Source organism: Flagellimonas algarum, from assembly GCF_040513375.1.
In the GTDB taxonomy this organism is placed as follows: domain Bacteria; phylum Bacteroidota; class Bacteroidia; order Flavobacteriales; family Flavobacteriaceae; genus Flagellimonas_B; species Flagellimonas_B algarum.
The window spans coordinates 1,322,188-1,379,858 of the sequence record NZ_JBEVTG010000002.1 but is presented as its reverse complement, the minus strand read 5'-3'; the positions used below and the strand labels follow the sequence as shown (position 1 = coordinate 1,379,858).

48 protein-coding genes and 2 tRNA genes (1 of these 50 running past the window's edge) are annotated in these 57,671 nt (G+C 47.5%); 29 read left to right on the top strand and 21 right to left on the bottom strand.

Going from position 1 to position 57,671, the window contains the following annotated elements; genetic code table 11:
- Positions 1-3: 3 nt before the first annotated feature.
- From ABV409_RS13635 to ABV409_RS13615, 5 genes are all read left to right on the top strand, one after another.
- Positions 4-78: transfer RNA gene (locus ABV409_RS13635), tRNA-Val, on the top strand.
- Between the two features lie 293 nt (positions 79-371).
- Positions 372-833 carry a helix-turn-helix domain-containing protein gene (locus ABV409_RS13630; RefSeq protein WP_353878140.1) on the top strand — a complete coding sequence of 154 codons (462 nt, stop codon included), beginning with the start codon at positions 372-374 and terminating at the stop codon, positions 831-833.
- Positions 834-1,209: 376 nt separating this feature from the next.
- Complete coding sequence (locus tag ABV409_RS13625) at positions 1,210-4,455, top strand: SusC/RagA family TonB-linked outer membrane protein (protein ID WP_353878139.1); 3,246 nt, start codon at positions 1,210-1,212, stop codon at positions 4,453-4,455.
- A 22-nt stretch (positions 4,456-4,477) separates the two neighbouring features.
- Positions 4,478-6,211: a SusD/RagB family nutrient-binding outer membrane lipoprotein gene (locus ABV409_RS13620; protein WP_353878138.1), complete on the top strand. Its 1,734-nt coding sequence runs from the start codon at positions 4,478-4,480 to the stop codon at positions 6,209-6,211.
- A gap of 12 nt (positions 6,212-6,223) precedes the next feature.
- The gene (locus ABV409_RS13615; protein WP_353878137.1) at positions 6,224-7,090 is read left to right on the top strand and encodes a hypothetical protein; all 867 of its coding nucleotides are present in this window, start codon (positions 6,224-6,226) and stop codon (positions 7,088-7,090) included.
- Positions 7,091-7,130: 40 nt separating this feature from the next.
- Here ABV409_RS13615 and ABV409_RS13610 read toward each other — a convergent pair whose 3' ends face one another.
- The 3 genes from ABV409_RS13610 to ABV409_RS13600 form a co-directional block, all read right to left on the bottom strand.
- The gene (locus ABV409_RS13610; protein ID WP_353878136.1) at positions 7,131-10,451 is read right to left on the bottom strand and encodes a VCBS repeat-containing protein; all 3,321 of its coding nucleotides are present in this window, start codon (positions 10,449-10,451) and stop codon (positions 7,131-7,133) included.
- A gap of 114 nt (positions 10,452-10,565) precedes the next feature.
- Entirely contained in the window at positions 10,566-12,254 is a 1,689-nt protein-coding gene (locus ABV409_RS13605; RefSeq protein WP_353878135.1) for a RagB/SusD family nutrient uptake outer membrane protein, read from the bottom strand.
- A gap of 4 nt (positions 12,255-12,258) precedes the next feature.
- A complete protein-coding gene (locus ABV409_RS13600; protein ID WP_353878134.1) occupies positions 12,259-15,429 on the bottom strand; it encodes a SusC/RagA family TonB-linked outer membrane protein in 3,171 nt (1,056 codons plus the stop codon).
- A 376-nt stretch (positions 15,430-15,805) separates the two neighbouring features.
- Between ABV409_RS13600 and ABV409_RS13595 the strand changes: the two genes are divergently transcribed.
- The 6 genes from ABV409_RS13595 (at position 15,806) to ABV409_RS13570 (ending at position 20,549) form a co-directional block, all read left to right on the top strand.
- On the top strand, positions 15,806-16,675 hold the full coding sequence (locus ABV409_RS13595; protein ID WP_353878133.1) for a helix-turn-helix domain-containing protein: 870 nt from the start codon (positions 15,806-15,808) through the stop codon (positions 16,673-16,675).
- Between the two features lie 30 nt (positions 16,676-16,705).
- Entirely contained in the window at positions 16,706-18,427 is a 1,722-nt protein-coding gene (locus ABV409_RS13590) for a GMC family oxidoreductase (protein ID WP_353878132.1), read from the top strand.
- A 2-nt stretch (positions 18,428-18,429) separates the two neighbouring features.
- Positions 18,430-19,143 (top strand): gluconate 2-dehydrogenase subunit 3 family protein, encoded by a 714-nt coding sequence (locus ABV409_RS13585; protein WP_353878131.1) that lies wholly within the window; start codon positions 18,430-18,432, stop codon positions 19,141-19,143.
- Between the two features lie 9 nt (positions 19,144-19,152).
- A complete protein-coding gene (locus ABV409_RS13580; protein WP_353878130.1) occupies positions 19,153-19,980 on the top strand; it encodes a sugar phosphate isomerase/epimerase family protein in 828 nt (275 codons plus the stop codon).
- 52 nt (positions 19,981-20,032) lie between these two features.
- On the top strand, positions 20,033-20,443 hold the full coding sequence (locus ABV409_RS13575; protein ID WP_353878129.1) for a 6-pyruvoyl trahydropterin synthase family protein: 411 nt from the start codon (positions 20,033-20,035) through the stop codon (positions 20,441-20,443).
- A gap of 28 nt (positions 20,444-20,471) precedes the next feature.
- Positions 20,472-20,549 (top strand) — tRNA-Val (locus tag ABV409_RS13570).
- A 111-nt stretch (positions 20,550-20,660) separates the two neighbouring features.
- Here ABV409_RS13570 and ABV409_RS13565 read toward each other — a convergent pair.
- The 5 genes from ABV409_RS13565 to gldJ all read right to left on the bottom strand — a co-directional run bounded on the left by ABV409_RS13565 (position 20,661) and on the right by gldJ (position 26,036).
- Positions 20,661-21,962 (bottom strand): type II toxin-antitoxin system HipA family toxin, encoded by a 1,302-nt coding sequence (locus tag ABV409_RS13565; RefSeq protein WP_353878128.1) that lies wholly within the window; start codon positions 21,960-21,962, stop codon positions 20,661-20,663.
- On the bottom strand, positions 21,956-22,309 hold the full coding sequence (locus ABV409_RS13560) for a helix-turn-helix domain-containing protein (RefSeq protein ID WP_353878127.1): 354 nt from the start codon (positions 22,307-22,309) through the stop codon (positions 21,956-21,958). The genes ABV409_RS13565 and ABV409_RS13560 overlap by 7 nt, the downstream gene beginning before the upstream one ends.
- Before the next feature lie 266 nt (positions 22,310-22,575).
- Positions 22,576-22,947: a thiol-disulfide oxidoreductase DCC family protein gene (locus ABV409_RS13555; protein ID WP_353878126.1), complete on the bottom strand. Its 372-nt coding sequence runs from the start codon at positions 22,945-22,947 to the stop codon at positions 22,576-22,578.
- A 92-nt stretch (positions 22,948-23,039) separates the two neighbouring features.
- Positions 23,040-24,314 (bottom strand): UDP-N-acetylmuramoyl-tripeptide--D-alanyl-D-alanine ligase, encoded by a 1,275-nt coding sequence (locus ABV409_RS13550; RefSeq protein WP_353878125.1) that lies wholly within the window; start codon positions 24,312-24,314, stop codon positions 23,040-23,042.
- 60 nt (positions 24,315-24,374) lie between these two features.
- The gene (gene gldJ, locus ABV409_RS13545; protein ID WP_353878124.1) at positions 24,375-26,036 is read right to left on the bottom strand and encodes a gliding motility lipoprotein GldJ; all 1,662 of its coding nucleotides are present in this window, start codon (positions 26,034-26,036) and stop codon (positions 24,375-24,377) included.
- A gap of 354 nt (positions 26,037-26,390) precedes the next feature.
- Here gldJ and porV point away from each other — a divergent pair, with 354 nt between their 5' ends.
- From porV to ABV409_RS13515, 6 genes are all read left to right on the top strand, one after another.
- Positions 26,391-27,533: a type IX secretion system outer membrane channel protein PorV gene (gene porV / locus ABV409_RS13540; protein WP_353878123.1), complete on the top strand. Its 1,143-nt coding sequence runs from the start codon at positions 26,391-26,393 to the stop codon at positions 27,531-27,533.
- Between the two features lie 72 nt (positions 27,534-27,605).
- Positions 27,606-28,100 (top strand): cytidine deaminase, encoded by a 495-nt coding sequence (gene cdd / locus ABV409_RS13535; protein ID WP_353878122.1) that lies wholly within the window; start codon positions 27,606-27,608, stop codon positions 28,098-28,100.
- Positions 28,101-28,181: 81 nt separating this feature from the next.
- Entirely contained in the window at positions 28,182-29,180 is a 999-nt protein-coding gene (gene pdhA / locus ABV409_RS13530) for a pyruvate dehydrogenase (acetyl-transferring) E1 component subunit alpha (protein ID WP_353878121.1), read from the top strand.
- 3 nt (positions 29,181-29,183) lie between these two features.
- Complete coding sequence (locus tag ABV409_RS13525) at positions 29,184-30,812, top strand: dihydrolipoamide acetyltransferase family protein (RefSeq protein WP_353878120.1); 1,629 nt, start codon at positions 29,184-29,186, stop codon at positions 30,810-30,812.
- An 81-nt stretch (positions 30,813-30,893) separates the two neighbouring features.
- The gene (locus ABV409_RS13520; protein WP_353878119.1) at positions 30,894-31,928 is read left to right on the top strand and encodes a M28 family metallopeptidase; all 1,035 of its coding nucleotides are present in this window, start codon (positions 30,894-30,896) and stop codon (positions 31,926-31,928) included.
- Positions 31,929-31,954: 26 nt separating this feature from the next.
- Positions 31,955-32,635: an SDR family NAD(P)-dependent oxidoreductase gene (locus tag ABV409_RS13515; RefSeq protein WP_353878118.1), complete on the top strand. Its 681-nt coding sequence runs from the start codon at positions 31,955-31,957 to the stop codon at positions 32,633-32,635.
- Here ABV409_RS13515 and ABV409_RS13510 read toward each other — a convergent pair.
- A complete protein-coding gene (locus ABV409_RS13510) occupies positions 32,624-33,244 on the bottom strand; it encodes a peptidylprolyl isomerase (protein ID WP_353878117.1) in 621 nt (206 codons plus the stop codon). The genes ABV409_RS13515 and ABV409_RS13510 overlap by 12 nt on opposite strands.
- A gap of 32 nt (positions 33,245-33,276) precedes the next feature.
- Entirely contained in the window at positions 33,277-35,649 is a 2,373-nt protein-coding gene (locus tag ABV409_RS13505; RefSeq protein ID WP_353878116.1) for an alpha-L-rhamnosidase-related protein, read from the bottom strand.
- 101 nt (positions 35,650-35,750) lie between these two features.
- On the opposite strand from ABV409_RS13505, the gene ABV409_RS13500 reads away from it, so the two are divergent.
- The 3 genes from ABV409_RS13500 to ABV409_RS13490 are packed head-to-tail and all read left to right on the top strand — an operon-like array spanning position 35,751 to position 38,890.
- Complete coding sequence (locus tag ABV409_RS13500) at positions 35,751-36,353, top strand: SprT-like domain-containing protein (RefSeq protein ID WP_353878180.1); 603 nt, start codon at positions 35,751-35,753, stop codon at positions 36,351-36,353.
- 9 nt (positions 36,354-36,362) lie between these two features.
- Positions 36,363-37,442 (top strand): mannose-1-phosphate guanylyltransferase, encoded by a 1,080-nt coding sequence (locus ABV409_RS13495; protein WP_353878115.1) that lies wholly within the window; start codon positions 36,363-36,365, stop codon positions 37,440-37,442.
- A 5-nt stretch (positions 37,443-37,447) separates the two neighbouring features.
- On the top strand, positions 37,448-38,890 hold the full coding sequence (locus ABV409_RS13490; protein WP_353878114.1) for a DUF389 domain-containing protein: 1,443 nt from the start codon (positions 37,448-37,450) through the stop codon (positions 38,888-38,890).
- Here the strand turns inward: ABV409_RS13490 and ABV409_RS13485 are convergent, their stop codons facing one another.
- Positions 38,891-39,658 carry an ABC transporter ATP-binding protein gene (locus ABV409_RS13485; protein ID WP_353878113.1) on the bottom strand — a complete coding sequence of 256 codons (768 nt, stop codon included), beginning with the start codon at positions 39,656-39,658 and terminating at the stop codon, positions 38,891-38,893.
- Complete coding sequence (locus ABV409_RS13480) at positions 39,658-40,407, bottom strand: MlaE family ABC transporter permease (RefSeq protein ID WP_353878112.1); 750 nt, start codon at positions 40,405-40,407, stop codon at positions 39,658-39,660. The genes ABV409_RS13485 and ABV409_RS13480 overlap by 1 nt, the downstream gene beginning before the upstream one ends.
- A gap of 102 nt (positions 40,408-40,509) precedes the next feature.
- On the opposite strand from ABV409_RS13480, the gene pafA reads away from it, so the two are divergent.
- Positions 40,510-42,186: an alkaline phosphatase PafA gene (gene pafA, locus ABV409_RS13475; RefSeq protein ID WP_353878111.1), complete on the top strand. Its 1,677-nt coding sequence runs from the start codon at positions 40,510-40,512 to the stop codon at positions 42,184-42,186.
- Here the strand turns inward: pafA and ABV409_RS13470 are convergent.
- The 4 genes from ABV409_RS13470 to gcvP form a co-directional block, all read right to left on the bottom strand.
- A complete protein-coding gene (locus ABV409_RS13470; RefSeq protein ID WP_353878110.1) occupies positions 42,178-43,023 on the bottom strand; it encodes a glycosyltransferase family 2 protein in 846 nt (281 codons plus the stop codon). The two genes, pafA and ABV409_RS13470, sit on opposite strands and share 9 nt — an antisense overlap.
- A 19-nt stretch (positions 43,024-43,042) precedes the next feature.
- Entirely contained in the window at positions 43,043-43,576 is a 534-nt protein-coding gene (locus tag ABV409_RS13465) for a class I SAM-dependent methyltransferase (protein WP_353878109.1), read from the bottom strand.
- A 64-nt stretch (positions 43,577-43,640) separates the two neighbouring features.
- Positions 43,641-44,699 carry a 3-oxoacyl-ACP synthase III family protein gene (locus tag ABV409_RS13460; protein WP_353878108.1) on the bottom strand — a complete coding sequence of 353 codons (1,059 nt, stop codon included), beginning with the start codon at positions 44,697-44,699 and terminating at the stop codon, positions 43,641-43,643.
- A 156-nt stretch (positions 44,700-44,855) separates the two neighbouring features.
- Complete coding sequence (gene gcvP, locus ABV409_RS13455; RefSeq protein ID WP_353878107.1) at positions 44,856-47,696, bottom strand: aminomethyl-transferring glycine dehydrogenase; 2,841 nt, start codon at positions 47,694-47,696, stop codon at positions 44,856-44,858.
- A gap of 122 nt (positions 47,697-47,818) precedes the next feature.
- Here gcvP and ABV409_RS13450 point away from each other — a divergent pair, with 122 nt between their 5' ends.
- The gene (locus ABV409_RS13450; RefSeq protein ID WP_353878106.1) at positions 47,819-48,649 is read left to right on the top strand and encodes a UbiA prenyltransferase family protein; all 831 of its coding nucleotides are present in this window, start codon (positions 47,819-47,821) and stop codon (positions 48,647-48,649) included.
- On the opposite strand, the gene ABV409_RS13445 is transcribed toward ABV409_RS13450, so the two are convergent.
- The 5 genes from ABV409_RS13445 to ABV409_RS13425 all read right to left on the bottom strand — a co-directional run bounded on the left by ABV409_RS13445 (position 48,634) and on the right by ABV409_RS13425 (position 53,268).
- Positions 48,634-48,864 carry a hypothetical protein gene (locus tag ABV409_RS13445; protein ID WP_353878105.1) on the bottom strand — a complete coding sequence of 77 codons (231 nt, stop codon included), beginning with the start codon at positions 48,862-48,864 and terminating at the stop codon, positions 48,634-48,636. The two genes, ABV409_RS13450 and ABV409_RS13445, sit on opposite strands and share 16 nt — an antisense overlap.
- Before the next feature lies 1 nt (position 48,865).
- The gene (locus tag ABV409_RS13440; protein WP_353878104.1) at positions 48,866-49,420 is read right to left on the bottom strand and encodes a sigma-70 family RNA polymerase sigma factor; all 555 of its coding nucleotides are present in this window, start codon (positions 49,418-49,420) and stop codon (positions 48,866-48,868) included.
- 142 nt (positions 49,421-49,562) lie between these two features.
- Positions 49,563-51,593, bottom strand: coding sequence for a M3 family metallopeptidase (locus ABV409_RS13435; protein WP_353878103.1), 2,031 nt, complete (start codon positions 51,591-51,593; stop codon positions 49,563-49,565).
- A gap of 32 nt (positions 51,594-51,625) precedes the next feature.
- The gene (gene purE, locus ABV409_RS13430; RefSeq protein WP_353878102.1) at positions 51,626-52,117 is read right to left on the bottom strand and encodes a 5-(carboxyamino)imidazole ribonucleotide mutase; all 492 of its coding nucleotides are present in this window, start codon (positions 52,115-52,117) and stop codon (positions 51,626-51,628) included.
- Complete coding sequence (locus tag ABV409_RS13425; RefSeq protein ID WP_353878101.1) at positions 52,114-53,268, bottom strand: 5-(carboxyamino)imidazole ribonucleotide synthase; 1,155 nt, start codon at positions 53,266-53,268, stop codon at positions 52,114-52,116. Before ABV409_RS13425 ends, purE begins: the two co-directional genes overlap by 4 nt.
- A 112-nt stretch (positions 53,269-53,380) precedes the next feature.
- Between ABV409_RS13425 and ABV409_RS13420 the strand changes: the two genes are divergently transcribed.
- The 7 genes from ABV409_RS13420 to ABV409_RS13390 all read left to right on the top strand — a co-directional run.
- Positions 53,381-54,487, top strand: a complete 1,107-nt coding sequence (locus tag ABV409_RS13420; RefSeq protein WP_353878100.1) for an adenylate kinase — start codon at positions 53,381-53,383, stop codon at positions 54,485-54,487.
- 61 nt (positions 54,488-54,548) lie between these two features.
- Positions 54,549-55,550: a GTPase ObgE gene (gene obgE, locus ABV409_RS13415; RefSeq protein WP_353878099.1), complete on the top strand. Its 1,002-nt coding sequence runs from the start codon at positions 54,549-54,551 to the stop codon at positions 55,548-55,550.
- A 59-nt stretch (positions 55,551-55,609) separates the two neighbouring features.
- The gene (locus tag ABV409_RS13410; RefSeq protein WP_353878098.1) at positions 55,610-56,137 is read left to right on the top strand and encodes a DUF4136 domain-containing protein; all 528 of its coding nucleotides are present in this window, start codon (positions 55,610-55,612) and stop codon (positions 56,135-56,137) included.
- Positions 56,138-56,360: 223 nt separating this feature from the next.
- Entirely contained in the window at positions 56,361-56,543 is a 183-nt protein-coding gene (locus tag ABV409_RS13405) for a hypothetical protein (protein WP_353878097.1), read from the top strand.
- Positions 56,540-56,725, top strand: a complete 186-nt coding sequence (locus tag ABV409_RS13400) for a hypothetical protein (protein ID WP_353878096.1) — start codon at positions 56,540-56,542, stop codon at positions 56,723-56,725. The genes ABV409_RS13405 and ABV409_RS13400 overlap by 4 nt, the downstream gene beginning before the upstream one ends.
- A gap of 14 nt (positions 56,726-56,739) precedes the next feature.
- Complete coding sequence (locus tag ABV409_RS13395; RefSeq protein ID WP_353878095.1) at positions 56,740-57,081, top strand: hypothetical protein; 342 nt, start codon at positions 56,740-56,742, stop codon at positions 57,079-57,081.
- Between the two features lie 41 nt (positions 57,082-57,122).
- Positions 57,123-57,671 carry the 5' portion of a sensor histidine kinase gene (locus ABV409_RS13390; protein ID WP_353878094.1) on the top strand. It continues 510 nt past the right edge of the window, so 549 of the gene's 1,059 nt are visible here — the first part of the coding sequence; it begins with the start codon at positions 57,123-57,125; its stop codon lies off the right edge, out of view.

The following is a 57,671-nucleotide window of genomic DNA, read 5'->3' as shown; positions in this document are numbered from 1 at the left end:
TTAGGGCTCTTAGCTCAGTTGGTTCAGAGCACCTGCCTTACAAGCAGGGGGTCACTGGTTCGAATCCAGTAGGGCCCACAACAAAAAGCCACCGAATTCCGGTGGCTTTTTTGTTTTCCCACACACTTCGTCATTAAATCTTATCGAAAATACTGTGCATCGTGTTTCGATATCCTTTGTGGTGATGGCATCCTTAAAGTAAAATTGCGTTTCCCAAATAGTAACGTTTCGGTTTCCTTATTTCCCCTGCATTAGCGAACAAATAATCCTTCCAAAAGCACCGCTGCTTCGAGTAAACTCTTATCGGGTGCACCGTTTTTTTTGCTTTTTGTTGGTAATTATGGGTATCAATCAAAAATCATCATCAAAAAATGAAACGTCTTCTAAAACAGATCGTTTTGAAGTACCTCGCTGAAGAAACGGTCATACCCGACAAACACGTGCAAGAGAAATACCGTAAATCAGGCCTGACCGAAGATCAGGCTATGGAAATCAAAAGAAGGATACATATCGCCTTTGAAACCGACAAGATCTATCGGCAAAACGATCTAAGCCTGATGCAGCTCGCCAACCATATCGATCAGGATCGGTATAAGATATCAGAGGTCATCAACCGGTTTCACGACAAGAACTTTTATTCCTTATTGAATTCGTACCGCATTGCCGAAGCCAAGGCCTTGCTGATCAACGAACCTTTTTTAAGTGTCAAGGCCATCATGTACGAGGTGGGGTTCAATAGCAAGAACAGTTTCTACAACGCCTTTAAGAAAGATACGGGGAGCAGCCCGAACGACTTTCGCCTTATGGGCAGGTTCCCTGCCCAGTTGGCCTAGGAATCCGATCCACACCTTACATTCACAAAACCCGATACCTCTAGAGGAGGTGTCGGGTTTTTGTTTGCCTGTAAACCAAGACCATGGTTTCCCGCGCTTTTTTTCGGATGTTAAAAACGGTACTTGCCCATGGGCAGCCGGTTTTTTGATGTCCCTGCCGTTTTAAAAGTACCCTTTTGGCTATGGAGTTCGATTGTTTTGTTCTTGCAATTGTAAAGGTAGGGCGGTGAGAGGCCTTACTTCTTAAAAGACAAAGATTCCATTTAAGTTTTGTTTTCTTCTTGGAAGTTATTTGAATTAGCTATCAAAAAATTCTTTCCCGCCCGCCTTTCTCAGTTGCGCTACTCAAAACAAGTACTAACAAAACTTCAACTCTATGAAAGTAAAGAAACTGTTCGGGGCAATGCTGGCGCTACTGTGTTTTACGGCCTTCGCGTTCGCCCAAGAAAAAACGGTGACCGGAACGGTGACCGACCAAGCGGGTGTTCCGTTACCCGGGGTGAACATTGTGGTCGAAGGGACCACCGTTGGCGCCCAAACGGACTTTGATGGCAATTACGCCATCAACGCGGCCGAAGGGCAGGCCCTGCTGTTCACCTATATCGGTCAAAAAACGGAACGCATCCTGGTCGGCCCTTCCAATACGATAAACTTACAAATGCAAGAAGATACCCAAGCCCTTGAAGAAGTGGTCGTAACGGCCCTCGGTATCAAAAGGGAAAAGCAAGCTCTCGGGTATGCGGTCGCCGAAGTTGGCTCCGACGAACTTGAAGAGCGCGCTGAAGGGGATATCGGCCGGGTATTGACCGGAAAGGCATCTGGGGTGAACATCACCCAACAGAGTGGTCTTTCAGGTTCAGGTACCAATATTATCATTCGGGGCTTTAATTCCTTTAGCCAAAGCAACCAGCCGTTGTTCATCGTCGATGGGGTACCGTTCAATGCGGATACCAATCCTTCGGGCCGTCAAGGGTCACGACAAGATTTCATCAACGGAAACAACGGATCGAGCCGCTTTTTGGATTTAGATCCGAACAGCATCGAAAGTGTCAACGTCTTGAAAGGGCTTGCGGCCTCTACCCTGTACGGGTCGTTGGGGCGTAACGGGGTGATCCTGATCACGACCAAGGCCGGGCGTGGTGGTGCCGGGGTGAAGAAAACCGAGATTACGGTGACTTCCTCCTTCTTTTTCAATGAATTGGCATCGACCCCTGATTACCAGAACCAATACGGAAATGGTTTCGATCAGGCGTTCGGATGGTTTTTCAGTAACTGGGGGCCTAGTTTCGATCGCGGGGGTGTCGCCGGTTGGGGCAATAGCACCTCCTTCGATGATGCGGGTACCTTGCCGCACCCTTATTCAACGGCCTCGTTTGCGGCGGCTTTTCCCGAATTCCAAGGGGCGCGCTACCAGTGGCAAGCCTATGACAATTTCGGTAACTTCTTCAAAACCGGTACGGTTTCGACCACTTCGGTCAATATCACCGGGGCTTCCGACGACGGAAAGATCAGCTACAATGCGAATTATGGCTATCTGAAGGATATCGGCTTTACCCCGGGCAACTCCTTGAACCGAAACAACTTCGGTATCGGGGGCCGGGCACAATTGAGCAATAAGTTCACGGTAACGGGTGCGTTGAATTATGCCCGTACCAAATTCATTTCGCCGCCGGTGGCCTTGAGCCAAGGGAATGGGGCGACAGGGGGCGGTTCTTCCGTATTCGGGGATCTCTTCTTTACGCCGCGATCAGTCGATGTAGCCGGTTTGCCATTCCAGAATCCGATCGATGGCAGTAGCGTCTACTACCGCCAAAACAATTCGATCCAACACCCACTTTGGACGGTGAACAACTCCGGGACCCGTCAAGAAACGAACCGGGTGTTCGGGAATATGGGCTTGCAGTACGATTTATCCGATAACCTAAACCTGATTTATAGGGTCGGTATCGATAACTATAACGAGTCGAACGTCAATTTCCAGAACCGTGGTGGGGTCAATAGCAATAGTAACGACATCCGCTTGCAAAGCGGTATCTACGAAACCTGGAACAACGTCAATACTATCTGGGACCACAACTTCGCCCTGAACGGCGATTACGACTTGACCGAAAAAGTCGGGGCGACCTTCAATGTCGGTTTTAATGGTAGAAGGGAAACCTTCGATCAAAGTGGGGTCTCCAGTGACGGGCAACAGGCTTTTGGGGTCTTGCGTCATTTCAATTTCTTGAATCAAAATGAGATCCAAGGAAGCTTCGAGCGAAACGTGATCGGTTTGTACGGACAGGTTGAATTCGATTATGACAACATTTTGTATTTGACCCTTGCCGGTCGTAACGACTGGGTATCGAACCTGGCGAAAGACAACCGCACCTTGTTCTACCCAAGCGCCAGTTTGTCTTTCGTACCGACGACGGCTTTTACCGATTTGAAAGGGGATGCCCTAGGGTATTTGAAATTCAGGGCTGGATACGGAACCTCGGCCGGTTTCCCGGATCAAAACTCCGATTCGTACCCAGTTGCCAATCGCTTGTCATTGGATACCCAAGACTTTCAAGACAATACAGGTACCAATATCGTGAGCAACTCTACAGGCTTGACTTTGGGTAACCCGAACCTAAAACCCGAACAGGTTTCCGAGATCGAGTTGGGGATCGAATCAAGATGGTGGGACAACCGGATCTCATTGGATGTTTCCGTGTTCCAACGAACTACGACCGATTTGATCGTCAGCCAGCCTTTGGATCCTTCTTCAGGATTCTTCCGGACCAATACCAATGTGGGTGAAATCAAAGGGGAAGGTATTGAGATCGATCTCGGTTTGAACCTGATCCGCAGTGAGGACAATGGGTTCAACTGGAATACGAACATCAACTTCACCGCCAACGAGACCGAGGTGACCGATTTGGGCAACGATACCGATTTGATCGTGTATTCCGGATTTGGAAACTTAGGGAATGCGGCTATCGAAGGGGAACCTTTAGGGGTGATTTACGGAAGTCGCGTACTCCGCGATGCTGAAGGCAATTTGGTCGTCAATGCCGCTGGGGATTACGTTCAAGATTCCCAAGACGGTGTTATCGGAGATCCGAACCCCGATTGGGTGGCCAACATGATCAACACCTTGTCGTACAAGAACTTCTCGCTAGGCTTCCAATTGAATTATACCCAAGGTGGGGATATCTATTCGAGTACCATCGCCACCCTTTTAGGTAGGGGATTGATTACGGAGACCTTGGATCGCGAGAATACCTTCATCCTGCAAGGGGTACAACAAAGTGACGGCAGGGTCAATGACGTACAGATCAACAATTCGGATTACTACTTCAACAACATCCTTTTCGGACCTAGCGAACTGCAGGTATACGATGCAACGGTCATCCGTTTGCAGGAAGTGTCTTTGGGCTACTCCCTACCGCAGAAGTTTTTGGATAAGACGCCTTTTGGATCCTTATCGATCACGCTCTCGGGCCAAAACCTATGGTGGGATGCGGTCAACACCCCTGACGGTGCCAATTTCGACCCGAATGTATCGGGTACGGGTGTCGGTAACGGATTTGGCTTCGATTTCCTTAACGGACCGAGTTCTAGAAGGTATGGTTTAAGTGTAAAAGCATCATTCTAAGATGAAAAAAATTGAAGGAAAAATGAATAGACTATATACATACATCAGACTGGCTTTATGTGCGGCTTTCTTAGTCGTGGCATCATGTGAGACCAACGAATTGGATTTGACCGAAGACCCGAACTTCTTGACGCCCTCACAGGCGAGCCCCGATTTCTTTTTGAATTCGATCCAAGAGGATTTCGCACGGCACTTGGAAGGGGATGCGACCGGTGATCCACAAGATAACTTTCAGACGGGAGGTAACGTCAATGGCGACGGCCTTTCGATTTTAGGTCAGGAATTGACCCGGTTGATGCCATTCGGCAGTCGTGATTACCAAAGTGGCTACCAGGATATCGATACCGATGACGAATGGGACAATGCCTATCGTGGGATTATCTTCGATATCAGGAACATGACCCCCTTGGCCGAAGAAGCGGGCTTGACCCGGCACATCGGTATTTCACAGTTTATCGAGGCCTATGTCATCGTTTCACTGGTCGATTTTTATGGGGATGTGCCTTATACGGAAGCCGCTAGGGCCCCTGAGATTCTGAATCCGGTATTGGATAGCGGGGCGTCGGTCTATGATGCTGCATTGACACTATTGGATCAGGCCATCGTGAATTTCACGAATACGGCCGCTTCGAATCCGTCGACCGACTTTTTCTACGGTAACGATTATAGCAAATGGGTCAAAGCCGCGAACACCTTGAAATTGAAGATCTACCTACAGCGTCGTTTGGTCGATGCGAATGCCTTGGCCAGTTTCAACGCGATCATCAACTCCGGGGATTACATCCAGGATACGGCCGATGATTTGGATTGGACATGGACGGGCACCAGTGCCTCCCAACCCGATACCCGACACCCGAGATACGGTTTGAACTATGCTTCTGCCGGTGCCGGTGATTACACCTCAAATTGGTTGATGAACCAGATGCAGGTGAACGACGATCCAAGAATCCGCTACTACTTCTACCGTCAGGTGCCCGTGGTACCCGGTCAGGATGGCGAGGCCCCGGATGAGGAGTTGTTGACCTGTTCGCTACAGACCCCACCGGCCCATTACGTTTCGGGCGGATTTACTTTCTGTGCCCTATCGAATGGGTATTGGGGTAGGGACCACGGTGATGATGAAGGAGGACCGCCGGACGGACTATTGAAAACCGCGCACGGGGTGTACCCAACGGGAGGACGCTTCGACGACGATAGTTTTCAAGCGATCGCCCAAAATTCCAATCCGAATTCGTTCGGGGCCGGTGGAACCGGAATCACCGCCATTTTGAATGCCTATATGGTCGACTTTTGGATCGCTGAATTCGCCATGGCCCAAGGCGATATGGCCGCTGCGGCCACCGCGCTGCAAAACGGGATGAACAAGCAAATCGCCAAGGTACAGTCTTTTGCTGCCAACGATACCGGGGGTGACCTTTCGTTCGAACCCTCTTCGGCCGAGGTATCCGGTTTCGTCAGCGATGCCATTGATGCCTTCAATGCGGCTACGGGGGATGACAAATGGGATGTGTTCGCCGAGCAGTTTTTCGTCGGTAACTACGGCAATGGGATCGAGACCTATAACTTCTATAGAAGGACCGGTTTTCCAACTACCTTGCAACCGAACCGTGAACCGAGTCCGGGTGCCTTCATCCGTTCGATGTACTATCCGAACCAGGCGGTGACCTCGAACCCGAACATCACCCAAAAGACCGATCAGACCGTGCAGGTATTCTGGGATACGAACCCTGCGGGCTCATTTCCAATAGCTAATTAAAAATCTACGTTTATGAAAAGCATTAAAAATTATGTAATGATGGCTGTGGGAATACTGGTGGTTTCCTGCAGCTCCGATGATAAACTGATCGACACCGTTGACGACAGCGTCGAGCGCGGTTTGGTCTTGCGTACCGTGAATACGATCAGTTCAAGCTATAACATATTCGATACCACTTCAGAGTGGGGGGTGACCCTCGAAGTACAAGATGCCGAAGGTGGTACCTTGCTGTCTGAAGTACGCGTTTTCGTGGCCTTCAATGATCAGAGTACCTTAGGGGGTGACCAAAGTACGGCCGAAACGGCCATTGCCACTTTGGATCCCGCAACCTTTACAACGGGCCCCTTCGGATTGCCGCGAACCGACTTGACGGTCAGTTTCAGTGATGCCCTGGCGGCTACCGGAATCGCCTTTGCCGATATCGAAGGCGGAGATCAATTCAATTTTCGTTTGGAAGCCGAGTTGACCGACGGCCGGGTATTTACGAACAATGCCAACGGTACCGTACTCGGGGGGTCGTTTTTTAGTTCGCCCTTCGCCTATGTGTCGACCGTGGTGTGCCCACCGACCGTACCAACGGCAGGCGATTGGACCATTGATTTCCAGGATTCTTTCGGGGATGGTTGGAACGATGCCGCCCTCGTGGTGACCATCGACGGCGAGGCGACCAGTTATACCTTGGATGACGGTTCGGCCGGCAGTGTAACCTTTAATGTGCCTGATGGCGCACAAGAAATATCCATAGTGTTCACCTCCGGGGCTTTTGATGAAGAAGTCTCCGCCCAGGTAACCTCGGCAAATGGCAATGTCGTTGTGGATATAAGTCCGAATCCTACTGCTGATGCAGAGCTTTTGGACTATTGCCTAAATAACTTGTAGTTTTTTTCAATTTAAGTGATTGGTTAAAGGGGGCTGTCTGTTAGGGCAGCCCTCTTTTTTGTTCCAAAAACTGTAGATAGTCCGAATTCTTGGCGATCGCGATCACTTCTTTTTCCCCAATGCGTAGCTTGACCATGTCCTTGACGTCTCCAGGGGCGTAAAAACCGCTGTTACGAGCGTGTTCCACTTCAAAACCACCTTGACCATCACCGAGCAATAAAAGGCCCGTACTGGCATCGTTTCGAGGTGTTTCGACTTCCGAAGAATGAAGGTTGCCGACCAACAAAACGTCCAAATTGCCATCGCCGTTGAAATCCTCGGTCAACAACTGGTTGATCGAAGAAAGCTGGGCCATGTTCGGAAGGGCATGGCGCCTGAAGGTCCCATTGTCGTTTTCCAGATACACGCTGGCAAAAGATTTCACTTGGTAGTGCAAGGAATTGTCCAGATCTTCTTCAGTATACACATCTTCGAGGGTTGCCGTTGAAAAGGATTCGTAATCCTTGAACTTCTGTTTGATGCCGGGAATCTGTTGGGACGAACACTCCCTTCCACGGACTGGAAACTGTTCCCCTTCATTGAAATAACTCAAGACGATATCGCCTTTGTAATTGTTGTCGAAATCGTTGAAGAAGATATCAAAGGTCGCGTCATCCGAAGCTTTGTACTTGTAATTGAGGCCCAGATTACCGACGATATAATCGGTATCCCCATCATTGTCGAAATCACCATCAACGATACTGAACCACCATCCGGTACTGTCTTGGGTGCCCCAGCTTTCCGAAACTTCGGAGAAATAGCCCTCCTCGTTCTGTAAGACCCGAATGCCCATCCATTCACCGATAACGATGAGGTCCGTCCAACCATCATTATTGAAATCCGTCCAGATGGCATCGGTGACCATGCCTGATTTTTTGAGAAAAGGGGCCAACTTTTCGGTGGCATCCACAAAACGGGCTTCCCCGTTTTGACCGATATTCTCTAGCAGGTAACTGTCGGCCGGTGATGGGTAGTTGCCCGGTATCAAGCGACCACCTACAAAGAGATCGAGGTCACCATCCTTATCGAAATCATGGCTATGAGCGCGAGATCCGCTGGTCAACATTTCGGGCAGGGCCGTCATCGATTTTTCGAAGTTGCCCTTTCCGTCATTGATATAGAGCCGATCTTGCAATGGCTTGGCCGTGGGGGAGAACTCGTTGCCCCCGCTGACAATGTAAATATCTTCATCCCCATCCATATCGGCATCGAAAATATGGATGCCCATGTCTTCAGAAGCACTATCCAAAGTGAAAGGTGTTTTTATGCCTTCTCCAAAGCCGGAGGCGGTTTGGAAATATAGGGTCGTTGTATTTTGGGCAGCGGCCCCTACGACGAGGTCATCAAGACCATCTCCGTTCAAATCCCCAGCAGCGATATTCGGACCGAACATGGAGGTCTGATGGGGCAACAGCACTTCATTCACGAAATCATCGTAATAGTTTTCAATATGACGATGTTCGATCGGAAGTTCATCGGCCAATAAATTATCAAAAAGCCCAAGGGACGCTTCCTTCAATTCATCCGCTGTAACGGCATCCTTGTAATCGGCGATCAATTGGGTATCAATATCCGGATTTTTGAATAGTTGCTCGCTACGGTCAGGCCAAACGATCTTGAGGGAATCGATGGCCTCGGTATCGCCAAGGCCAAAATGAAGTCGTGGGGCAACCGAGGACTGAAAACCACGGGTCAAGGTCAGTTCTTGATACTGCGCGGTGCCTTGGTGGTAGAGGTATACCTTGGTGCCAAGGCCAAAGGGGTTCAAGTCCGAACCTTTGAACGATAGGCTTAAATGATGACTGTTTTCAGCGCTTTTGTTTTCGAAAACGCCTGCTTTATCATCGATGTTGTTGGTTACGATCTCCAAATCACCATCGTTATCGAGATCGACATACACACAGCCGTTTGAGAACCCTTTGTGTTCGATGCCCCAATCTTGGTTCATTTTCGCAAAGGTCAAGTCACGGTTGTTTTTGAAAACGTAATTATCGATTTTCTCCGAGGGGATCTGCAAGGTTTTTTCCAAAGTACTGTCTTGGTGGACACCGTTTTTTTCAATTTCCAGGAAATAGTCCCGATTGTTGATCTCCCTGCGGGTGCCATTCGAAATAAAAATGTCTTTCCAGCCATCGTTATCAAGGTCTGCGAACAAGGGTCCCCAGCTCCAGTCGGTCGAAGAGACCCCGGCAAGGCGCGAAACATTACTAAAATCGGCCACGGAGTCACGCAAGGTGCCATTGTTCAGTTGCAGGCTGTTTTGCATGTATTGGTAATGGAACCCGGCATTGACCGTGCTCCAAAAAAGCTGTGGGTTCATGCTGGCCATATTGGCTTTCGCCCGTCGGTTGACTTGGGAGGTCATGTCGACCTGGAGTATATCGGGTAAGGCATCGTTGTTGAAGTCCGCGATGTCGACCCCCATTCCGTAGAAGGAAGTGTTTTTGGTGCTTTGTTTGACGGCTTCGGTAAACGTACCGTCTTGATTGTTGTAAAAGAGGTAATCCGGCGAACTGAAATCGTTGGAGATATAAAGATCGGGCCATCCATCTTGGTTAAGGTCGCTTACGGTGACACTCAGCGACAGTCCGAAGGTTTTTAGACCGGCTTCGTTGGTCACATCGATGAAGTGACCGTTTTCGTTTTTGAACAACTTGTCGGTTTCCAATTCGGAGGCGTTCATCTGCTTCATGCGGTAATAGAAATTCGGCGCATTGAATCGGGTAGGGGGGTAATTCGCTACGTAGAGGTCAAGATCCCCGTCGAGATCGTAGTCGAAAAAAGAAGCCTGAACGCTATTGGCGGTATCGGCGATGCCATACGCTTCGGCTTGCTCGGTGAAGGTGTTGTCGCCGTTGTTGATGAACAGTTGGTTTTCTTTTGGGCCGAACTTGCCCCCAACCGAACAATAGATATCCAAAAAGCCATCATTGTTCACATCGGCCATGGTGGTGCCGGTGTACCATCGGGAATCCCCGGCAATGCCAGCCGAATCCGAAATGTCTTCGAATTCCAAGTTGCCTTTGTTGAGGTATAGTTTATTGGGGACCATATTTCCGGTAAAGAACAGATCGATCAACCCGTCATTGTTGATATCGCCGGCCGAAACTCCGCCGCCCATGTATATGTAGGCGTACGTAAAGTAGTTAAGGGAATCGTTTTCGGTCAGGGTATTGGTAAAATCGATATTCGTTCGTGGGGCCTCCAATTTTGCGAATATGGGATTGGAAGCGGTTTTCGTCTCTTTGGATTCCGTGCAGCTACCCGCTGCAAGGAGCAATGCAAAGAGCCCGATAAAGAGGGGAATTCTGGGCATTTTCATAAATCGTTATCTCGTCTTTATGCTAAGGTAGGGAAAAGGGGAAACAAAAAACAGGGCATCATTACAACGCCCTGTTTCTGCAGCTAAACTTAAACTAATAAAACTCAACTAAACTTAAAATCCTGGGTTTTGGGTGAGCACGCCACCACTTAAATCTATAGCTGTAATCGGTATAGGTAACAAATCCATCCTAGCTTCGTAGGGATTGGCTTTGGTCCCGAAGTTTCCTATGGTACGGGCTTCATTCTGCACGTACTCGTTCAATATATCGACAGTAACGCCCCATCTTCTCAAGTCGAACAAACGGTGACCTTCCATCGCCAATTCCAATCTTCTTTCGAAGCGGACGGCTTGTCTGGCGAACCCGGCATCCGCGAAGGCCGGATACGGTTCGATCTGGTAGTTCGCGGCATCGGCATCACCGGCCATATTTTGAACATAGCTCATGTTCTTGGCGCGGTCACGGACTTGGTTCACATAATTCAAGGCCGTACCCAAATCGCCGGTTTCGACAGCAGCTTCAGCGGCCATTAATAAGACATCCGCATAGCGCATGAAATGATAATTGATCCCTGAATGCTGTTGCCCCCAAGCACCTGTTCCTTGGTTGGCACTCTCGCCGGATTGATAGACGTTCTTTTTTGGAAGGTACGGTCCAGAGATATCGGCGAAACTGGCACGAATCCAATCTTTACCGATATGCATGCCATAACCGTTGTAGTCGATACCCCTTCTTCCGATGGTGTAATCGATCCTAGGATCTAGCGGCCCGGTATGGGTGGTAAAGGCATCCGCACTTTCTACCCCATAATCATTGGCGATATCGGTTTGGTTAAACGTATCCAATAACGGTAGCCCGGTGCCATCGGTTTGGTAGGCATTCGCCAAATCCTGTGATGGCTGGTAGAACCCACAACAAGAACCGAACGGACCTGGGTTCGGGAAGTTCAACGTACCTCCTCGGTTACCATTGAAAGACTGTCCTGAATCGGTGGTAAACTGGATTGCGAATACCGATTCGGCACTGTTGTCACCAGCAACGCTAAAATTATCCAAGAACTCGGCGTTCAAGGCATAGGGTCCGTTGTTGATGACATCTTGCAACAAGGAAAGGGCTTGCCCCCAATCGGATTGGTACAAGTGTACTTTTCCCAAAAAGGCTTTTGCGGCCCAAGCGGTTGGACGTCCGACATCAGCTTGAGAGTTCGGAAGGTTGTCGACCGCATATTGGAAATCGGCTTCGATTTGTTCCCAAATAGCCCCTGGGTTCGGTTGGTTGAACTCAGTAGCCGCGAAATTCTCTTCTGAGATATACGGAACGTTCACATAGATCTTCTGCAATTCGAAGTTGAAATGGGCTCTCAAGAACCTGGCTTCGGCCAATGGACCGCTAAAATCACCATCTTCCAAAGAAGCGATCAATGAGATTACGGCGTTGGCACGGTTTACCCCTGCGAACAAGCCGTTCCATTTTCCGAAAATATAAGGATTGGCACTGGTCCAATCGTAGGTTTCCAGGAGGAACAGATCCGCCTGATCCCCATCGGTACTCCCTTTATGGGCATCATCCGAAATCACATCGAACCACCAGTTATCACCACTGACCGTCCAGTCGGCAGCTCCCTGGTTGTTTCGGATCCCGTCAAGTGCGGAATACGCACCAACGAGTAACAGATCGACACCCTGGGCATTGGCCAAGGCATCATCACTCAACGCCCCAATGGCCGGTTTGTCGGTGAAATCATCGCCACAGCCGATACAGACGGCAAGCAGCGCTAAACAATACATTAGTTTCTTTTTCATTTTTTTAGAATTTTGTGTTAATACCAACAGTCAAAATTTGGGACACTGGATAAGGTCCAAAGTTTCCAAAATCAATACCCAAAGACAAGTTGTCGTTTGAAATGACTTCTGGGTCAAAACCTTCATAGTCGGTTATTGTAAAGAGATTGGTTCCTTGGATATACACCCTAAAAGACTCCATTCCCATACTGTTGGCAATGTTATCCGAGAAGGTATATCCAATCTGTAGATTCTTCAAACGCAAAAAGGATGCGTCCTCGACAAAATATGAATTAGGTTGTGTTTCAGCATTTTGGATGGTTTGACTAAGCGCTGGCAAAGTTGCATCCGTATTGCTTGGTGTCCATGAATCCAAAACCCTGGTGCTTCTGTTACCGTTGAAGAAGGTCGGGAAATCGGTAAAGATCTTCTCGTAGTTGTACACGTCGTTTCCTTGTGAACCGGAGAAGAAGGCCGAAATATCGAATCCTTTGTAGTCTGCTGTCAGATTGATACCATACGTGAAATCAGGGTGTGGAGAACCGATTTGTGTTCTGTCATTGTCATCATCGATGACCCCGTCACCATTGACATCACGATAGGTGAAACGACCATCGCCGTCGAAACCGGTCACTTCCCTTCCGTAGAAGAAAGAAATCGGTTGGCCCACTTCAGTTCGGGTTACCGCACCACCTCGCAAGTCGGTACGACCGATCTGGAAGTCACTGATCAAGCTTTGGACTTCGTTCTTATATCTTGAGATATTCGCTTGAATTCCGTAGTTAAGCCCATAACTTGTTGAGTGGTTGTACCCGATGGCCAAATCAAAACCGGTGTTTTGGATGTCCCCTAGGTTCACCAATGGTGCGGCCGCATCGATAGCGGTCGTACTGATAAGACTGTTGTCACGCGTGATCAAATCCTTGGTGTCGATGTCGAACCATTCGAACGATACGAAAAGGTCATTGTTGAAGAACCCGGCCTCGATACCGATGTTCGTTGTCTGGCTGGTCTCCCATTTCAAATTTGGGTTACCCACTTGGCTTAAAATCGCACCGGTAGCGATCGTACTTCCGTTCAAGGAATAGTTCGCCAAGGTCTCGCTCAAGTTCGACACGTTGATGGTCGGGTTACTGATCGGCAAGGTTTGGTTACCCAATTGCCCCCAAGAACCTTTTAACTTCAATCGGCTTACGAACGAATCTTGCGGGAAGAAATCTTCATCACTGATCAACCAGCCCGCACTAAACGATGGGAAGGTTTGGCTTTGGTTATCCCCTAGGAAACGGGAAGACTTATCATTCCGTACCGTAACCGTTGCAAAGTACTTGCCCTTATAAGAATAGTTGGCCGTACCGAAGATGGAGAACAATGAATTCTCCCCATCGAACGCAAAATCAACGTTCGGGGTACCGCTACCATTACTCAAGAGGTAAAAGTCAGGAGTCTCGAATAGGAATCCGTTCCTGCTGATTTGCTTTCCTTTGCTTCCTTCTTCCACGGCTTCAAGACCTGCAAGAATGTTCACATTATGGTCTCCGAAGATCTTGGAGTAGTTCAGGGTATTGTTCCAAGTCCAGTTGAAGTTCTGGATGTTCTGCTCGCGAAGCGTATTGGTGCTTAACGGCTCGATGTGTTCTGGATCCAATGCCTGGAAGACCCGTTGGTCAAAGTTTTCGATATTCCCACTGAAGGTGGTTTTGAATGTAAGACCATCGTGGATTTCGGCAGCAAGATAGACATCCCCGAACACCCTGAAGGTTTTGTTGAAATCGTCTTGCGCCCGTAGCAATTGGGCAACAGGGCTACGGGTGTTACTCAGTCCGGGTCCACCGGTTCCTGCGAAATCCCCTTCGTCATCATAGACGGGAATCAGCGGGCTCATACGCAAGGCGTCATTGACACGGGTCGAGTTGTTTCCACCGTTTGAAAATGAAGCATTCAAGTGTTCTCCGATGGTCACCTTATCACTGATCTTGAATTCTGAATTCAATCGAGTGGTTCCTTGTTTGAAGGTGTGCGCCAAGAAGACTCCTTCCCTGTTCAAATAGTTCGCTGAAAGGAAATAACGTCCTGTTTCACCACCATTGGCAATGGAAAGTGAAAGGTTTTGGGTCTGTCCGTCTTGGGTTACCGCATCCAACCAATCCGTTCCTCCTGGGGTGACCGTAGCACCACGCGCTTCCCTTACGATCGGATCGTACGAAGCTACTCGGGTGTAGTCGATCAATGAGGATGGTATAGTCGGTGTTGCACCCGACCCGTATTGTGGGTGGGTAACAGTGGCACCGTCATTGGCCAAGCTTTGGAAGATCATATCGGCATGTTGGTTCACGTTCAACAGTTCAGGAACGTTCACCGCTCTGGTGATACCTGTATACACGTCAAAAGAGACCGTTGGCTTTTCTTGGTTGTAGCCACCGCCTTTGGTGGTGATGATCACAACACCATTAGAGGCCCTTGCCCCATAGATAGCCGCTGCACCATCTTTCAATACGTTGATCTGGTCGATATCGGCCGGGTTGATACTTGTCAATACCGAAGCGTTATCGGTCTGGACCCCATCGATAATATATAAGGGGTTGGTGTTGTTACTCGTACCGAAACCACGAATAACGATTTTTGGAGCTGCACCAGGTGATCCGGTATTGGTTACCGTAACCCCCGTTACCCGTCCTTCCAAGGCTTCAGCTGCGTTGACCAAAGGGGTCTTTGTAGCCTCGGAGACATCAACGGAAGCGACCGATCCGGTCAAATCACCACGGGTCTGCGATGCATACCCCAAGACGACCACTTCAGAAAGCTGATTGGCATCTTCGGACATCGCTACGTTAATAGTGGTTTGTCCATTAACGGCAACTTCTTGGGTGCCGAATCCAATGTAGCTGAATACCAAAGTGGCATTCGCATCCGCTTCAATGGTGTAATTCCCATCAAAATCGGTTTGGGTACCATTGGTCGTACCCTTTACCACAACGTTGGCACCCGGTAGGGGCGCACCATCGGCATCCGTTACCGTACCGGTCACCGTTGATTGCGGTAAAATCAAGTTCTTGTCTTTTGAAAGAGCATTGGCTTCGGCCGTAAAGGAAGCTAGTGCCAACGTCAAGGTCAAGACTAGGCTGAGCGCCGATTTTGACCAAAACGAGCCACTTTTCCGCACAGCAAAAAAGCCACGTTTGATTGTTTGTTTCATAATCATGAGTGTTATTAATTAAGTTAAATAGTTCGGTTGTTCGTCAATTCGGTATAGGGTAAGTGCCGAACAAGTGATAAAATTATACAAACACTTTGCATGTGCATGGTATTATATTATCATTTTTTTATACTATTTTTTAGAAATGGGCATAAAACGGCAAAAACCGGGCGTAACCGTTAATTTTACTACTGTTAAGGGACGGTTGTCCATAAAATCCTTCAAAAAGCCAATTGGAATACGGCAATATTGAAATTATTATTAGTACTTTATGGCAATTTTTTAACACTTTATCTGTGTAATGTCCAAAATTGAGGGAGCTAATCCTTATAAAACCTGACAAAATAATACTAGATAAGTTTAAAATAGTATTGACATGTTAAAAAAGTATCAGCGTGAGATCACCGCCCTGTCCCCCCAAGATAGTTTCTTGGTCATGGATCGATTCAGGGATACCTTCGATTATCCGGTTCATTTTCATCCGGAATTGGAGTTGAATTTTATTCTGGATGGAAGGGGGATGCAGCGAACCGTAGGGTTCAGCATCGAGGAAATCGACGATTATGAGTTGGTCCTGGTCGGTCCGAATGTGTACCATGGGTGGAAGATGCACAATTGCCCGAACAGCGTACACGAGGTCACCATCCAATTCCACAACGATCTTTTTCAAGACAATTTGACCCGAAGGAGTATCATGAAGCCGTTGCGTGAGATGCTCGAGAAGTCGGTACACGGCATCCTTTTCGACAAGATGGAGTCCCAAAAGATCGCCCCGAGGATCATGAAGGTCTCCAAATTGGAGGGGATCGACTATTTCTTGGAGTTGTTCTCCTTATTATATGACTTGTCGATTACCAAAAACCAACGCCTGCTTTCCATTTCGCAAACTTCGCGTGATGATTTCGACAATAGCGACAAGATAAAATTGTTCTACAACTTTATCCAAGAGAATTACGCCAATAAGATTACCCTCGATCAAGTGTCGAGCTTGTTGAACATGAGCAAGGTATCGTTCAATCGCTTTATCAAGAAAAGCACTGAACGCACTTTTGTGGAATATTTGAATGAAATCCGGGTCGAGAATGCCTCCCGTATGTTGGCCGAAGAAGAATATGGTGTTTCTGAAATCGCCTATAAGTGCGGGTTCTACAATATCGCCAATTTCAATAGGATCTTCAAAAAGATCAAGGGGTGTACCCCTAGCCAGTACCGCAAGGAATTTTACCGTTTGACCCGAGTACAATAAGAATCGTATAACTCAAAAACCGAATACCGAATGCAAATAATCGAAAGCCCGAAAGAATACGACGTGATCATCGTCGGTTCAGGGGCCGGTGGTGGAATGGCCACTAAGGTACTTGCCGATGCCGGACTGAAAGTCGCTGTCGTCGAGGCCGGACCGTTCTTTGACCCCAAAGACCCCAAGACCATGACCCAATTGAAATGGCCCTACGAATCTCCGAGAAGGGGGGCAAGTACGGATCGTGCTTTTGGCGAATGGGATATGTCATGGGGTGATTGGGAAGTCGAGGGCGAGCCCTATACCCATGAGCCGGGAACTGATTTCAAATGGTGGCGCTCCCGAATGCTCGGAGGTCGTACCAACCACTGGGGGCGTATTTCGCTGCGTTTCGGCCCAAAGGACTTTAAAGGCAAGACGCGTGATGGCCATGGTGAAGATTGGCCTATCGGTTATGATGATGTCAAACCATATTATGACAAGGTCGATAAGCTGATCGGTGTCTTCGGTACCAATGAGGGGCTGCCGAACGACCCGGATGGGTTCTTCCTTCCTCCGCCAAAACCCCGTCTGCACGAATTGTTCTATATCGATGGGGCAAGAAAAACCGGAATTCCGGTGATCCCTTCCCGAATGTCGATGTTGACGAAACGTATCAATACCGATCGTGGGGTCTGTTTTTATTGTGGACAATGTTCGAGATCATGTTCGGTCTATGCCGATTTTTCATCAGGCAGCTGTTTGATCTTTCCTGCCCAGAAGAACGGTGGCCAGGTAGAACTCTTTGTGAACTGTATGGTCAGGGAAGTAACCACCGATGAAGAAGGAAGGGCTACGGGCGTATCCTATATCAACAAAGAAGATCGCAAGGAATACAAGATCAAAGGTAAAGTGGTGGTCTTGGCCGCCTCGGCCTGTAGTTCGGCAAGGATCTTGTTGAATTCAAAATCAAAGCAGCATCCGAACGGGTTGGGCAATAGCAGTGACCTTGTTGGGAAATACCTGCACGATTCAACGGGTGCAAGCGCGGCAGGTTTCATTCCCGGGCTTATGAACCGCAAGACCTCGTATAATGAAGATGGGGTCGGGGGCATGCATGTCTATTCCCCATGGTGGGGAGATAATTCCCAATTGGATTTTCCAAGAGGGTACCATATCGAAGTTTGGGGGGGTATGGGCCAACCTAACTATGGCTTCGGTTTCAATGTAAACGACTTCAACAAGTTCTTCGGCCTCCGAGTAGGGGGTTACGGCGACAGCCTTCGAGACGATGTGAAGAAATACTATGGATCCGTCATCGGTTTCGGGGGTCGTGGTGAAGCTATTGCCAGAAAAGAGAACTATTGTGAAATCGATCCTACAACGGTTGACAAATACGGTATACCCGTATTGAAATTCAACTATAAGTGGTCTGATTTCGAGGTCAACCAAGCCAAACATATGCAAGATACCTTTGCAGAGATCATCCATAATATGGGTGGTATGCGTCTAGGGGGCAAACCAGGTAAGGAAAGCAATTACGGTTTGCTGACCCCGGGAGAGATCATTCATGAAGTAGGAACGACCAGAATGGGCGATGATCCCAAAGAATCCGTGACGAATAAATTCCAACAGCTTCATGATGTCGAAAATGTCTTCATCACCGATGCCGGACCGTTCGTTTCACAGGCGGACAAAAATTGTACCTGGACCATCCTCGCGCTGGCATGGCGGGCCTCAGATTATATTGTCGAACAATTGAAACAACAAAACATTTAGCCATGGACAGAAGGAAAAGTATACAGACCATCATTTTAGGTGCCTCTGCCTCGGCCATTGCCTTTCACGGGTGCCGCACCGAGAGCGATAGTGCCGTAGATACTCCGGCGACCGCCGATCCCAAATACTTTGGGCGGACCCCCGAAGAGTTGGAACGGCTCGAAAAATTGAATGCCGAAACCTTGTTCAATGCGCATGAAATGGAGACTATTGCCGTTTTGAGTACGGTAATCCTTCCTCCGAAGGAACCGCATGGCGGTCCTTTAGAGGCCGATGTGCCTGAATTCATTGAGTTTATGGGCAAAGACCTGCCCGAAATGCAGATGACCCTTTTGGGTGGATTGATGTGGTTGGACCATAAAAGCAATACCGAATTCGGTTTGGAATTCAAATCGGCAAGTCTAGAGCAACAACGGCAGATCTGCGATGAGATCTGCTGGCATGATCCTGAAGTATCCTTGGACGAACAGGCCTTGGAGATCCAGTTTTTCGCTCTGATGCGGAATTTGGTCGTCTGCGGGTATTATACCTCTAAAGTGGGAATTGCCGATTTAGGATATAAAGGCAATATGCCCAATGTTTGGGATGGGGTACCTGAAGATGTACTGGCCCAGCATGGGGTATCTTATGATCCCGAATGGTTGGCCAAATGTGTCGATCAAAGCAAAAGGGGCGTTATCGCCGAATGGGATGAAAATGGGAATTTATTGACCTAAACCTGGGCTATGTTTTCGCGACTTCTCTCGAGCTTGCTTCTTCTGGTGGTTTTCACACCTTTGGAATTGCGGTCCCAAGAGGTCGGGCTCCAATTGTACAGTCTTCGTAATCAGTTCGAGAACGATGTGCCGGCCACTTTTACCCTTATCAAGAACTGGGGCATTACCAAAATCGAAGGTGGCGCGGTTACCTATGGCGTTTCCGAAGAACGGTTCAAGGGGCTATTGCAGGAGCATGGTCTCGAAGTCGTTAGTATCGGGGCTTCTTATCAAGAGTTGAAGAAAGATCCGCGGATCGCACTAGACCGGGCCAAGGGTTTTGGGACGCGTTTCGTGATGTGTCCATGGATTCCCCATGGAAAACGGTTTACCCTAAAAGACGCGAAGAAGGCAGTGGGGGTGTTCAATGCGGCCGGACAGGTTTTGGCGACCGCTGGTATTACCTTGCTGTATCATCCGCACGGGTATGAATTCGAAGCTCATGCAGGTGGAACGGTTTTCGATTTCATGGCCCGGAGCGCCCAATATTTCGCTTTTGAACTCGATATCTTTTGGGCCCGGCATGCCGGTGTCGATCCTCTTGACTTATTGAAGGCCTATCCAGGTCAATTCAAGACCCTTCATTTAAAGGACATGCGAAAAGGTGCGGTGGGCGATGGAACCGGTAGGCAAGACGTTGAAGACAGCGTCGCCTTGGGGACGGGTTCGCTTGCCGTTGCAGAGATCGTGAAGTTGGCCCGAAAACAAGGGGTGGTGTATCTATTTCTGGAAGACGAATCGTCGGCGGTGCTTACCCAAATCCCAAAAAGCCTGGCTTTTTTGGAAACCATTGATTGAATGTAGGCCAATCTCCCTTTTTGACTTAAATTTGCAGCCCAAGTTGCGATAGATGGTATCAACGATTTGTAGAAAAGCACACTTTAATGCCGCCCATAGGTTGCACAATCCGAAATGGAGCGATGCCAAGAACCTTGAGGTATTTGGCAAGTGCAACAGTCCGTATTACCACGGCCACAATTTTGAGTTGGAAGTGCGTATTCGGGGTACTGTAGATCCCGATACCGGATTTGTGATGGATTTGGCGGTTTTAGGGAAGTTGATCAAGGAGGAGGTCGAAGAGCGTTTCGATCACAAGAACCTGAACGAAGACTGTCCTGAATTCGAAGGCTTGTTGCCTTCGACGGAATATTTCGTCAAAATCATCTATGATATCTTGAAGCCGAAGCTTGAAAATGGGCAATTATTGCATATTACGCTGCATGAAACGCAAAAGAATTCGGCAGAATATGGTGATTGGTGACAAATTTCCGATATTGCAGCACTTTTTTGGAGTATTAGCTCAGTTGGTTTAGAGCGCTGCCTTGACAGGGCAGAGGTCACTGGTTCGAATCCAGTATACTCCACCAGCTTAGAAAACCTTGTTATTACTGTGATAGCAAGGTTTTTTTGTTCAGGTCCGAATCGATTCCGGTGCACCGAAATATCCAGGATGTTATGGCTGTTCCTGATACGGCGTCTTAGAAGGTGTTCAGGTTTTCCGCGATGCGTTTTTTAAGATCTTCGCGTAGGTCGACCTGCTCGGCGTAATGTTGCCATTGCGAAACCGTGGCATTGATGGTGTCGATGATCTTTGCGCCTTTTTTAATGTTGTTGTCGGTAGCCAAGGTCATTAGGTCGTCTTTGGTGATATCGCGGCGTTTGCCATTGACGCTAAGCGTCTGTTGGTTGACCCAATAGTTGTTCGGGTCATAGGCGAAACAGAGATCATAAGCCGGGGCCAATCGCCATTCGGCGTTTTTTTTAAGCAGAAAGGAAAAGTTTTTGGTGTGGTCGTCATAGTTCGTCGCAATGACATTGAACACCATTCTGCGGAAGAGTTGTTCGGCTTCCGGATAGGTCAATCGCAACTGGCGCATGGTTTGAAAGAGCTGCTCGTAGCTAAAGCCGTACATGTCATTGAAATCATAATGTTGCAAACCGCATAGCGATTGGATATGATGCCTTTCATTATCCTCACGGTCGAAGCGTTTGGTCATAAAATGGGCCCTGCCGTTTTCTTCGAGCAGTTGGCAGGCGGTCATCTCGATGCCACAATCTATCGCCATCAAGTGGTAGGCGTATTCGACCCGGCCCCATCCCGAACTTTCGCCGAACTGCTCGCCACTGACCCCGTCGAGTTTGAGCAGCCAATGTTCGAAACCTTTGGGGACCTTTCCTTGTCCGGAACGTATTTCTTTTGTTTTCGGATGGTAGGCAATAACGGCCTTGGGTCTGGCGCCGCCCGCAGAGGTGCCGATTTTGAGGATGTCCGTCATGGCTTTTTCCCCGTCCTTATCGAGATGGGTCAAAAAACGCTCCCGTTCGTTCAGCATTTTTTTGGCCACTTCGACCAGGCTGTCCATCACCAAAGGAAAGGTGCGGGTCGCCGGTTTGTGTTGGGTAGGACGGAATTCCAAGGCGCCCATGGCCCTTGTGCCGATGAAACAGAGTTTTTCTACGGGGTTCATGCTGTTCGCGGGTCGTCCTTGGCGGGCCAGCCAGGTGTCGATCAATCGATTGCCGTATTTATCGGGTAAGGCGTCTGAAAGTAAGCCGGGCAGTCCTTTAAAGGTGTCTTCCGTTTCATCCCGTCCTTTGCGCAATTCCGGAAAACTGAAGATGCGTTGTCCTTGGTCCAGGGGCATCTTGATGGGCGAAAGCTCCCAGCCGGTATCCTGAAATTCGGGAGCATATTGAAAATAGCCCAGTTTTTGGCTGTCGTCCCATCGAACGGCGCCTACCAATGTTCCCCAGATATGTACCTCGGCGACATCTACCATCCCAAATCACTGTTTTCTTCGGTATTCCGCTTTTTCGGGGATGCCTGTTTTCGTTCTTTCCGCTTTAGCTTGGCATATTCAAGAGGACTGATCTGTTCGCGTATCGCGAAGGCGTCCATAACGTGTAACAGGTCGAGAACGCGCAATACTTGGATGAAGCTATCGATACGAACTTTTTCCCCGCGTTCGAGCAAACTTAGTGTGGAACGACTGATCCCAGCGTCGTTGGCGACATGGGTCTGCGATTTGTTTTGGTTCAACCGATGCGATTGGATGAAAGAACCAATGGTTTCCAGTAGGGCTTTATCGGATAGTGACTGCCATTTATTGTATGATATATCATTCATAATTGTGTATTTATGAATTAAATGAATGTTATCTCATACAAATATAGATAATATTTATAGAAAAAGAAAAAGAATGAATGACATATCACTCAAAAAGAATATAAATATATTAAATTGAATGAAATGTCATTCAATTTAATAACAATTAAAAGACTGTTTGTGGAGCATCTTCCCCTACCTGGACTCGGTCTAGGAAATCGATATACAAAAGTCGAAATGCCTTGCTTTCAGCGGAATGTTCAAAGATTCAATCCGTGCTTAGGGATTCAAAAACTTACCGTACAGGAAGTCGATCGGCCGAACCAACGTACGCGGTTCTTGGATGCTAGATTGTAAATGGTATCCCTGATGATTCGTGGGATAAAGGCCAACAAGGCGGCAACCAAACGCCATTTGGGGATTTGGGATACGATTTTCAAGAAACCGTCCGAATGGGTATGTGCTCCCAACTGGTCTATGAAAATCACGGTGGTCAGCGATTCGGTCGGAAAGCCATAAGAACGCAACAGTTCTTGACCTCTAGGGGACTGAAAGGCCACGAATTCGAAAATGTCTTCAGGGGCAAACCTCAATAACCATCCAACGACCCCGTTGCAGAGGTTGCACTCGCCGTCAAAAATGATGATGTTCTTTTCCATAGTTGGTTTCTTTATGCACTATGGGTCGTAAGAAACCGGGCTTCTTTTCAATCGAATCCGCTAAATATCAATATTTTGGAAAAATTTATGAATTATAAGTCGTTCAAGAGTCGCTCAAGGGCCATGCCTCGCGAACCTTTGATCAATACATGGGTAGCTGGGCCGATCAGCTTGGGGAGGTCGGCCTCTAGGGTCTCGAAGTCGGCATATTGCGGGTGGTCGGTCCGAATTCCGGCGAAGTGTTCCCCCACAAAAACAATGCTGTGGAATCCGAGTTTATCGGCCAAATCGGCGATGTTCTGGTGTTCTTCGGCCGAAGATCCACCCAATTCGAACATGTCACCCAAGAAAACCGCTTTGGTATTTCCGGGCATGCGATCAAAACTTTCCAAGGCGGCCTTCATGCTGGTAGGATTGGCATTGTATGCATCCAAGATCACCGTTTTGCCGTCGCGTTCCAAAATCTGGGATCGATTGTTTTCTGGGATGTAGCGCTCCAAGGCTTCCTTGATATGGTGTTCGGCCACATTAAAGTACTTTCCGATCAGTACCGCCATGCAGCAGTTCGGAAAATTATAGGTGCCGATCAGGTGGGTACGTACCTGCTTCCCTTCGAAACTGAGTTCGACAAAAGGTTCGGTACGTTCCAGAACGATATTGAAATACTGGGTGTCTTCTTGGCTAAACCCCACTTTTTTTACATAGCGGGCCAGTTTTTCTTTTTGTATCGGGTCATCGGCATTCATAAAAATATGGGCGTCATGATCTATGAGATACCGGTACAGTTCGCTTTTGCCTTTTATCACTCCTTCAACACCCCCAAAACCTTCAAGATGGGCCTTGCCGAAATTGGTGATCAATCCGAAATCGGGTTCGGCCAGTTTGCTCAACATTGCGATTTCCCCCTGGTGATTGGCGCCCATTTCGATTACGGCCAGTTCGGTTTCCTCGCTAAGGGTCAATAAGGTCAACGGTACCCCGATATGGTTGTTGAGGTTGCCTTGGGTCGCAAGGGTATTGAAGGTGGTGGCGAGTACGGCATGGATCAGTTCCTTGGTCGTCGTCTTGCCGTTGCTTCCGGTAAGTGCGATGACTTTTGCCTTGCAATATCGTCTGTGGTAAGTGGCCAATTGTTGTAGGCATTCCAAAACGTCATCCACCAATATGGTATCAGCTAGGCCAGCGTATGCGGTATCATCGACGATCGCTTTGACCGCTCCTTTTTCCAAGGCTTGTGCGGCGAAGGCGTTGCCATCGAAATTGGGTCCTTTTAGGGCGAAAAAGAGGCTTCCTTCTTCAATTTTTCGGGTGTCGGTGGTAACTTTTCGGTGGGCAAGGAATAGGGTGTGTAGCTGGGGTATGTCCATAAATCGAAGATAAAAAAAAGCCCCGAGGAAAACCCGGGGCTTTGGCAAAAGCAATTTTTTTTATCGCGATTTCTTGTGTCGAACCGTTTTGTTCTTCGACTTCGATTTTGAACCGACACGCGACATGGCGCAGCGGAACCCGATATCGTCGGTCGCCATATATTGTGGCAGGTAGCGACGTTGTGCTGGATCCAACCAGAAGGCCCGGTCTCTCCATGAACCTCCTTTGTATACCCTAACTTCATCATTGATTAGGGAGGTGCGGTAGTTCGAGGTATCGTATTGACGCAAGATCTTTCCGGTAGAGTCACGCTCCACCTTGTGTTTCGGGGCGTCGTACATTTTTCTGCTATCGTCGGCCTCATCGCTAAAGCGTTCGAAGAACCTGGAAGAACCGGCATCGCCATCACGATATCCACGGTTATCACTAGAGGAGAAGTTCGTTCTCAAATAGGTTTCCTCTTCACCTACGGGCACTTCCTTGATTTCTCCTGGAAGGTTCACCGCAACGATCTTGCCATTTGGAAGGGTGTCGTAAACGATTTCATCTTTGATGATATCGACCTTTCCTTCTTCGTTGATCGCTTTTTTCAAATAGATGTTACCACGGTAGTAGTTGAAGTCACTGATTTCGTCATCAACGATCGGACGGTAAACATCGGCGACCCATTCGGAAACGTTTCCTGCCATATCATACAATCCGAAATCGTTCGGTTTATACGATTTGACTTGGGCGGTGATATCGGCACCGTCGTCAGACCATCCTGCGATTCCGCCGTAATCCCCTTTTCCTTGTTTGAAGTTCGCCAATTGGTCACCACGACCAACGCGCTGTCCATTTCGGGTATAATCCCCTTCCCATGGATATTTTTTTCGTCCGCGATAATTGTTGTATTCACGGCTACCGATCAAGGCCTGTGCGGCGTATTCCCATTCCGTTTCCGTGGGTAATCGGTATTCTGGGGTGATCACACCCGTGCTACGCTTGGCGAACACGCTGATCGAATCCCGTTTTTGTTTTCCTTGAAGTGAGTCGATTTGACCGTTGTACACTGATTCCGGATTGTTCAAATACGCCTCTGTACTGAACGTTCCGTCAACTTCACCGCTAAGGGCACCGTACATGGCGTCTTCGGCAAGATAACCTTCTTTGACCAAGTTGATCTCATTGACCCTATCGGTACGCCATTCGGCATATTGCGTCGCTTGGACCCAATTGACACCAACGACCGGATATTCGGCATAGGCTGGGTGTCTTAGGTAGTTGTTGGTCATGGTTTCGTTGAAACCTAGTCTATTTCTCCAAACCAAAGTGTCGGGCAAGGCCCCTTTATAGATGTTCTCATAGGTAGGATTTTCCGGAGGATATACTTTTTTCAAGTAATCAAGGTATTCCATGTACATCTTATTGGTTACCTCGGTCTCGTCCATATAAAACGACTGCACATGTTGTTGTGTAGGTGTATTGTTCCAATCGTGCATGATATCGTCTTGTACCTTTCCTTTGGTAAAGGTTCCACCTTCGATGAACACGGTACCCGGTGGGGTTACTTGTTCCTTAAAGTCGGAATTGTACTGGAACCCACCATCTTTGGAATTGATTTTCCATCCAGTGGCTCTCGAGACATTTTTGGATGAAGAAGATGAGGAGTTTTTACAACTTGTGAATGACACTGCCACTGCCAAACAAGAAAGCACAATTTTTAAAGGGCTTTTTTTCATAATGAGGACTTGAGTTCACTAACCGGTCGCTATGTTCAAACCGGTACTTTGGTTTTATTCGATTTAAATCACTTTCGGCAATAGAACGAAAAGTTTGCCACAATATTTTATTCGGTTAAAATATTTGCAACGGCACTTTTTGAACTATCGTAAAGAAATAACGGTGACTGGGGGTTTATATTATGTTCGACTTAGGTCTTTAACAATCGAAATCGTATTTTGGCCGAACATTTCTTCGAAAAAAGGAAAAGGGGCATAAGAATTCGTTGAAATACCCGTTCATGTGTAATACGTCTAATTTTTTTTTGGTTTAATCCAAGATTTTAGACTTTCGAACCACTTTAAAAAAGAAAAATGAAAAAGTTATTGCTAATTGCGGTTCTTCTGCTTGCCTTTTCGGCAACTTCCCAACAAGAACGAACCATAACCACAGCCGTTCCCTTTTTGAACATTTCGGCCGATGCCCGGGCTTCCGGTATGGGTGATATGGGGGTTGCGACTTCGGTTGATGCATTTTCACAACAGTGGAACCCAGCGAAATACGCCTTCGCAACACGTAAGTCAGGTATCGGTGTAAGCTACACCCCGTATTTGGAAAGTATCGTGACCGACATCTCCCTTTTGAACGCGAATTACTTCAATAGGGTCGGTGAACGGGGGGCTTTCGCTTTCAGTATCCGATATTTCGGTCTTGGTGATATCGAATTACGCCAAACTATCGATGATTTGGGAACGACGGTCAGTCCGAACGAATTTTCGATCGACGGTTCGTATTCCCTACAATTGAGTGAGACCTTTTCGATGGCCGTCGGTGGCCGTTTTATCAGCTCGAACCTGAAGTTCCAAGATAGTGGTGCCGATTCGCAGGCCGCCAATGCCTTTGCAGTCGATGTTGCCGGTTTCTTCCAATCGCGCGAAGTAGCGTACAATGCCTTTGATGGGCGCTGGAGGGCCGGATTCAATATCTCGAACCTCGGTGGGAAATTACAATATGATGAAGGCGGTCAAGAGAACTTTTTGCCGACCAACTTGAAGTTCGGTGGTGGATTCGATTTTATTTTCGACCAGGACAATGTATTGGGGATCTACACCGAGTTCAACAAACTATTGGTGCCCACCCCACGGGATTTTACGGGAGATGGCTTGATTACCTCTGAAGATAACAATGAGTACCAACAAATCGGTTTTTTTAGCGGGGTCTTCGAATCTTTCGGGGATGCACCTGACGGTTTTAGCGAAGAATTGCAAGAGGTGACCTGGGCATTAGGTGCCGAATATAAATTTCAGGAAGCCTTCATGCTTCGGGCCGGTTACTTCAATGAAAACGAAAATAAGGGGGCAAGACAGTTCTTTACCCTTGGTGCCGGATTCCAGTTCAAATCGGCGCAGATCGATCTTTCATACTTGTTTTCGACCTCTCAAGTACGAAACCCGTTGGAGAATACACTACGATTCTCCCTTTCTTTCGATTTTGGGGAAGAGTTCTTCAACAATTGATGTTAAACGATATACGATACCAAAACCCCGTCTTCTGACGGGGTTTTTTTATTTTTAGGTAGTTTCGTGATTATGGGGACCAAGCGAATTGGATTTGAACTGACCGTTTACGATACGGTAGACGAGATGTCGAAAGATGATCAAGAGTTGTTGCATCAAGCGAATTTGGCGCGGGAAAAGGCGTATGCCCCTTATTCGAAATTCCATGTCGGGGCAGCCGTCTTGTTGGAAAACGGTACCGTGGTCTTGGGGAACAACCAAGAGAATGCGTCTTATCCGTCAGGCCTTTGTGCAGAACGGGTAGCCGTTTTCCATGCAGGGGCCAACCATCCCGGTGTGGCCATCAAGGCCATTGCCATCAGTGCCGTTTCAACTACTTCGAATGAAACCACCGCTCCGGCCGCTCCCTGCGGCAATTGTCGCCAGGCCATCGCTGAGTATGAACATAAACAAAAAGAACCCATTGCAATTTTGATGCAAGGGGCATCGACGACGGTTTACAAATGCCACGCCATCGCCGATTTGTTGCCATTGGCCTTTGACAACTCTTTTTTAGGGGATTCTTAATTCAAATATTTTCCGAAAACAGATATATACGTATTTTTGTTTTCCTTCGCGAATCGGAGGAATCGACAAATTGTTCATTTGATGAAAAAAATCACCAAGGAAGTTTACCTAAAGTGGTATGAGGATATGTTGTTCTGGCGCAAGTTCGAAGACAAACTAGCGGCTGTTTACATACAACAAAAAGTACGCGGATTCCTGCATTTATACAATGGTCAGGAAGCCGTCCTTGCAGGGGCGTTGCATGCGATGGACCTGACCAAGGACCGGATGATCACCGCCTATAGAAACCACGTTCAACCGATTGGTATGGGTGTAGATCCCAAAAAGGTCATGGCCGAACTCTACGGTAAGGTGACCGGAACCTCCAAAGGGATGGGGGGATCCATGCATATCTTTTCAAAGGAACACCGTTTCTACGGGGGCCATGGAATCGTTGGGGGTCAGATTCCCCTTGGGGCCGGATTGGCTTTTGCCGACAAATATTATAAACGCGATGCGGTCACGCTCTGTTATATGGGCGACGGTGCCGTACGACAAGGCTCCCTGCATGAAACGTTCAACTTGGCCATGCTTTGGCAGCTTCCGGTAGTCTTTATATGTGAGAACAACGGATATGCCATGGGAACTTCGGTGGCACGGACTTCATACTCGACCGAAATTTATAAACTGGGTTTGGGTTATGAAATGCCTTGTGGTGAGGTTGACGGAATGGATCCGGCGAACGTGGCCAAAGAAATGGACAAAGCCATCGAAAGGGCCCGTTCTGGTGGTGGACCGACTTTCCTTGAAATGAAGACGTATCGTTATCGCGGTCATTCCATGTCCGATGCCCAACACTACCGAACCAAGGAAGAAGTTGAGGAATACAAAAAAATCGACCCGATTACCCAGGTCAAAGATGTCATCCTTGAAAAGAACTATGCAAGCGAAGACGATTTGAAAGCAATCGATAAACGTGTCAAGGAACATGTGGCCGAATGCGAGAAGTTCGCTGAAGAGTCGGAGTTTCCACCGGTAGAACAACTCTATGACGTGGTTTACGAACAAGAAGATTATCCATTCATCAAACACAAACTTTAGGCAATGGCACAAGTGATCAATATGCCGCGGTTGAGCGATACCATGGAAGAAGGTACCGTTGCCAAATGGCTTAAAAATGTAGGGGATAAGGTCGAAGAAGGGGATATTTTGGCCGAAATCGAAACGGATAAAGCCACCATGGAATTCGAATCCTTTCATGAAGGCACCCTCTTGCATATCGGAATTGCCGAAGGTGATGGAGCCCCTGTTGATTCCCTTTTGGCCATCATTGGAGAAGAGGGCGAAGATATTTCAGGCCTATTGAACGGTCAGACAGCTGAAGCTCCAGCTGTAGAAGCAGTTGAACCTGTTACGGCAACAGAGGAGGCCCCAAGTCAGGCGGCCCCTGCGGCCATACCCGATGGGGTAGAGATCATCTCCATGCCCCGTTTGAGTGATACCATGGAAGAAGGCACCGTAGCGAGCTGGTTGAAACAAGTTGGTGATACCGTCGAAGAAGGTGATATCTTGGCCGAAATCGAAACTGACAAGGCTACCATGGAATTTGAATCGTTCTATTCCGGAACCCTGTTGCATATTGGTATCCAAGAAGGGGAAGGGGCCCCTGTAGACTCACTATTGGCGATCATCGGCCCTGAAGGAACCGATGTGAATGCGGTGTTGAGCGCATCGGCGAATCCGCAACCAGCAGCATCCGAACCAGCTCCGGTAGCCTCTGAAAAACCAGCTGCTACAACGGAAACAGCTGTTGAAGCGATTCCGGTAGCTGATGGGCAACGCGTATTCGTTTCCCCATTAGCCAAGAAAATGGCGGCAGACAAAGGCATCGACCTATCGACCGTAAAAGGGTCAGGAGATCACGGAAGGATCATCAAACGCGATATCGAAAACTATCAACCGTCTCAAGTAGCGGTGGCTGCTGCCCCAGCGGTTGCCGAACCTGCACAGAACGTAGCCGCACCTGTACAGATACAAGTGCCGGCCGGTCAAGAGCATAGCGAAGAAGTCAAGAATTCGACCATGCGTAAGGTAATCGCCAAGCGTTTGAGCGAATCGAAATTCACCGCACCACATTATTATTTGACCATCGAAGTCGATATGGATAATGCGAAGGCTTCAAGGGCCCAAATCAATGGACTGCCCGATACCAAGGTGTCGTTCAACGATATGGTATTGAAGGCCTGTGCCATGGCGCTGAAAAAACACCCTCAGGTGAATACGACTTGGAACGGTGATACTACCAGATACAACCAACACATCCATATCGGTGTGGCCGTCGCGGTAGATGATGGATTGGTCGTGCCTGTATTGAAGTTTACCGATCAGATGAGCCTAACACAAATCGGGGCTTCGGTCAAAGATTTGGCGGGTAGGTCAAGGACCAAAAAAATCAAGCCGGACGAGATGGAAGGGAGCACTTTTACGGTTTCCAACCTGGGAATGTTCGGTATCCTAGAATTTACCTCGATCATCAATCAACCCAATTCGGCCATATTATCCGTTGGGGCCATTGTAGAGAAGCCCGTCGTGAAACAAGGTGAGATCGTTGTGGGTAATACCATGAAAGTAACCTTGGCCTGTGACCACCGAACCGTTGATGGGGCAACAGGGGCGCAGTTCTTGCAGACCCTCAGGGCTTATCTTGAAAACCCGGTCACCATGCTGGCCTGATCGGCACGCAGAATGAAATGAACAAAAGCATCCGTAAGGATGCTTTTTTTATCTTTAATCCGATTCCAAAAGAGCATACCAATGGGCAAATTCGTTTTATATCTCGTGTTGACATTCGCCATGACCTGCGGGTCAGTGAAGAAAAACGACAATGGGTCACCTTCAAGTACGGTGGTCGACCCCAACGCACCTGATGGGGTAAAAGGTCGTGTCGAATCGGGGTCGGAGGCGCAAGGATTCACTGATGCCGATAAAGTCAATGAAATTATCAGCTATTTGGCCTCCGATGAACTGCAAGGCCGTGATTCGGGTAGTGAGGGCATCGCCTTGGCCGCTACCTTTATTGAATCCCGGTTTGAAGCAAGCGGTATCCAACCGTATTTTAGGACCTTTCGGGATACCCTTGGAAATTTTGAGGGCGATGCCTACAATGTCGTGGGGATGATCGAAGGAACGGATCCCGAATTGAAAAACGAATTCATCCTGATAGGGGCCCATTACGACCATATCGGTCTAATCGCCCCGGAGAATGGTGATGCCATCGCCAATGGAGCCAATGATAATGCATCAGGAACTACCGCGGTCCTGGAATTGGCACGTTATTTCGGAACTGTCAAAAACAATAAACGCAGTTTGATCTTTGCCCTGTTCAGTGCCGAGGAAAAGGGGTTGCTCGGATCAAAGCATTTGGCCAAAAGATTGAAAGAAGCTAATTTGGATCTTTATGCCATGCTGAACTTTGAAATGATCGGGGTTCCGTTGCAGGATAAGGATTATGAGCTGTATATCACAGGCTACTTAAAATCGAATTTGGCTGAAATAAGCAATGCCTATGCCGAGGGGAAATTGATCGGTTTCCTACCCACGGCGAAGCAATACAACCTATTCTTTCGATCTGATAATTACCCTTTTTTCAAAGAGTTCGGGGTGCCGTCACATACCTTTTGTACGTTTGATTTCACCAATTTCGCCTATTACCATAAAGTGGATGATGAAGTGACGGAGATCGATGTGGCCCATATGGCGGATATCATTAATAAAATGGTGCCTGTGGTTGCCGGTATTACCAATGCCAATGCCCAAGAAATCAAAATGAATCCGACATCCGAAGATTGAAAAGTCAAAAAAACGAATCGAGTTACATGGCTAAAAGGATTATAGTTACAGGAACAAGTAGGGGCATCGGATTCGAATTGGTGCGCCTATTCGCCGAAGCGGGGCATCAGGTATTGGCCTTATCACGCAATTCGAGCACGGTCAATGCGTTGGATCACCGAAATATCCAATGCATCTCCTGCGACATCGCCAATTCCGCTGATTTGGATCAGGTTTCGAAAATCATATCGGATTGGGACAGCGTTGATATTCTCATCAATAACGCCGGTCGGTTGTTGCATAAACCGTTTTCCGAAACCACGGCAGAAGATTTCGAATCGGTGTATAAAGTCAATGTATTCGGGTTGGCTGAATTGACCAGGCGTGCGCTTCCGAAAATGGGGGCATCAAGCCACGTGGTGACCATTAGTTCAATGGGAGGGATACAGGGGAGTATGAAGTTTCCGGGCCTTTCGGCCTATAGCTCCAGCAAAGCAGCCGTTATCACCTTGACCGAACTTTGGGCCGAGGAGTTCAAGGAAACCGGTCCCAGTTTCAATGTATTGGCGATTGGTGCCGTTCAAACGGAAATGTTGGCTGAAGCGTTTCCAGGGTATGAAGCGCCATTATCCGCACTTGAGATGGCTGAATACATCCAAAGTTTTGCCTTGACCGGCCATCGCTATTATAATGGAAAAGTGCTACAAGTCAGTAGTTCAACGCCCTGATTTGGCGATTACCTTAGCACTTAGAATGCGATCCAATTTGGGGTATTTCTCTAAAAAGCGGACTTCGTCTTCCAACATAAGTTGCAAGTCACTCATGGTCGAATCGGAATAACCGTCATAGAAGGCTTCTAAGACATCCATGCCCACGGTGACCTTTCCGAAGGCTGGAAATCCGACTACGTCAAGGTAGTTGATGGTGTCCAATCTCGAGTTGTCACGCAAGTTGATAAAGATATCCCCACTACGCGAATTCTTCCCCCCTCTTGCAAAACTCAATGTGCCTTTGGTATTGCTCTGTCGAACAGGTTCATCGGGTATCGGGGCCTTTTCCCAACCCGCGACCTCTTGGGCATTGTGCCCACCAAACTGAACGACAAAGTTCGGGTGGGTGCGGTAAGCCAATGAGCCGTCGAAATACCCGCTTTTGACCAAAGAGTAAAAACGATCGGCCGCTTCGGGTGAGGCCTGACGAACGACTTTAAGTTCAAATGGACCCTTTGAGGTGTCAAACCGAACCTCAAAGTGTTCTGGGGCCACACGATTTTTGAACGGCTGACTTGCGCATCCTAAGAGAATGACGGCCAAGACCCCATACGCAAGCCGTTTCATTGCCGACGGTAAACTTATTCTAACTTGACTGCTCATTCGCTACCATAACTGATTTCGACTTCGTTTGCTTTAGTCTCCAAGATATTTTCACTCAAGGTACCATTGGTGTAGTTCAGCGACGCTGATCCCGGGTCAGGGACTTTGATCTTTAGGGTCCAATCAGGGTCGGTCTTTTGGATACTAAGGGTCGTTTTTCCATTATTCTTTTTGTATTGGATGGAAATATTATTTTCGGCGACTTGAATGTTCTCGAGACTGGCTTCATCCCAATCCGAAGGCATCATGGGATCGATAACTACTTCTTTTTTGGCGGCATAGGGCCGCAGACCGAAAAACTGATGTACGATCGGGTAAGCAAAGCTATAAATGTTCCAAGCTTGTGTAATCATACCGTAGTCCGGAGAAACTTCATACATACTTCCCGGTAGGGCGTAGCTAAAGGTACGGGCCATACGGTTCAAGTAGTTCAATGCCTTGTCCGGTCTTCCATAGTTGTTTTCCGATATGGCCTGGACCCCGGTAGGCAAGGTCATTACCGCACCGGTATATGAAAAAATCTTACTGCCTTGAAAAGAGCCGTCATCAGAGCCTGCAGAAGCATCACGGTCGATACCGGTGACGAAGACCCCGAACGGATTGACGAAACGTTCGGCGACTTCCAAGGCCCTGACCGCCTTACTTGAATCGGCGATACCCATTTCCATAGGAGTATTGACTACCCAGTTATGGTGCATCACGAAGGGTCTTGGTTGGTCGGATGGATTTGCTTTGATGAAGTTTCTAGTGGCTTCGAGTTCTTCGATGGCCCAAGGTTTGTTCAAGGTGTCGGCCCGTACGATCGCATCTTCGATCAGATGAAGGGCTTGTTCGTCGGTTCCGATAAAATCGGCAAAGGAACCGAAATCTTCCGACCAAAAGGAACTGTTTATGCGTTCCGCTAGTGCTGTTGCCGTTTTCGCATAGGAATCGGACAACTCCGTTTCGCCCAATTCTTTGGCCATCATTGAGGCATCGTGAAAGGCTTTTTGGGTGTAGGCCGCTACATCGATCATTTCGCTATCAAGACCGTGGATTTCCATCATCCCGAATCCTTCAGGAAACAGGTTGCCATCAGTATCGTTTTCCGACAGCAGCCATTGCAACCCTTTTTTAACGGTCGGAAAATAGCGTGCTAGAAACTCCCTATCACCGTTCCACAAATAGGTGTTCCAAATCAGTGAGGCGAATTGGGGGGTTTCATTGATATTGCCGGGATTGAATACGGCGCCATTGGTCGACATCTCGTGAATGATCTTGCCATTTCCGTTAACCGCATTGGACACACTATCCAATAAAGCGATGGTATTGTAAACGGCTTCGGTTTGGCCGATGGCCATATACCCTTGTAAGGCATATTCACTATCGACACCGAACCACCAGGGATAATCGGGAATCCCGGCCGTAATGCCCGAACCGATTTCAGGGACCTCCCTGATCAACCAATCACAGTTGTACTTCAGCCATTCGAAGGTCTGTTCCAAATGTTTGTCCGGAATGGTAAGTTTGGTGCGTTGTGCTAAATCTTGGTATCTCTTCCGTTTTGCTTCCAACAAATGCACCCGATCATTAAGAAGGGTCCGCAGCGTGTTCCGTGCAGCTTTTTCATCACTGTACGAGCCCGCAATGGCAAAAGTGATGTTTTGTTGCTGGCCCGCTGTCAATTCCATGGTATAGGACAAGGAGCCCGAAGTCCCTTTTCCCTGATATTCCGAAAAAGTTCGGGCATGGGCAGTTGCAGGTTGATCTGCGGCGAAAATCGCATACCATGGGTTTTGGTTATCCTTGATTACCCAACCTCCGATTCCGTCGTCGAATTCGGCCTGGTCTTCCGAATCGATGAGATCGGTTCGTTCACCTAACCAGGTCGGACTCAGGTCTGAATGGCCGATAAAATCAAGTTCAAAAGCTTGATCGGTGTCCCCATTGTTGGTGATGGCGATTTCAATGACCAAACCTTCGGTATCGTCAGGTACGAATTGTAAGCGTTCAATGACCAATTGTTTGTCTTCAATAAGAAATCGATGTGTGTTTGCGAAAGGATAGTTGGTGAATTGTTCAGCCGCGTCCAAACCAAAGGACGTGTTGTCGAATCGCAAGGCGATGTCAAAACCGTCCATTAATTTTATGGGATGGTTCCAGATGCCCCCCATTTCACCTTTGATATGCCATCCGATTTCGGGGAACGTCCCATTTTGATGCCCGACCATGTAGACGCGATTGCCTGCTGTTACGTAGGGCGATTCCAAATAGGCCGCCTTTCCATCCATGCCATCGATTTGAGAAAGTACGGGGTGTAATTCATTGTTGGCTTTATCGGCACAAGACATGATAAGTACGAGGGCCAAAAGAAGGGTCGATTTTTTCATATTTGGAAATTGCTCAATTAAAAATACACAGATATCCGAAAACCCCACAAAGACCATCCTTTTTTCGTATCGAATGTAGTATTATGGAGTATTTTTGGGACGTGAACCAAGTATTGCTGAAGTATCTACCGGAACGGGCAGTAGGGCCATGTTTTGATTTGATCAAACAACATCAGGTTAACCTAAAGGTCGTCGATCATCGGGTCACCAGACATGGTGACTATCGCCGGATGCCTGATGGGATGCACCAAATCACGGTCAACGCTTCATTGAATCCGTATCGTTTTTTGGTCACCTTGATCCATGAGATCGCGCATTTGGTGGCTTTTGAAAAATTCGGTCGGCGGATCAAACCGCACGGCAAGGAATGGAAACTTACATTCAAATATTTGATGGTCCCGTTTATCAGGCCCGATATATTTCCGAACGAGTTGTTACCGCTGCTCGCCGCACACTTCAAAAATCCCAAAGCGAGTAGTAGTACGGATGCAAAGCTTTCCATTGCATTAAAAGCCTACGATGCAACACAAGATAATGGTACTTCTTACGTTTTTGAACTGCCTGCAGGTGCGATTTTCAAATTGTATAACGGAAAGTTGTACAAGAAGGGCAACAAGCGGGTCAAAAGGTATGAATGTACTGAACTGGAATCAGGAAAGACTTACTTGTTCCAACCCAATGCAGAAGTTCAATTGATCAATTAAACATACGAAATGAACAAAGATTATTACGCAGTATTGATGGCCGGGGGTGTCGGCTCTAGGTTTTGGCCGGTCAGTACGACCGAGAACCCCAAACAGTTCCATGATATGTTGGGCACGGGCAAGACCCTGATCCAAAAAACGTTCGACCGTTTGAATCGATTCATACCAACTGAGAACATCCTCATTTTGACCAATGAGCGTTACAACGATCTGGTCTTGGAACAGTTACCGGCGGTCACTCCTGAACAAGTCGTTTTGGAGCCTGCTATGCGCAATACCGCTCCATGTATTCTCTATGCGTCGATGAAAATCCAAAAGATGAACCCGAATGCCGTTATGATCGTGGCACCAAGTGATCATTGGATCGAAGACGAAGCGGCTTTCGAAAAGGATGTGAAAGCTTGCTTCGAAAAGTGTGCCAGCGAACCTGTGCTCTGTACGCTGGGAATTCAACCGACCTATCCGAATACCGGTTTCGGTTATATCGAATACAAAAAGGGTAGTGATGCCCCGATTAAGGAAGTGGACCAGTTTCGCGAGAAGCCCGATTTGGAAACCGCAAAGGAATTTTTGGCCCAAGGTAATTTTCTTTGGAATGCGGGTATCTTCATGTGGGGTGTCGAAACGATCATCAAGGCCTTCGAAAGTTACCAGCCCGAACAATTCGATCTCTTTGACGGAGGTATGAGCTGTTACAATACCCAAGATGAAAAAGCTTTTATCGACGACAACTACCCCAAAGCGGAGAACATCTCGATAGATTATGCTATATTGGAGCGATCGGATGCCATTTTCACCTTGCCCGCCACCTTTGATTGGAACGACCTGGGTACCTGGGGCGCCCTATATGAAAAGTTGGACAAGGATGCTGATGACAACGCCGTTGTGAACAGTGAGACCTTGCTCATGGATGCCAAGGGGAATATGATCCGATCCGATAGGGGTAAAGTCGTGGTCATCGACGGTCTCGAAGATTATATCATCGTCGACAAAGCGGATGTCTTGATGATTTACCCCAAAGCGAAGCAACAAGATATCAAAAAGGTCAGGGGCGCCGTACAAGAAAAGTTCGGCGACGGGTATGCCTAAAAAACATGGATAATACGAATAACGACAACCTTACCGATACGTCGGGCCATGAGGTCAAAAGGGATTTTCAAGGCCTTTTGGGCAGTGCCCGTAAATTCTTGTTCGAACTTTTAGAGATCCGCAGCAATACGGATCCCGTGGCCACAAAGGAGTCGATTATCGCCGATATTCCCTTTAAGGGGCATACTTCTTGGATCCTCATTTGTTCCATATTTATCGCTTCGGTCGGACTAAACGCGAATTCAACGGCCGTAGTCATTGGGGCGATGCTTATTTCCCCCTTAATGGGCCCTATTCTGGGGATGGGGATGTCGTTGGCGATCAATGATATCGATATGTTGCGCCGATCCTTGAAGAATTTTACGGTGATGGTGGTGTTGAGTGTATTGACGGCCTATCTGTTTTTCGCTTTATTTCCGTTGCGTGACGAATCTTCTGAACTGCTGGCCCGAACGGCACCGGATATCCGTGATGTACTAATCGCATTTTTCGGTGGTCTTGCTTTGGTGATCGCCCGTGCCAAGAAAGGTACGATTGCCAGTGTAATCTTCGGAGTTGCCATTGCTACGGCCCTGATGCCGCCTCTGTGCACCGTGGGCTTCGGTCTTGCCATTGGCAAGCCGCTATATGCCGCCGGGGCGATGTACCTTTTTGTCATCAATACCATATTTATTGGGTTAGCGACCTTTTTGGTCATCAAGTACCTACGTTTTCCCATGGTGCGGTATGCGAACTCAAGACGTAGGCGATTGATTGCCCGGTTGGCATCGTTGATAGGCTTGGCCGTTATGATACCCGCTGGAATTACTTTTTATGATGTGCTACAGGAGTCTTTGTTCAAAAGGGAAGCGCGTGATTTTTTAAAGGAGACCATCGAAGTATACCAGTTCAATTCCACTGGGGTCTATATGAAAGACTTCACCCGTCTGGAATACAACGGTGGTGAGAACCCCAGTATCAATTTGGTCTGTATGGGAGATGAGACCATACCCCAAAGCGTAATCAACACCTGGAACGTCCAGAAAAATGGATTCAAACGACTGAAAGAAGCGGATCTCAACGTTTTGCAAGGGGGCGATGGCGGGTCGGAAACGAATTTGAAATATGTTGATGAACTCTATGAGACCAAAAAAGCCGAAATCGTCAGCAAAGATGCCCAGATCAAAACCTTGGAAGAAGAAGTGCTGAACCTTAGGAAGACGGTTTCAAAACAAATCCCGTTTCAATCGATCAGTGCTGAAGCCAAAGCGAATTACACCAATTTGACGAACCTGAGCTTTGCGTATCAACTACAGACCGATTTCCAAAAGACCGATACCGTACCCGTATTCGAAGTGCAATGGAAGGAAGGATTACGCGATAAGGTCGTCAAGGAAGAGGAAGCCAAGCTTTTGAAGTGGCTGCGAATTCGGCTGAAGGATTCGACGATCCAGGTTAAGAAGTTGTAATCAATTACGCTCCTCGATATACATCTGCCGTACTTTTTTGAAAAGTTCCGACGAATAGACGAAATCCGTGACCGCCTTATTGTCGGTCTTAAAGATTTCCTTATTGGTGCCTTCCCATTCTTTATGCCCGTCTTTTAGGAAGATGATCTTTTCCCCGATTTCCATGACCGAATTCATATCATGGGTATTGATGACCGTCGTGATGTTGTACTCTTGGGTGATTTCTTGAATGAGATTGTCGATCAAAATCGCCGTTTTGGGATCAAGTCCAGAATTAGGTTCATCACAAAAGAGATAGGTGGGGTTCATAACGATGGCCCTTGCTATGGCCACCCTTTTTTTCATTCCCCCAGAGATTTCGGAAGGAAATTTTTTATGGGCATCGATCAAGTTGACCCGCTCCAAGACGAAATCGACCCGATCCTGCATCTCACCTTTACTCTTCTTGGTGAACATATCCATCGGGAACATCACATTCTGTTCTACGGTCATGGAGTCGAACAAGGCACTTCCTTGAAAGACCATTCCCATGTCTTGACGCAGGTCACGACGTTCACTTTGGGAGAGTTCCGAATAGATTTGACCACTATAAGCGATCGAGCCCTCTTCCGGTTCGAAAAGGCCTAAAAGACATTTTAAGAAAACGGTTTTACCCGATCCGCTCTGGCCGATGACCAAGTTCGTTTTGCCTTGGTCGAAACAGGTGTCGATGCCCTTGAGTACATGGGTATCACCGAATGATTTATGGATGTTCTTTACTTCGATCATCAGCCTAACAATAGTTGGGTCAAAACGTAATTCAAAATTATAATCACCACACTGGTCCATACAAAGGCCGTGGTACTTGCTTTTCCTACCTCCAGGGCACCACCTTTCATATAGAAGCCATGAAACGAAGGTACCGTTGCGATGACGAAGGCGAAAACCAAGGTTTTGATAAAAGCGTAGGTTACGTGAAACGGGGTGAAATCAAGTTGAAGTCCTTTAATGAACTCGCCACTCGGGGCATATTCACCAAAGACCGCAGCGACCCATCCACCCAAAACTCCGACATACATGGCAATAGCCACGGCGAAGGGGTACATGAACATGGCAATGATCTTTGGAAATACCAGATAGTTCAGCGAATTGACCCCCATGACCTCCAAGGCATCGATCTGTTCGGTCACCCGCATGGTACCGATACTGGAAGTAATGTAAGAGCCGACTTTACCGGCCATGATGATGGAGGTAAAAGTCGGGGCGAACTCCAAAATTACCGATTGTCTGGTAGCGAAACCGATCAGGCTTTTTGGCAAAAAAGGACTGTTCAGGTTTAGTGCGGTCTGAATGGTAACGACCCCTCCGATAAAGAAGGCAATGAAAATTATGATCCCCATTGAGCCGTAGATCAATTCATCGATTTCCTTTAAAATCAAGGATTTCATAATGGGCCATTTGGTCGGTTTTTTGAAAACCTCCCATACCATGATAAAGTATTTGCCAATGGCGCCGATATAATTGAGTAACATGCCCATGAAAGAATCTAAAGGTAAAAATAAGCATATTGCATTGCTTTTGACCTGCAATTAGATCTTTAAAAGCAATATTTGAATAGCTTTGCCCGAAAGCTTTCCGAAATGAAAAGAACCCGATTTTTTTTCTTAATCCTTATGGTATTGGCCTGCAACAACCTTGTTGGCCAACGTAGAACAAAATCAAAGAAGTCCACGGTGACCGAGATTTCTGACGAAGGGCCACGGTTGGTGGTTGGTATCGTTGTCGATCAAATGCGATTCGACTACCTGACCCGCTTTTGGGGCCATTATGGTGATGGTGGGTTCAAACGACTCGTAGGGGAAGGATTTAATTGTAAGAACCACCACTTCAATTATGCCCCAACCAGCACGGGTCCCGGCCATGCTTCGGTGTTTACCGGTACCACTCCCGCAGTACACGGTATCATAGGTAATGATTGGTACGACAAGGAAACGGAAAGTGAGGTTTATGTGGCGGGTGATGAAGCCTATGAAAGTGTAGGCTCAACAGGGAAGGCAGGTAAAATGTCACCACACCGCATGTTGACCACTACCATCACCGATCAAAACCGATTGCATACCCAGATGCGTGGCAAGACCATTGCGGTCGCCATTAAAGACCGAGGTGCCGTATTACCTGGTGGACATACGGCCAATGCCGCCTTTTGGTTCGAAGGAGGGGATGTAGGAAAATGGATTAGCAGTACGTATTACATGGAAGCCCTACCCGATTGGGCCACCGCGTTTAATGCTTCGGGCATCATCGCAGGTTATAAAAAGCCATGGACCACACTACATCCGATTGAATCGTATGTTGAAAGCGGGCCCGACGATTCCCCCTATGAGAGTCTTTTCGAAGACGAGCAAAAGCCCGTATTTCCCCATCAAAGTCCGAATTTGCTGAATAAGACCAAGGACTTTGAGATTTTGAAGTATACCGCCCATGGAAATAGCCTGACCCTTGATTTTGCCCTGGCCGCTTTAGCGGGCGAAAACTTGGGAAAAGACGAAGACACTGATTTCTTGACCATCAGTTTTTCGAGTACCGACTATATCGGCCATAAGTTCGGGGTGAATTCGAAAGAGATCCAAGATACCTATGTGCGTTTGGATCGCGACATTGAACGGCTATTGAATACCCTAGATGCGCAGGTTGGTGAAGGGCGCTACACGCTTTTCCTTACCGCGGATCATGGTGCCATTCATGTGCCTGCCTACTTGAAAGATCAAGGGATACCAGCGGGCTATCTTGATTTTAAGGCGCTTCGTGAGCGGTTCGATGCATTTTTGAAGTATAAGTACGGTACGACGGATATCGTAAAGACCATTAGCAATTACCAAGTCTTCTTGGATCATAAGGTCATCGACAATCTCGATATGGATTTGGACGATGTTCAGGAAGAAATGGCATTGGAGGTATTAAGATACGAGGGTATCGACAAGGTTTTTACCGGTTTTCAAATGTGGCAACAACACTTTTCGAGATCCTCAGGGGTCCCGTTTCTCATTCAACAGGGTTGGCATCAAAAACGATCCGGCGATGTGATTTTCGTGCAGCGGCCGGGCTATGTTTCCTATCCGCGAACGGGATCGACCCATGGATCACCTATGATCTATGACACCCATGTGCCCTTGTTGTTTTTTGGAAATGGGATTCAGCGTGGAGAGACAACCAGTAGAACGGAAATACCTGATGTCGCCCCGACTATTTCGGTATTGTTAGGGGCCGGATTTCCGAACGGTACTACGGGCACGCCGATTACGGAGGTTCTAGACTAACTTGTCTCGAATACCTTTCCAACGAAGGCTGCGAATAAACCGCCCTTCCGATGGGGTGACGTACCTTGCTTTTCGGGATACCAAAGCGCCAAGATAACCGACTATCCCATACACATACAATTTGGGATTTTTCGATTGCCAGGCCATTTTAAGTAAGGCGAGCTTCGCCAATATCAAGCCATAACGCATCTGGTATAAGGCGATACCTTTTGCCGTATGGTTTTGTTTTGAGTACCCATGTCCGGTCGGTCTGAGATGTTTCACGGCAAGTGATTTGATGGTTTTGACGTGAAAGTCATGGTACCGGGCCAAGAGCACATCGACCGTATCCCATCCAGTACCCATTCTAAGTCCCCCGATTTTCTCGAAACAGGCCTTGTGGTATAGTTTGATCGGCCCACGGACATGATTCGCATCGGCAATGCGTTCGTACATCCAATCAGCACCAGTGGCAACGAACAGCAATCCACCGCAAATACCCAGTTTCCAATCACTTTGGAAAGCCGCTTCCATGCTTTCGAAATACTTAGGGGGCAATACGATATCGGCATCGAATTTGCCGATCAATTCATGATCTTGGGTTTTGGATAAGCCAAAATTAAAGGCTGAAACTACTTTTGTACCCGGTAGGTGCCCGGGGTGGCTTTCATGTTTGAAAACCTTAATGAAAGCTTGCTTTTCAGCATACTTCGAGGCAATGTCAAAAGTGTCGTCCGTTGAACTATCGTCAACGACAATGACTTCATCAGGAAGACGGGTCTGCGCCACAATGGAATCCAGACAGGCCTTTAGGTAAGGGGCTTCGTTGTGTGCCGGTATGACGAGACTTATCCGCATGCTTCGATTTGCTTTTGCGCTAGGATGGATTATCGATACGTTCGGCGTAAATGAGATAATAGCGGTCGGTAAACCAGCGTAATAGGGGGCGAAGGCCGATTTTCTTGGTCGGGTTGGTCCATTTAACGGAATCTATGATACGCCATCCGGCTTTTTCAAGCAACCAATCGAATTGCCAATCCTCGAACTCGTGATAGTGTCGATCCCAGGGGTCGGTTTTGCTCTTGTAAGCCGAAGCGAACCAAAGTCTCAATGGCACGCTAGCCACCAAGGTATCCGCTTTGATCTCACGTAAAACGTTATAAGGGGCTACCAAATGTTCGAAAATCTCAAAAGCGGTGACGGTCTTGCTAGTCGATTGCCGTACTGCGGTAAAATCAGTGTCCAAATCCTCACCATTGGTATTTTCGACCTGATACCCTGCTGCTTTCATGATGTCGCTGAACGGGTTGGTAACTCCCAAATCAAGGATGGAATCCTTTGGGGAAACATGTTTTTTTAAAAACGCAAGGGTGATACGGTACCGCTTGTGTGGGTATTTACCTTCGTACATCCCTCAAAAATCCAAAATAAAATCGGCAATTTCCCAAAAGCGTAGTAAAAATCGCGAACAGCGCTTAGATCTCGTAGACGATGCAGTTGACGTTCATTCCGGCACCGACGCTGGCGAAAAGGACAATGTCCCCTTTATGCAGTTGGTGATCATTGACAAGTCCGCGTTTGACACGATCAAAAAGAATGGGGACCGTCGCCACCGAATTGTTCCCCATTTCATGGATGATCATGGGCATCACATCTTCTGGGACTTGGAGCCCATACAAACGATAGAACCTTTTGATGATGGCCTCATCCATTTTTTCATTGGCTTGGTGGATGAAGATCTTACGGACTTTTTCAATAGGGATTTCGCTATTGTCCAAGCAGGTTTTCATAGCCTTCGGTACATGGGTACAGGCGAATTCATAGATTTTTCTACCGAACATCTTAATGTATCGGGTATCACTACAGCCGTCCGTATCATACGTTTTGTCAAAAAACAGATAATAGGCTTCCCCGTTGGCATGCGTTTGCGAGGCATGGCCTAAAATGCGACCATTGCCTGGATTCGCCTCGACGATACAGGCCCCTGCGCCATCTGAATAGATCATGCTGTCACGATCATGGGGGTCGATGACCCTTGAAAGGGTTTCACCACCGATGACCAAACATTTTTTTGCCATCCCACTTTTGATGAAGGCGTAAGCTTGGATGACTCCTTCTACCCAGCCTGGGCATCCGAATATCATATCGTAAGCAACGCAGGAAGTATTTTCGATTTTCAGGAGATGCTTGACCCTTGTGGCCAGACTTGGTAGGGTGTCGCCTTGGATCTTGCCATGGGCGACATCACCGAAGTTATGGGCGAAAATGATGTAATCGATATGCTCTTTGTCAATACCGGCATTCGAAATGGCTTGTTTTGCCGCTTCAAAGCCGAGGTCGGACGTATTCAAAGTCGGATTCGCATAGCGTCTTTCGGCAATGCCCGTAATCGCTTCGAATTTTTCGATGATGACACTATTGCTGTGTTCGAATCGAGTGCCATCCCGATCCAAGAATCGGTGGTCAAGAAAATCTTCGTTTTTTGTTATGATTTCGGGCAGAAAACTACCCGTGCCGGTGATGCCGATTTGCATAATGCTTCATTTTCAACAACTTGAAGGTAAACATATCCCCACAGTTATTATGCATGCATAATATTGGTTACGATGTCCAACCTGTGGTTTCCTGCAAATCGCCACAGCATTTCAAAGGTCAAAATATGCTAAACCCCAGTGTTTACTACTGTTTACCTATACTTCGGCATAGGCTTCGATAGGGGTGCAGGTGCAGATCAAATTACGATCCCCAAAGGCTTCATCCGTTCTCCTTACGGTCGGCCAAAACTTGTTTTCGTGTACAAAAGGTAGTGGAAAAGCCGCTTTTTGCCTCGAATAAGGAAAATCCCATTGGTCGCTGGTTACCATGGCCAAGGTATGTGGCGCATTTTTCAAAACATTGTTCGGCTCTTCGGCAACGGCAGCTTCTATTTCCGCTCGAATCGACAGCATGGCATCACAGAAACGATCCAATTCAGCCAAGCCTTCGCTCTCGGTAGGTTCGATCATGATGGTGCCCGCGACGGGAAATGAAACCGTAGGGGCATGAAATCCATAGTCCATCAACCTTTTGGCAATATCGGTTACTTCGATACCGTGTGCTTTGAAAGGTCGACAATCGATGATCATCTCATGGGCGGCACGACCGCCTTCACCCGTATACAGGACCTCATAACTCCCAGTAAGACGTTCTTTGATATAATTCGCGTTCAAAATGGCGATTTTGGTGGCATCGGTAACCCCTTGGCCCCCCAACATTTTGATGTAGCCATAGGATATCAAGCAAGCTAAGGCACTTCCCCAAGGGGCTGCCGAAATTGCGGTTATCGCTTGCTCACCCCCCGTTTCGATAACGGGATTCGTCGGTAAAAACGGCTTTAATTGAGGTGCGACACAGATGGGGCCTACACCTGGTCCGCCCCCACCATGTGGAATGGCGAAGGTCTTATGCAGGTTCAAATGGCAGACATCCGCACCGATGGTTGCGGGGTTGGTCAGCCCTACTTGGGCATTCATGTTGGCCCCATCCATATACACTTGTCCACCATGGTCATGGATCAGCTGGGTGATATACCGTATTGAGGATTCGAATACACCATGTGTCGAAGGGTATGTGACCATTAGGGCGGCAAGATTTTCGGAATGGGCCTTTACCATTTCTTCGAGATCGATGACATCGATGTTTCCTTGTTCGTCGGTTTTGGTAACCACCACCTTCATGCCGGCCATAACCGCCGAAGCTGGATTGGTTCCGTGGGCAGAAGCCGGAATGATGCAAATGTTGCGATGAGCTTCACCGTTGGCCTCATGATAGGCCCGAATGGTCATTAGGCCTGCGTACTCGCCCTGGGCACCCGAATTGGGTTGTAAAGAGGTGGCTGCGAAACCGGTTATCGTATTTAATTGGGCTTCGAGCTCGTTCAGCATTATTTGGTATCCTTCCACTTGGTTTAAAGGAACGAACGGATGGATGTTTCCCCAATTCGGCCAACTCAATGGCAGCATTTCAGAAGCTGCGTTTAGTTTCATCGTACAACTTCCCAATGATATCATGGAATGGTTCAGCGCGAGATCTTTGCGCTCGAGGCGTTTGATATAACGCATCAATTCCGTTTCCGAATGGTAGGCGTTGAACACTTCATGTTCCAGGTATGGGGAATTTCGCTGAAGCGTTAATGGAATGCCGTCGGTCGTTGCCGAAGGGGTATTCGGGGCGTCTACCAATGCGAATAGTTCCAAAAGCGCGTTGAGATCTTCATGACTGGTGGCCTCGTTCAAAGAAATAGTGACCGTTTTACCATCGATGTAGTTGAGGTTGATGCCGCGATCTTCAGCTTTTTCCTTTAGCTCGTCTGTATTGGAGACATCCAGTTTAAGCGTGTCGAAAAACGCGGTATTGCGCTGTCCGAAACCGATTTCAGCAAGTTTATTGCCCAACTTAACGGTCTTCTGATGGACTTGTGATGCGATGTAGTGTAACCCTTTTGGGCCGTGATAGACGGCATACATGCCGGCCATCACCGCCAAAAGTACTTGCGCGGTACAAATATTCGAGGTCGCTTTATCGCGTTTGATGTGCTGTTCACGGGTCTGCAAGGCCATCCGCAATGCAGGGTTGCCGTCGGTGTCCTTGGTCATTCCAATGATCCGGCCGGGAATATTTCTTTTGTAGGCTTCCTTGGTAGCGAAAAATGCCGCATGTGGGCCGCCATAACCGAGCGGTATCCCAAAGCGTTGGGTGGTGCCTACGACGACATCCACTCCCCATTCACCAGGAGGGGTCAAGAGCACCAAGCTCAGGATGTCAGCGGCGACCGCCACTTTGATATCGTTGGTTTTGGCATTTGCCGTAAATTCGGAATAATCGGTTACTTGCCCATGTTTGCCGGGGTACTGCAATAAGGCTCCATAAAAATCCTCCGAAAAATCAAAGGAAGCGGGATCCCCATATTGCAATTGGATACCTAGGGGTTTCGAACGGGTTTCGAGCAAACTCATAGTTTGCGGCAATACGTCATTCGCAACGAAAAATTTACATACACCGGCTTTCTTTTGAACCCTTGTACGGGTATCGAACAACATCGTCATGGCCTCTGCCGCCGCGGTACTCTCATCAAGCAGGGAAGCATTGGCGATCTCCATGCCGGTCAAATCACAAACCATAGTCTGGAAATTCAACAAGGCTTCAAGTCTTCCTTGGGCGATTTCTGCCTGGTAGGGTGTATATGCGGTGTACCAACCCGGATTTTCAAGAATGTTCCTTTTGATTACCGAAGGGGTCAAACTTTCGTAATACCCAAGACCGATGTACGATTTGAAAACCTTGTTCTTTGCGGCCAATGATTGTAACAGCTCCAAAAATCGATGCTCACTGATGGCTTCGGGTAATGCCAAGGACCCTTTTAGACGAATGTCATCCGGAATGGTCTGGTCGATCAGTTCGTCAAGATGGGCAACTCCAACGATTTCGAACATCTTTTGTAAGTCCCCCTCGCCGATGCCAATGTGGCGCAATGCAAAATTCTCCGTATTCATAATGCGAAAATAATTGGGCAAAATTAGGGATAAATTGGGGGAAAACTTCCATTTTTCGGTCGTGGTGGACCAAAGTTTTTAACTAGTATTCAACTTTCTTCAGCAATGGGTAATTTTGTTGAATGCGGGCGATGCGACGTTTTTTTGATTTTTACCTTGATGCCAGTGTGCATGTGGCTTTAGCCGTAGTTGCCCTATATGGTCAAACCTTGCTCACCTTCAACATTACGGCCAACCCCAAGGTGTCGGGTTTCCTTTTTTGTGCCACTATTGTCTGCTATAATTTCATGAAATACGGTGTTGAGGCCGAAAAATACGTTTTGGTTTCCAATACCTACCACCGAATCATACAGGCATTTAGCTTTTTGGCCTTCTTGGGGTGTCTTTACTTTTTTTGGCATTTAGACCTTAGGTTATGGATCTGTATCTTGATTTTGACCTTGGTATCGGCCTTGTATGCCATACCGTTTTTGCCCGGCTTCAAAAACCTTAGGAGTCTTGGAGGTATGAAAGTGTTTTTGGTTGCTTTTGTTTGGGTCGGCCTCACTTTGGTCGTACCGTTCGTAGATGTCCAGCTTCCGATACATGGTGGATTTTATTCGGCTGCCGCAATACGGTTTTTATTGGTGGTCGTTTTGATATTGCCATTCGAAATAAGGGATTTAAGGGTCGATGAGAGCAGCCTTCGGACCCTGCCCCAGCAATTTGGGGTACGACGAACGAAACTGTTGGGATATGGTTTGGTAACCTTAATGGTCTTCATTTTTATCCTAACGGCCCCGTCGGTCAACGAAGCCTTGCATTTTTCGATGTTGTGCGTATTTCTTTTGCTGGGATTGTATTTCAGTTCGGAGCGGAATACGAAATACTACGCCGGGTTTTGGATCGAATCGATTCCCATTGCGTGGTGGTTGTTGGGACTGATAATGCTGCGGTATCAGCTTCCTTTTTGAAGTTCTTGCTTCATCTTTTCCTTTTCGGAGTCAGAGAGCATTTTCATGTTCGCCTGTTCGCACAGGCCGGTCAAGGTAGTGTTCTTTTTGGTGAATGCGGCACAGGTTTTACAATACAGAATGTGGAATTTTAATTTCACGATTTCCCAAAGACTGGCTTCTTCATATTGCGATTTATTGCAGATAATTGCGGCTTCTTCACATGAAATCTTCATTCTAAAACCAATTTTGATTCATACAGCCCATCAAGGCCGTTCGTGCCCGATGGATCATTACCCAAAGGTTTGATGGGTTGATTCCGAGTTCATTGCAGATGTCTTCGGTGCTCATTCCTTGTATAGTCTTCATTTTAAAGACCAAGGATTGTTTTTGGGGTAGCTTTGCGATACATTCTTGGATCGCAAGACCCAATTCTTCATTTTCAATGGTATCATCACCACCCTTGCTGAAGGGGTCAGCAACACGTTCTTCCAACCAATCACCTTCGTCTTCGCTAGCTGAAGTATAATTGATCCGCACCTCGGCCTTACCCTTTTTCGAGTTTATCTTGCGGTAGTGGTCGATGACTTTTCGCTTCAATATAGCGATAAGCCATGTGCGTTCTGCCGCATCGCCCTTGTAGTTTTTAGCGGAGTTCAACCCGGCAAAAAAGGTTTCTTGTACCAAGTCTTTTGCTATTTCCGCATCACTGACTCGAGCTACGGCATAGTTGAACAGGTAGTCGGCATAATTATCGACCCATTTTTCAGGATGTAACTCGTGTGCGGGCATGCTAGTTTTTCGGAGTACCAAATGTAATGGATTTTAGTTAATGCTTCTTGTTAATGAATCAATACAAACGACTTCAAAAAATATCACAAGAAGTTCACGGTCCTATACTTTGACGTAATGTTAACAGTTGGATTTAAGTCGACTACGCCGTTTTGTCAACAAGTCCGGCCCGTTCCAAAAGGGGCTCAATGCTAGGTTCGGCGCCTCGAAATCGAACATAAAGTTCCATGGGGTCTTCGGTACCCCCTTTTGAAAGTACGTGGTTTTTGAACTTGTCGGCCACGGTTCTATTGAATATACCCTCTTGTTTAAAGTACGCAAAGGCATCGGCATCGAGTACTTCGGCCCACTTATAACTATAATAACCTGATGCATAGCCTCCTTGAAAAATGTGGGCAAAAGCGGTACTCATGCATGTTGTAGGGGTGTCAGGATATAAGCCGGTGTCTTTGAACGCCTTGGTTTCAAAGGCCTTGACATCCGTAACGCCAGTGGGATCACCACCATGCCATGCCATATCCAGAAAACCAAAGCTTAACTGCCTAAGGGTGGCCATGCCTTCTTGAAAGGTAGCCGTAGCCTTGATTTTATCGATCAAGTGTCGTGGGATCACTTCTCCGGTCTCGTAATGTTTGGCGAAGAGTTTTAGGGCTTCCGGTTCGTAGCACCAATTCTCAAGGATTTGACTGGGCAACTCCACAAAATCCCAATAGACCGAAGTTCCTGAGAGTCCTGGGTAAACCGTATCCGCCAACATACCGTGTAATCCATGACCGAACTCGTGAAAAAGGGTGGTCACTTCGTTAAAAGTCAACAAGGAGGGTTTACTGGGTGTTGATGGGGTGAAATTGCAGACATTCGAAATATGCGGGCGTACATTTTCACCGTTTTGTTTGTATTGTGGTTTGAAGGAAGTCATCCAGGCACCGCCCCTTTTTCCCTTCCGGGGATGGAAATCGGCATAAAACAAGGCAACATACGTCCCTTGTTTGTTGTAAACTTCGTAAGTCTTTACTTCTTTATGATAGGTTTCGACCTCATTGACTTCCTTGAAATTAAGATCGAACAATCGTTCTGCGACCTCGAATACCCCAGCGATGACGTTTTCAAGCTTGAAATAGGGCTTTAGTTGTTCGTCATCCAAATCGAAACGCTCTTGTTTCAGTTTTTCGGAGTAGAAGGAACCGTCCCATTTTTCAAGGGTCTCGATGCCGTCAGCCTTGTATGCGAAATCTTGAAGTTCCTTGAATTCCTTTTCAGCGGCCGGTTTTGCTTTTTGTAAAAGTTCGTCCAAAAAACCCAATACGGTTTCCGGGCGTTTGGCCATGCGCTCTTCTAAAACGAAATGGGCGTGGTTGTCATACCCTAGTAAATTGGCACGTTCAAAGCGCAAATTGGCAATGGCGATCACGTGCTCTTGATTGTCATGGTCGTTGCCTTTGAAGGCCTTACTGCCAAAGGCCAGGGCCAGTTTTTTACGCAGGCTCCTATTTTTGGCATATTTCATAAAGGGAAGGTAGCTGGGGTAGTCCAACGTGATCAACCAGCCTTTTCTATTTTTCGACTTGGCCAATTGGGCAGCCGCTTCCTTGGCATGTTCAGGAAGACCATCCAAATCCCCCTCCTCGGTCAAGTGCATTTCGAACACATTGGTCTCGGCCAGCACATTCTCACCGAATTTGAGTTTCAATTGCGCTAAGGTGGCGTCAATTTCCCTTAAGCGCTGTTTTTTATCATTCGGCAAATTGGCCCCGTTTCGACTGAAGTTCTTGTAGGTCTTTTCGAGAAGCATACGCTGCTCAGCGCTTAACTCGAGCGTTGATTTTTGGTCATAGACGGCCTTGATCCTTTCGAATAGCTTCTCGTTCAAGATAATATCGTTCTGATAGGCCGACAACCAGGGTGATACCTCTTGGGCGATTTGCTGAATGGTCTCATTGGTTTCGGCCGCATTAAGATTGAAAAAAACACTTGAAATCCGCCCGAGTTGCTGTCCTGCGAAATCGAGTTTGGCAATGGTATTCCCAAAAGTAGGAGTTTCACTTTGTGCTGTAATGGCATCGATTTCGCCCCGTGCCTCTTCGATGGCATGTTCGAAGGCCGGCTTGAAATGGGCATTTTCGATTTTTGAGAACGGTGCTTGATCAAAGGGTTGAAGCAGCGGGTTGTTCATTGGGATGGGAATTTGCTACGAACGGATTCGGATTATTGCTTTTTTTTCATGGCTTCGGCGCCTTTGATGACTTTCTCTTTGAGACCCTCTTTATAAAGCACCATTTTATCGCGGACACATTGATCATTGCTCCCGATGATCTGGGCAGCTAAGATCCCGGCATTTTTGGCCCCGTTTAAGGCTACGGTTGCCACTGGTACCCCACCTGGCATTTGTAAGATAGACAAGACCGAATCCCAACCATCGATGGAATTCGAACTCTTGACCGGCACGCCGATGACCGGCAGCGGGGACAAGGACGCCACCATACCCGGTAAATGGGCTGCGCCGCCCGCACCTGCGATAATGACGCTATAGCCATTGGTGTGGGCATTTTTTCCGAATTCGAATAATTTCTCAGGCGTTCGATGTGCCGAAACGATATCGACATCGACTTCGATATCGAAACCTTTCAGGATATCAACGGCATCTTGCATGACGGGCAGATCACTGGTACTGCCCATGATTACGGCTACTTTGCTCATTTGCTTTTTACGATTATCGTTTCTTTTACTTGTTGGGCCAATTGCCTTGCTTTGGCCATATCGGGATCCACGATGGTCACATGGCCCATTTTTCGAAATGGCCGGGTCTGTTTTTTTCCATAGATATGCGGGGTGACACCTTCCAATTCAAGGATTTGTTCCATATTCTCATAAATCACCGCACCGGTATGGCCTTCAGCTCCGACAAGGTTGACCATTACCCCCGCGACCTTGCTATCCGTGTTGCCCAAAGGTAACCCTAAAATAGCCCTAATGTGTTGTTCGAATTGATTGGTATAACTGGCTTCGATGCTGTAGTGACCACTGTTATGGGGCCGAGGCGCCACTTCGTTGACCAATATGGAGTCATCTTCGGTCTGGAACATCTCAACGGCCAAAAGCCCAACTTGTTTGATGTTCTCTGAAACCTTTAATGCGGTCTCCCTGGCTTTTTTGGCTACTGCTTGATCGATACGCGCCGGGCAAATGACGTATTCCACCTGATTGGCCTCAGGGTGGAATTCCATTTCGACGACCGGGTAGGTCTTGATCGATCCATTGGCGCTGCGCGCCACGATGACGGCCAATTCGTTTTTAAAGGGGATTAGGGTTTCGGCAATGCATTCGACATTCGGCAAAGCATCAAGGTCCTCTGCCTTGCGTACAATTTTCACCCCTTGCCCATCGTACCCGAACTGGGCGCTTTTCCATACGAAAGGCAATTGTACCCCACCGTTGGCCAGGCTGTCTTTGATTTCAGAGGTATAGGCAAACCGCGTAAACGGGGCGGTGGGTATCTGATGATCCGTATAAAATAGTTTTTGGGTCGCTTTGTTCTGTATGATCCTTAAGGCCTTGGTCGGTGGGTAGACGGTCACCCCTTCGTTTTCCAACCGTTCCAAAGCGTCGGTATTGATATTTTCGATTTCTATGGTCACTACATCGCAGTCTTTCCCAAACCGGTATACCGTTTCGAAATCCAAAAGATCGCCCAAGACGAACTCATCACATGCCAATCGGCTAGGGGCTTCCGGAGAGGCGTCCATTACTTTGGTACGGATATCCCACTTCCTGGTCTCGTATAAGAGCATTTTTCCCAATTGCCCTCCACCTACGATTCCTAATTTAAATGATGACGAAAAATACTGCATGACGATGTTGTAATGCTAGCAAAAATACATCGAATTCACCAAAGGATAAAGGCATGCCGGCAAGGGCGCATTCAAAAAATGCTATCTTTGCGCTCCTGTGAAAATGAGACCTTTGATACGTTTACATGACAAATCCTTTAAACCGTTTCTCAGCGAAACGGAGATTTTGGCGGCGGTTCGGCGAATGGCTGATCAAATCGCAGGGGATTATGGCGACGAAACACCCATTTTCGTGGGGGTACTCAATGGCTCTTTCATGTTCGTTTCCGATTTTTTGAAAGCCTATGACCACCCTTGTGAGGTGACTTTCGTTAAGTTGAGCTCTTATCAGGGGTTGACCTCGACCGGTATTGTTGAGACCTTATTGGATGTTTCCGAAGATATCGAGGGCCGTAGCGTCATTATTTTGGAAGATATTATCGATACGGGAAGGACCCTGCAACAGTTGGTCCATCTTTTTTCGAATACCAACGTAAAGGAATTCAAGATCGCTTCCTTGTTCTACAAATCGGAGATTTACAATGGGGAATATTCGATCGATTATGTGGGAATCGAGATTCCCAACAGTTTTATTGTAGGATACGGACTCGATTATAACGAATTGGGTCGAAACCTAAGAGAAGTATACCAACTAAACCAAACAGCGATGATCAATCTGGTACTTTTTGGAAAACCCGGTGCGGGAAAAGGAACCCAAGCGGGATTTTTAAAAGAAAAATACAATCTAAAGCATATTTCGACCGGCGACGTTTTTCGATATAATATGAAGAACGATACCGAACTCGGGAAATTGGCCAAGTCCTACATCGATCGCGGTGACCTTGTTCCCGATGAGGTAACTATCGATATGTTGAAAGACGAGGTGGAAAAGAACCCGGAAGCCGCTGGGTTCATTTTTGATGGGTTTCCGCGTACCGAGGCACAAGCTTTGGCGTTGGATAATTTTTTGGAATCAAAGGATATGAAGGTCGACGCTACGATTGCCCTGGAAGCCGACGACAATGTGCTTGTCGCCCGATTGTTGGAAAGGGGCAAACAAAGTGGTCGTAGTGATGATCAAGATGAGGACAAGATCCGAAACCGTTTCGATGAGTACAACCAAAAGACGGCTCCTTTGAAGGCTTACTATGAGGCCCAAGGGAAATTCCATTCCGTCAACGGAATAGGTGGGATCGACGAGATTACCCAACGACTTAGCACCGTCATCGACGGTTTGTAAAACCGGTTCATCCCGGTTGACCGACAGGGTCATGCGGGATCCATTCTAGAAATCCTAAACAATGACCGAAGGTAATTTCGTAGACTACGTTAAGATACATGTTGCTTCGGGCAACGGTGGCAAGGGGTCTTCCCATTTGCACCGTGAGAAATATGTGGCCAAAGGCGGGCCTGATGGGGGAGATGGGGGCCGGGGTGGCCACATCATCGTCAAAGGCAACAACAACCTTTGGACTTTGGTTACGTTCAAATTCAAGAAGCACTTTAAGGCAGGCCATGGTGAACACGGTAGCAAGAACCGCAGTACTGGGGCCGACGGTAGCGATGTTTTTATCGAAGTGCCACTCGGCACCGTGATCCGCGATACTGAAACGAATGCCGTGCTTTTTGAGATTACCGAGCATGATCAAGAAGAAATCGTCGCCAAAGGCGGCATGGGGGGGCGCGGTAATTGGCATTTCAAATCGCCTACGAATCAGACTCCACGATACGCGCAACCCGGTACCGGGGGCGAAGAACGACAGCTTACCTTAGAGCTCAAGGTTTTGGCCGATGTGGGCTTGGTCGGTTTCCCAAATGCCGGTAAGTCGACCTTGTTATCGGTAATGACCTCGGCGAAACCGAAAATCGCCGATTACGAGTTTACCACCTTGAAACCCAATTTGGGTATCGTCGAACACCGTGACTTTCAAAGTTTCGTGATGGCCGATATTCCCGGAATCATCGAAGGTGCTGCCGAAGGCAAAGGTTTGGGGCACTATTTCTTGCGGCATATCGAACGGAATGCGACCTTACTTTTCTTGATACCGGCCGATAGCAACGATATTTCAAAGGAATATGAGATCTTGCTTGATGAACTGCGCAGATACAATCCGGAGCTGTTGGATAAAAAAAGATTGGTGGCCATCTCCAAATGCGACATGCTCGATGAGGAACTGATCGGTGAAATGGACGCCATGATCAAACCGGATTTCAAAGACGTATCCTATCTTTTTATTTCGTCGGTCGCACATCAAGGCGTACAGGAATTGAAAGACAAGCTTTGGCAGCTGTTGAACGAATAGTTCGGTGAATCGCCCATGGGCCATGGAATTCTTCGTAAATTTATGAGGAACCCCATGTTATGAGAACTTCCGCGATCCTTGTCTTGTTTCTTGTCCTCATCGGACTTTCCTGTGCTTCGGTCAAGGTCAGCTATGATTATGATCGCACCACCGACTTTGACAATTACAGTACGTATAACTACTTTATCGATATGGAAACGGGACTGAGTCAGTTGGATGAGAAACGGCTTTTACACCATCTCGATACGACCCTGGCCGGAAAAGGGTATTTGTTGGCCGAAGAACCTGATTTTTATATCAATATCCTGAGCAGCGAGTTTCGCAATACGGCCAGCAACAATGTCGGTGTCGGTGTTGGCGGAACCGGGCGCAATGTAGGGGGTGGTGTTTCGGTCGGTATCCCCCTTGGCAACTCAGGATGGCAACGTAGACTGCAGTTCGATTTCGTCGATGCCCAAAAAAACGCCTTGTTTTGGCAGGCGATCAGCGAAAGTGGGTATCGCGATAATGCCTCACCCAGTGTGCGTGAAGAAGCCCTTAGAAAGGTGGTATTCAAGGTATTCGCCAAATTCCCTCCCGAAAAATAAACCGCTTTTTCAATTTGGCGCCTTTCCATTACCGTTCGGTAAGCTCCCTTTACCGTTCGTCATAATTTAGTTTCCGTCACCCCATGCTTCCTATACTTTTGTGTTGTACAGAAGTGCTAATACAATCAAAAACAAAATGATAACGCTGGTAAAAATAATCGTAAGCTTGGTTTTGAGCATTTTACTCTAATTAGGAACCGAGTCCATCATCTAAAGTAAAAAAATGAAATTCAGTACCATCATCCAAAGAATAGCGCATATCGAAATTTTGAGTGCCCTGTTATGGGCATCCGTCATCCTCGTAGCGGGCTTTCTTTCGGTAGATCCAGCGATGATCTCCACTTTGATCACCGCAGCGGGATTGCATGTTGTCTTATTGTCCAACCATAAAAAATCAATCAAATGAAAACCATGGAAAACACCAAAAAAGTAGTATTCGCCATTGGCGCACTTTCCGTTTTGACGGGAATCGTCGAATTAGGGATGAAAGGGGCGACCCTTGACAACTTTTTCCCCTTGTACATCGGTCTGACCCTTATCGGATCGGTAGTATTCAATGGATCGAAACCGATCGAGAAAACCGTTTAACGAAAACATATACCATGAAAAGGAAAAACCTGCCCCTTTATACATCGATATGTGCCGGTTTGATCTTGATGCTAACGGCCACCCTGGTGTATCAAGGTAAAGCCGAAGCCCTACAACCGACCTTGTTATTATCGGCAGGCCTTCTCATGCTGGTACACGCGGTTCTGTTGAACCGGACACCGGCCTTTGTCAAGTGTGAAACCCCGGATCAGCACGGAAAAAAGCCGTTAAGTTGGTCGACCATTACCACTAAAAAAGGGTTTCTCAAGCTCATTGGGATTACCTTTGGGACCATTGTGGTCTTTTTCGGTCTTGGGTTTTTGATAGGTCGGCTCCTGTTTCATGTCATCAATTAATCAGATCCTTAATATCTTTGATACGTTAGCAATATTCGAATATGAACATTAGCGAGAAAGGCAGAAATCGACTCTTCTGGACGTTGCAATTCGCGGGATGGGGTTTTATCAACCTCATCTCGATTTTTTTTCTGAACAAGTTGAGTACGGCCTTTATGGTCTTCTCCATCGTTACGGGAATAGGTATCGGTATTCTAACGACCACATTGCTCCGATACTATTTGAAGCACAATGTTTTCTTCGAGGATTTCGGGCTAAAGGAATTGATAAAGATCGTGGTCAGTTCGTTAGTGGCCTCGATCATCTATGGTGGTCTGAATATCGGTTTCGGGGTGCTCTATGTCAAGTTTGGCCCTACCATAACGGAGGCGGAAAAAGGCATTTTAAAGGCCTTTGACAGCCCTTGGATCGTCGTCTTCAATTCGTTGTTCATCACCTCATGTTGGGTCATTACCTATTTGGTCATCAAACTCTTGATGAAGATCAATAAAGATCGTATCGAACGACTCGAATTGAATACCAATTTGAAGCAGGCCCAATTGAACACCCTGAAAGGGCAGATCAACCCACATTTCATGTTCAATAGCTTG

Excerpts from the sequence above, each read along its gene's own strand:
- ABV409_RS13435 (WP_353878103.1), bottom strand. The coding sequence starts at position 51,593 with ATGAACAACCCGCTGCTTCAACCCTTTGATCAAGCACCGTTCTCAAAA.
- pdhA (WP_353878121.1), top strand. The coding sequence starts at position 28,182 with ATGAAAAAAATCACCAAGGAAGTTTACCTAAAGTGGTATGAGGATATG.
- ABV409_RS13560 (WP_353878127.1), bottom strand. The coding sequence starts at position 22,309 with ATGAATGATATATCATACAATAAATGGCAGTCACTATCCGATAAAGCC.
- ABV409_RS13405 (WP_353878097.1), top strand. The coding sequence starts at position 56,361 with ATGAAATTCAGTACCATCATCCAAAGAATAGCGCATATCGAAATTTTG.
- gldJ (WP_353878124.1), bottom strand. The coding sequence starts at position 26,036 with ATGAAAAAAAGCCCTTTAAAAATTGTGCTTTCTTGTTTGGCAGTGGCA.
- ABV409_RS13450 (WP_353878106.1), top strand. The coding sequence starts at position 47,819 with ATGCGGGCGATGCGACGTTTTTTTGATTTTTACCTTGATGCCAGTGTG.
- porV (WP_353878123.1), top strand. The coding sequence starts at position 26,391 with ATGAAAAAGTTATTGCTAATTGCGGTTCTTCTGCTTGCCTTTTCGGCA.
- ABV409_RS13485 (WP_353878113.1), bottom strand. The coding sequence starts at position 39,658 with ATGATCGAAGTAAAGAACATCCATAAATCATTCGGTGATACCCATGTA.
- ABV409_RS13610 (WP_353878136.1), bottom strand. The coding sequence starts at position 10,451 with ATGAAAATGCCCAGAATTCCCCTCTTTATCGGGCTCTTTGCATTGCTC.
- ABV409_RS13630 (WP_353878140.1), top strand. The coding sequence starts at position 372 with ATGAAACGTCTTCTAAAACAGATCGTTTTGAAGTACCTCGCTGAAGAA.
- ABV409_RS13590 (WP_353878132.1), top strand. The coding sequence starts at position 16,706 with ATGCAAATAATCGAAAGCCCGAAAGAATACGACGTGATCATCGTCGGT.
- obgE (WP_353878099.1), top strand. The coding sequence starts at position 54,549 with ATGACCGAAGGTAATTTCGTAGACTACGTTAAGATACATGTTGCTTCG.
- ABV409_RS13445 (WP_353878105.1), bottom strand. The coding sequence starts at position 48,864 with ATGAAGATTTCATGTGAAGAAGCCGCAATTATCTGCAATAAATCGCAA.
- ABV409_RS13440 (WP_353878104.1), bottom strand. The coding sequence starts at position 49,420 with ATGCCCGCACACGAGTTACATCCTGAAAAATGGGTCGATAATTATGCC.
- cdd (WP_353878122.1), top strand. The coding sequence starts at position 27,606 with ATGGGGACCAAGCGAATTGGATTTGAACTGACCGTTTACGATACGGTA.
- ABV409_RS13495 (WP_353878115.1), top strand. The coding sequence starts at position 36,363 with ATGAACAAAGATTATTACGCAGTATTGATGGCCGGGGGTGTCGGCTCT.
- ABV409_RS13465 (WP_353878109.1), bottom strand. The coding sequence starts at position 43,576 with ATGTACGAAGGTAAATACCCACACAAGCGGTACCGTATCACCCTTGCG.
- ABV409_RS13515 (WP_353878118.1), top strand. The coding sequence starts at position 31,955 with ATGGCTAAAAGGATTATAGTTACAGGAACAAGTAGGGGCATCGGATTC.
- pafA (WP_353878111.1), top strand. The coding sequence starts at position 40,510 with ATGAAAAGAACCCGATTTTTTTTCTTAATCCTTATGGTATTGGCCTGC.
- ABV409_RS13625 (WP_353878139.1), top strand. The coding sequence starts at position 1,210 with ATGAAAGTAAAGAAACTGTTCGGGGCAATGCTGGCGCTACTGTGTTTT.
- ABV409_RS13595 (WP_353878133.1), top strand. The coding sequence starts at position 15,806 with ATGTTAAAAAAGTATCAGCGTGAGATCACCGCCCTGTCCCCCCAAGAT.
- ABV409_RS13525 (WP_353878120.1), top strand. The coding sequence starts at position 29,184 with ATGGCACAAGTGATCAATATGCCGCGGTTGAGCGATACCATGGAAGAA.
- ABV409_RS13395 (WP_353878095.1), top strand. The coding sequence starts at position 56,740 with ATGAAAAGGAAAAACCTGCCCCTTTATACATCGATATGTGCCGGTTTG.
- ABV409_RS13600 (WP_353878134.1), bottom strand. The coding sequence starts at position 15,429 with ATGAAACAAACAATCAAACGTGGCTTTTTTGCTGTGCGGAAAAGTGGC.
- ABV409_RS13470 (WP_353878110.1), bottom strand. The coding sequence starts at position 43,023 with ATGCGGATAAGTCTCGTCATACCGGCACACAACGAAGCCCCTTACCTA.
- ABV409_RS13425 (WP_353878101.1), bottom strand. The coding sequence starts at position 53,268 with ATGCAGTATTTTTCGTCATCATTTAAATTAGGAATCGTAGGTGGAGGG.
- purE (WP_353878102.1), bottom strand. The coding sequence starts at position 52,117 with ATGAGCAAAGTAGCCGTAATCATGGGCAGTACCAGTGATCTGCCCGTC.
- ABV409_RS13585 (WP_353878131.1), top strand. The coding sequence starts at position 18,430 with ATGGACAGAAGGAAAAGTATACAGACCATCATTTTAGGTGCCTCTGCC.
- ABV409_RS13490 (WP_353878114.1), top strand. The coding sequence starts at position 37,448 with ATGGATAATACGAATAACGACAACCTTACCGATACGTCGGGCCATGAG.
- ABV409_RS13460 (WP_353878108.1), bottom strand. The coding sequence starts at position 44,699 with ATGCAAATCGGCATCACCGGCACGGGTAGTTTTCTGCCCGAAATCATA.
- ABV409_RS13580 (WP_353878130.1), top strand. The coding sequence starts at position 19,153 with ATGTTTTCGCGACTTCTCTCGAGCTTGCTTCTTCTGGTGGTTTTCACA.
- ABV409_RS13565 (WP_353878128.1), bottom strand. The coding sequence starts at position 21,962 with ATGGTAGATGTCGCCGAGGTACATATCTGGGGAACATTGGTAGGCGCC.
- ABV409_RS13555 (WP_353878126.1), bottom strand. The coding sequence starts at position 22,947 with ATGGAAAAGAACATCATCATTTTTGACGGCGAGTGCAACCTCTGCAAC.
- ABV409_RS13400 (WP_353878096.1), top strand. The coding sequence starts at position 56,540 with ATGAAAACCATGGAAAACACCAAAAAAGTAGTATTCGCCATTGGCGCA.
- ABV409_RS13505 (WP_353878116.1), bottom strand. The coding sequence starts at position 35,649 with ATGAAAAAATCGACCCTTCTTTTGGCCCTCGTACTTATCATGTCTTGT.
- ABV409_RS13410 (WP_353878098.1), top strand. The coding sequence starts at position 55,610 with ATGAGAACTTCCGCGATCCTTGTCTTGTTTCTTGTCCTCATCGGACTT.
- gcvP (WP_353878107.1), bottom strand. The coding sequence starts at position 47,696 with ATGAATACGGAGAATTTTGCATTGCGCCACATTGGCATCGGCGAGGGG.
- ABV409_RS13605 (WP_353878135.1), bottom strand. The coding sequence starts at position 12,254 with ATGAAAAAGAAACTAATGTATTGTTTAGCGCTGCTTGCCGTCTGTATC.
- ABV409_RS13510 (WP_353878117.1), bottom strand. The coding sequence starts at position 33,244 with ATGAAACGGCTTGCGTATGGGGTCTTGGCCGTCATTCTCTTAGGATGC.
- ABV409_RS13615 (WP_353878137.1), top strand. The coding sequence starts at position 6,224 with ATGAAAAGCATTAAAAATTATGTAATGATGGCTGTGGGAATACTGGTG.
- ABV409_RS13480 (WP_353878112.1), bottom strand. The coding sequence starts at position 40,407 with ATGGGCATGTTACTCAATTATATCGGCGCCATTGGCAAATACTTTATC.
- ABV409_RS13550 (WP_353878125.1), bottom strand. The coding sequence starts at position 24,314 with ATGGACATACCCCAGCTACACACCCTATTCCTTGCCCACCGAAAAGTT.
- ABV409_RS13620 (WP_353878138.1), top strand. The coding sequence starts at position 4,478 with ATGAATAGACTATATACATACATCAGACTGGCTTTATGTGCGGCTTTC.
- ABV409_RS13520 (WP_353878119.1), top strand. The coding sequence starts at position 30,894 with ATGGGCAAATTCGTTTTATATCTCGTGTTGACATTCGCCATGACCTGC.
- ABV409_RS13575 (WP_353878129.1), top strand. The coding sequence starts at position 20,033 with ATGGTATCAACGATTTGTAGAAAAGCACACTTTAATGCCGCCCATAGG.